Annotated in this window: 44 protein-coding genes and 2 pseudogenes; 25 read left to right on the top strand and 21 right to left on the bottom strand. The window is 66.5% G+C overall.

Features of this window, described 5'->3' with window-relative positions; genetic code table 11:
- Both AVKW3434_RS23610 and AVKW3434_RS23605 read left to right on the top strand, forming a co-directional pair.
- Nucleotides 1–1298: type VI secretion system Vgr family protein (locus AVKW3434_RS23610; protein WP_284407772.1), on the top strand; the 1298-nt coding region annotated here is incomplete at its 5' end.
- Nucleotides 1299–1309: 11 nt separating this feature from the next.
- Nucleotides 1310–1762 (top strand): hypothetical protein, encoded by a 453-nt coding sequence (locus tag AVKW3434_RS23605; protein WP_272567725.1) that lies wholly within the window; start codon nucleotides 1310–1312, stop codon nucleotides 1760–1762.
- Nucleotides 1763–1781: 19 nt separating this feature from the next.
- On the opposite strand, the gene AVKW3434_RS23600 is transcribed toward AVKW3434_RS23605, so the two are convergent.
- Nucleotides 1782–2771, bottom strand: a complete 990-nt coding sequence (locus AVKW3434_RS23600) for a DUF2169 family type VI secretion system accessory protein (protein ID WP_284407771.1) — start codon at nucleotides 2769–2771, stop codon at nucleotides 1782–1784.
- A 56-nt stretch (nucleotides 2772–2827) separates the two neighbouring features.
- On the opposite strand from AVKW3434_RS23600, the gene AVKW3434_RS23595 reads away from it, so the two are divergent.
- The 10 genes and pseudogenes from AVKW3434_RS23595 (at nucleotide 2828) to AVKW3434_RS23555 (ending at nucleotide 14622) form a co-directional block, all read left to right on the top strand.
- A complete protein-coding gene (locus AVKW3434_RS23595) occupies nucleotides 2828–4105 on the top strand; it encodes a hypothetical protein (protein WP_284407770.1) in 1278 nt (425 codons plus the stop codon).
- Nucleotides 4102–5217, top strand: a complete 1116-nt coding sequence (locus AVKW3434_RS23590) for a 3-oxoacyl-ACP synthase (protein WP_284407769.1) — start codon at nucleotides 4102–4104, stop codon at nucleotides 5215–5217. The genes AVKW3434_RS23595 and AVKW3434_RS23590 overlap by 4 nt, the downstream gene beginning before the upstream one ends.
- A gap of 3 nt (nucleotides 5218–5220) precedes the next feature.
- Nucleotides 5221–10122, top strand: coding sequence for a DUF6531 domain-containing protein (locus AVKW3434_RS23585; RefSeq protein ID WP_284407768.1), 4902 nt, complete (start codon nucleotides 5221–5223; stop codon nucleotides 10120–10122).
- Complete coding sequence (locus AVKW3434_RS23580; RefSeq protein ID WP_284407767.1) at nucleotides 10123–10662, top strand: SMI1/KNR4 family protein; 540 nt, start codon at nucleotides 10123–10125, stop codon at nucleotides 10660–10662.
- A 4-nt stretch (nucleotides 10663–10666) separates the two neighbouring features.
- Nucleotides 10667–11512, top strand: a pseudogene (locus AVKW3434_RS24310) (RHS repeat-associated core domain-containing protein); the annotation flags it as partial.
- Nucleotides 11486–11836 (top strand): HNH endonuclease, encoded by a 351-nt coding sequence (locus AVKW3434_RS24305; protein ID WP_502869170.1) that lies wholly within the window; start codon nucleotides 11486–11488, stop codon nucleotides 11834–11836. The pseudogene AVKW3434_RS24310 and the gene AVKW3434_RS24305, both read left to right, overlap by 27 nt.
- Complete coding sequence (locus AVKW3434_RS23570; protein ID WP_284407765.1) at nucleotides 11811–12272, top strand: DUF4265 domain-containing protein; 462 nt, start codon at nucleotides 11811–11813, stop codon at nucleotides 12270–12272. Before AVKW3434_RS24305 ends, AVKW3434_RS23570 begins: the two co-directional genes overlap by 26 nt.
- A gap of 320 nt (nucleotides 12273–12592) precedes the next feature.
- Nucleotides 12593–12955: an immunity protein Imm33 domain-containing protein gene (locus tag AVKW3434_RS23565; RefSeq protein WP_284407764.1), complete on the top strand. Its 363-nt coding sequence runs from the start codon at nucleotides 12593–12595 to the stop codon at nucleotides 12953–12955.
- Nucleotides 12956–13016: 61 nt separating this feature from the next.
- The gene (locus AVKW3434_RS23560; protein WP_284407763.1) at nucleotides 13017–13856 is read left to right on the top strand and encodes a hypothetical protein; all 840 of its coding nucleotides are present in this window, start codon (nucleotides 13017–13019) and stop codon (nucleotides 13854–13856) included.
- 133 nt (nucleotides 13857–13989) lie between these two features.
- Entirely contained in the window at nucleotides 13990–14622 is a 633-nt protein-coding gene (locus AVKW3434_RS23555; RefSeq protein ID WP_284407762.1) for a hypothetical protein, read from the top strand.
- Nucleotides 14623–14666: 44 nt separating this feature from the next.
- Here AVKW3434_RS23555 and AVKW3434_RS23550 read toward each other — a convergent pair whose 3' ends face one another.
- The 3 genes from AVKW3434_RS23550 to AVKW3434_RS23540 form a co-directional block, all read right to left on the bottom strand.
- Nucleotides 14667–15443 carry an ABC transporter permease gene (locus tag AVKW3434_RS23550; RefSeq protein ID WP_284407761.1) on the bottom strand — a complete coding sequence of 259 codons (777 nt, stop codon included), beginning with the start codon at nucleotides 15441–15443 and terminating at the stop codon, nucleotides 14667–14669.
- Nucleotides 15440–16264, bottom strand: coding sequence for an ABC transporter ATP-binding protein (locus AVKW3434_RS23545; protein WP_284407760.1), 825 nt, complete (start codon nucleotides 16262–16264; stop codon nucleotides 15440–15442). The genes AVKW3434_RS23550 and AVKW3434_RS23545 overlap by 4 nt, the downstream gene beginning before the upstream one ends.
- 153 nt (nucleotides 16265–16417) lie before the next feature.
- Nucleotides 16418–17449, bottom strand: coding sequence for an ABC transporter substrate-binding protein (locus tag AVKW3434_RS23540; RefSeq protein ID WP_284407759.1), 1032 nt, complete (start codon nucleotides 17447–17449; stop codon nucleotides 16418–16420).
- A gap of 284 nt (nucleotides 17450–17733) precedes the next feature.
- On the opposite strand from AVKW3434_RS23540, the gene AVKW3434_RS23535 reads away from it, so the two are divergent.
- The gene (locus tag AVKW3434_RS23535) at nucleotides 17734–18531 is read left to right on the top strand and encodes a M91 family zinc metallopeptidase (RefSeq protein ID WP_284407758.1); all 798 of its coding nucleotides are present in this window, start codon (nucleotides 17734–17736) and stop codon (nucleotides 18529–18531) included.
- A gap of 137 nt (nucleotides 18532–18668) precedes the next feature.
- Nucleotides 18669–21830 carry a hypothetical protein gene (locus AVKW3434_RS23530; RefSeq protein WP_284407757.1) on the top strand — a complete coding sequence of 1054 codons (3162 nt, stop codon included), beginning with the start codon at nucleotides 18669–18671 and terminating at the stop codon, nucleotides 21828–21830.
- Between the two features lie 135 nt (nucleotides 21831–21965).
- Here AVKW3434_RS23530 and AVKW3434_RS23525 read toward each other — a convergent pair whose 3' ends face one another.
- From AVKW3434_RS23525 to AVKW3434_RS23500, 6 genes are all read right to left on the bottom strand, one after another.
- A complete protein-coding gene (locus AVKW3434_RS23525; protein WP_284407756.1) occupies nucleotides 21966–24266 on the bottom strand; it encodes an NADP-dependent malic enzyme in 2301 nt (766 codons plus the stop codon).
- A 148-nt stretch (nucleotides 24267–24414) separates the two neighbouring features.
- Entirely contained in the window at nucleotides 24415–26178 is a 1764-nt protein-coding gene (locus AVKW3434_RS23520; protein WP_284407755.1) for a methyl-accepting chemotaxis protein, read from the bottom strand.
- 372 nt (nucleotides 26179–26550) lie between these two features.
- Nucleotides 26551–27204 (bottom strand): TetR/AcrR family transcriptional regulator, encoded by a 654-nt coding sequence (locus AVKW3434_RS23515; RefSeq protein ID WP_284407754.1) that lies wholly within the window; start codon nucleotides 27202–27204, stop codon nucleotides 26551–26553.
- A 132-nt stretch (nucleotides 27205–27336) separates the two neighbouring features.
- Nucleotides 27337–28032, bottom strand: coding sequence for a GntR family transcriptional regulator (locus AVKW3434_RS23510; RefSeq protein ID WP_284407753.1), 696 nt, complete (start codon nucleotides 28030–28032; stop codon nucleotides 27337–27339).
- A 32-nt stretch (nucleotides 28033–28064) separates the two neighbouring features.
- Nucleotides 28065–29909 carry a methyl-accepting chemotaxis protein gene (locus tag AVKW3434_RS23505; protein WP_284407752.1) on the bottom strand — a complete coding sequence of 615 codons (1845 nt, stop codon included), beginning with the start codon at nucleotides 29907–29909 and terminating at the stop codon, nucleotides 28065–28067.
- A gap of 86 nt (nucleotides 29910–29995) precedes the next feature.
- Complete coding sequence (locus AVKW3434_RS23500) at nucleotides 29996–31279, bottom strand: C4-dicarboxylate transporter DctA (protein ID WP_284407751.1); 1284 nt, start codon at nucleotides 31277–31279, stop codon at nucleotides 29996–29998.
- A gap of 256 nt (nucleotides 31280–31535) precedes the next feature.
- On the opposite strand from AVKW3434_RS23500, the gene AVKW3434_RS23495 reads away from it, so the two are divergent.
- Together AVKW3434_RS23495 and AVKW3434_RS23490 are read left to right on the top strand one after the other, a co-directional pair.
- Nucleotides 31536–32423 (top strand): DUF6402 family protein, encoded by an 888-nt coding sequence (locus AVKW3434_RS23495; RefSeq protein ID WP_284407750.1) that lies wholly within the window; start codon nucleotides 31536–31538, stop codon nucleotides 32421–32423.
- Nucleotides 32424–32427: 4 nt separating this feature from the next.
- The gene (locus AVKW3434_RS23490) at nucleotides 32428–32823 is read left to right on the top strand and encodes a hypothetical protein (protein ID WP_284407749.1); all 396 of its coding nucleotides are present in this window, start codon (nucleotides 32428–32430) and stop codon (nucleotides 32821–32823) included.
- Nucleotides 32824–32867: 44 nt separating this feature from the next.
- Here AVKW3434_RS23490 and AVKW3434_RS23485 read toward each other — a convergent pair whose 3' ends face one another.
- The 4 genes from AVKW3434_RS23485 to AVKW3434_RS23470 are packed head-to-tail and all read right to left on the bottom strand — an operon-like array spanning nucleotide 32868 to nucleotide 37546.
- Nucleotides 32868–34112: a M20 family metallopeptidase gene (locus AVKW3434_RS23485; RefSeq protein WP_284407748.1), complete on the bottom strand. Its 1245-nt coding sequence runs from the start codon at nucleotides 34110–34112 to the stop codon at nucleotides 32868–32870.
- Nucleotides 34109–35884, bottom strand: a complete 1776-nt coding sequence (uraD, locus tag AVKW3434_RS23480) for a 2-oxo-4-hydroxy-4-carboxy-5-ureidoimidazoline decarboxylase (protein WP_284407747.1) — start codon at nucleotides 35882–35884, stop codon at nucleotides 34109–34111. The genes AVKW3434_RS23485 and uraD overlap by 4 nt, the downstream gene beginning before the upstream one ends.
- Before the next feature lie 5 nt (nucleotides 35885–35889).
- Nucleotides 35890–36873, bottom strand: coding sequence for an allantoinase PuuE (gene puuE / locus AVKW3434_RS23475; protein WP_284407746.1), 984 nt, complete (start codon nucleotides 36871–36873; stop codon nucleotides 35890–35892).
- A 7-nt stretch (nucleotides 36874–36880) separates the two neighbouring features.
- On the bottom strand, nucleotides 36881–37546 hold the full coding sequence (locus AVKW3434_RS23470) for a GntR family transcriptional regulator (protein ID WP_272567766.1): 666 nt from the start codon (nucleotides 37544–37546) through the stop codon (nucleotides 36881–36883).
- A gap of 84 nt (nucleotides 37547–37630) precedes the next feature.
- Between AVKW3434_RS23470 and AVKW3434_RS23465 the strand changes: the two genes are divergently transcribed.
- Complete coding sequence (locus AVKW3434_RS23465; RefSeq protein WP_284407745.1) at nucleotides 37631–38992, top strand: glycerate kinase type-2 family protein; 1362 nt, start codon at nucleotides 37631–37633, stop codon at nucleotides 38990–38992.
- 142 nt (nucleotides 38993–39134) lie between these two features.
- Here AVKW3434_RS23465 and ggt read toward each other — a convergent pair whose 3' ends face one another.
- Nucleotides 39135–40946, bottom strand: a complete 1812-nt coding sequence (ggt, locus tag AVKW3434_RS23460) for a gamma-glutamyltransferase (RefSeq protein WP_284407744.1) — start codon at nucleotides 40944–40946, stop codon at nucleotides 39135–39137.
- A 252-nt stretch (nucleotides 40947–41198) separates the two neighbouring features.
- On the opposite strand from ggt, the gene AVKW3434_RS23455 reads away from it, so the two are divergent.
- Nucleotides 41199–42671 (top strand): cellulase family glycosylhydrolase, encoded by a 1473-nt coding sequence (locus AVKW3434_RS23455; RefSeq protein ID WP_284407743.1) that lies wholly within the window; start codon nucleotides 41199–41201, stop codon nucleotides 42669–42671.
- 142 nt (nucleotides 42672–42813) lie between these two features.
- Here the strand turns inward: AVKW3434_RS23455 and AVKW3434_RS23450 are convergent, their stop codons facing one another.
- Nucleotides 42814–43248, bottom strand: a complete 435-nt coding sequence (locus AVKW3434_RS23450) for a VirK family protein (RefSeq protein WP_284407742.1) — start codon at nucleotides 43246–43248, stop codon at nucleotides 42814–42816.
- A gap of 273 nt (nucleotides 43249–43521) precedes the next feature.
- Between AVKW3434_RS23450 and uraH the strand changes: the two genes are divergently transcribed.
- Nucleotides 43522–43872 carry a hydroxyisourate hydrolase gene (gene uraH, locus AVKW3434_RS23445; protein ID WP_284396223.1) on the top strand — a complete coding sequence of 117 codons (351 nt, stop codon included), beginning with the start codon at nucleotides 43522–43524 and terminating at the stop codon, nucleotides 43870–43872.
- Nucleotides 43873–43909: 37 nt separating this feature from the next.
- Here uraH and AVKW3434_RS23440 read toward each other — a convergent pair whose 3' ends face one another.
- Nucleotides 43910–44398, bottom strand: coding sequence for a hypothetical protein (locus AVKW3434_RS23440; RefSeq protein ID WP_284407774.1), 489 nt, complete (start codon nucleotides 44396–44398; stop codon nucleotides 43910–43912).
- Nucleotides 44399–44542: 144 nt separating this feature from the next.
- Between AVKW3434_RS23440 and xdhC the strand changes: the two genes are divergently transcribed.
- Nucleotides 44543–45385 carry a xanthine dehydrogenase accessory protein XdhC gene (xdhC, locus tag AVKW3434_RS23435; RefSeq protein WP_284407741.1) on the top strand — a complete coding sequence of 281 codons (843 nt, stop codon included), beginning with the start codon at nucleotides 44543–44545 and terminating at the stop codon, nucleotides 45383–45385.
- 222 nt (nucleotides 45386–45607) lie between these two features.
- Entirely contained in the window at nucleotides 45608–46858 is a 1251-nt protein-coding gene (locus AVKW3434_RS23430; RefSeq protein WP_284407740.1) for a urate hydroxylase PuuD, read from the top strand.
- A gap of 16 nt (nucleotides 46859–46874) precedes the next feature.
- On the opposite strand, the gene AVKW3434_RS23425 is transcribed toward AVKW3434_RS23430, so the two are convergent.
- The 3 genes from AVKW3434_RS23425 to AVKW3434_RS23415 all read right to left on the bottom strand — a co-directional run bounded on the left by AVKW3434_RS23425 (nucleotide 46875) and on the right by AVKW3434_RS23415 (nucleotide 49717).
- Nucleotides 46875–48827 carry an EAL domain-containing protein gene (locus AVKW3434_RS23425; RefSeq protein WP_284407739.1) on the bottom strand — a complete coding sequence of 651 codons (1953 nt, stop codon included), beginning with the start codon at nucleotides 48825–48827 and terminating at the stop codon, nucleotides 46875–46877.
- Between the two features lie 94 nt (nucleotides 48828–48921).
- The gene (locus AVKW3434_RS23420) at nucleotides 48922–49554 is read right to left on the bottom strand and encodes a response regulator (RefSeq protein WP_284407773.1); all 633 of its coding nucleotides are present in this window, start codon (nucleotides 49552–49554) and stop codon (nucleotides 48922–48924) included.
- Nucleotides 49555–49567: 13 nt separating this feature from the next.
- On the bottom strand, nucleotides 49568–49717 hold the full coding sequence (locus AVKW3434_RS23415) for a hypothetical protein (protein ID WP_284407775.1): 150 nt from the start codon (nucleotides 49715–49717) through the stop codon (nucleotides 49568–49570).
- Nucleotides 49718–49886: 169 nt separating this feature from the next.
- Between AVKW3434_RS23415 and AVKW3434_RS23410 the strand changes: the two genes are divergently transcribed.
- The 4 genes and pseudogenes from AVKW3434_RS23410 to AVKW3434_RS23395 form a co-directional block, all read left to right on the top strand.
- The gene (locus AVKW3434_RS23410; protein ID WP_284407738.1) at nucleotides 49887–50777 is read left to right on the top strand and encodes a DUF6402 family protein; all 891 of its coding nucleotides are present in this window, start codon (nucleotides 49887–49889) and stop codon (nucleotides 50775–50777) included.
- Nucleotides 50774–51190 (top strand): hypothetical protein, encoded by a 417-nt coding sequence (locus AVKW3434_RS23405; protein ID WP_284407737.1) that lies wholly within the window; start codon nucleotides 50774–50776, stop codon nucleotides 51188–51190. Before AVKW3434_RS23410 ends, AVKW3434_RS23405 begins: the two co-directional genes overlap by 4 nt.
- Nucleotides 51190–51597, top strand: a complete 408-nt coding sequence (locus AVKW3434_RS23400; RefSeq protein WP_284407736.1) for a hypothetical protein — start codon at nucleotides 51190–51192, stop codon at nucleotides 51595–51597. The genes AVKW3434_RS23405 and AVKW3434_RS23400 overlap by 1 nt, the downstream gene beginning before the upstream one ends.
- A 116-nt stretch (nucleotides 51598–51713) precedes the next feature.
- Nucleotides 51714–51902 (top strand): annotated as a pseudogene (locus AVKW3434_RS23395) (aminotransferase class V-fold PLP-dependent enzyme); the annotation flags it as partial.
- 45 nt (nucleotides 51903–51947) lie between these two features.
- Here AVKW3434_RS23395 and AVKW3434_RS23390 read toward each other — a convergent pair.
- On the bottom strand, nucleotides 51948–52136 hold a 189-nt coding region (locus tag AVKW3434_RS23390; RefSeq protein WP_284407735.1), incomplete at its 5' end, for an integrase core domain-containing protein.

Below are 52136 nucleotides of genomic sequence, written 5' to 3'. Positions count from 1 at the left end.
CGCAGGAAGAAGGCTCGTTCCAGCGATTCACCCTGCTGGCCCAGCCCACCAGCGTGCCCTACACCCCCGCGCGCACCACGCCGAAGCCCAGGACCACCGGCCCGCAGACCGCCGTGGTGGTCGGCCCGCCGGGCGAGGAGATCTGGCCCGACCAGTACGGGCGGGTGAAAGTGCAGTTCCACTGGGACCGGGTGGGCGCCATGAACGAGAACTCCAGTTGCTGGGTGCGGGTCTCCAGCAGCTGGGCCGGCTCCGGCTTCGGGGCTATGTTCATTCCTCGCATCAACATGGAAGTCGTGGTCGACTTCCTCAATGGCGACCCGGACTACCCCCTCATCACCGGCTGCGTGTACAACGCGGACAACATGCCGCCGTGGGCGCTGCCGGCCAACGCCACGCAGTCGGGCATCAAGACCAAGTCGAGCAAGGGCGGGGCCTTCGGCGACGGACTGAAGAACGGCGCGGGCGATGCCAACGCCATCCGCTTTGAGGACAAGGCCGGGGCCGAGCAGCTGTGGCTGCATGCGCAAAAGGACCAGCTCACCGAAGTGGAGAACGACGAGGACAAGTGGGTCGGGAACGACCGGCGCAAGACCATCGACCGGGACGAGACCAACGTCATCCACCGCGACCGCACCGAGACCGTGGACCGCGATGAAACCATCACCGTGCACAACAACCGCACCGAGCGGGTGGACCACAACGAGAAGATCAGCATCGGCGACAACCGAAGCGAAGACGTCGGCATCGACGAGACGGTGAGCATCGGCAACAACCGCAGCAAGACCATCGGCCGCAACGAGAAGGACAAGATCGGCAACAACTGGTCGATCAAGGTCGGCAGCTTCAAGACCGAGACCGTCGGCCTCGCCTACCTGCAGAACGTGGGGCTGGCCAAGATGATGAACATCGGCGCGGCCTACAACGTGAACGTGGGCGCGGCCATGGTGGTCAACGTGGGCCTGACGCAGAGCACCAACGTGTTGATGGGGCGCTCGGTCACCGTGGGGCAGAGCCAGACCAGCAAGGTGGGCAAGGACCGCACCGACAGCACCTCCGACAACTACACCGAGAGCGTGGGCAAGAACGCGGCCACGACGATCGGCGAGGTGCGCACGCTGTCGGTCGGCAAGGAAATGTCCGTGACCGTGGGCGACGCCATCGAGATCAAATGCGGCAAGGCGGTGCTGCGCATGACCAGCGACGGCACCGTGCAGATCAACGGGCAGACCATCAACGTGGCCGGCAGCTCCAGCGTGACCGTGGCCTCGCCCAACACCAACGTCAATCCCACCTGACCGGAGTCCGCATGGCGCTCGCACAACCGTCCTCCGTCGATGCTTCGCTCTCTTCTTCGCCGTCTCACGGCGATGGTGCAGGCGCGACCCCATCCGTCACGATGTGCCAGGCCACGGTGCGCGCGCAAGCCGGGCAGGGCGCCTACAGCGTGGCGTGCGGCGCGGAGACTTTGGATGCCATCGTGGGCGTGCTGCTGCCTGCGCTCGTGCCTGGCGACGAGGTGCTGCTGGCACGCACCGGTGCAGGCCACGCCGTCATCACCGCCGTGCTGGTGCCTTGTGCCGCCGTGCCATGGAGCGACCGGTCCATCCGTTTGCAGTCGCATGACTCCATCACGCTCTCGTCCGGCGCCGCGACGCTGCGGCTGACGGCCGAGGGGCTGGCCCGCATCGTGGCCCTCACCATCGAGCACGACGCGCGCGACCTGGTGGACATCGACGCCGCCGAAGTCCGGATCAACTGAACGGCGGCCGCCGTCCGTTTCAGAGATGGACCTGCACCGCCTCCACTTGGCCATGGATTTCCTGCGACAGCGTGTGGCGCCAGGTCAGTGCGAAGTGGCCATGCTCGGGCTCGATGGTCACGGTGTCGAAATGCGGAGACGCGGCATGTCGTTTGCCGCCGGCCGTCCAGGAAACGTGGGGCCGGATATCGGGCAGGGTGATCTGCGACGGGCCCTGGGCACTCAAGTGGAGCCACTGGATCGATGTGCCGGATGTCACCTGATCGAAAGAAAACTGCATCCGTGGATGCGCGCAGTTCCAGGCCGCCGGGTCGAACGATCGGGGCATCCGTCCCACGATGCCGGGCACCTGCCACTCCGCCGGCCCATAGCTGCCCAGCAGCTTGCGCCGTGGCAGCCAGGTGCGGCCGAAACACCCGAACCCCGCGGGCGAGGGCGTATCGCTCGCTGCGTGGATCAACTCGTCCGGCCATTCGATCCGGGGCAGCGGCAAACCATCGGGCGGCAGCCCGGCGCTGAAGCCCAGGCCCGTGGGGTTGGCGGGGGCGAAGGCCTGTGCATCGGCAGGGTCCTGCCCACCGTAGGCCAGGTGATAGGCCACGGGCACCTGCAGCGCGGGTGCCTGCTCCACCGCCACCGGAAACAAGCCCAGTCGCTTGCGCCACACGCGCTCGCCGAAGACTCGCACCACGCGCGCCTCGCGTCCCACCGTCACGCCCGCATCGAACGCGGCGACGGGCTTGCCGCCGGGCGCGTAGGCCACCGCGTTGACGATGACATCCACCCGCGGCTTGAAGGGCACCAGGTCGCTTTCGAAGCGCACCACGCCCTCCATGCCCGGTGCATCGAAGAACTGGTCGCCACGCAGGATCGGCAAGCCCGTGCCGTGCGGCGCCACCCGATTGCGAAAGTCCAGCGTGGCTTTGACGACCACGGTCTTTTGCAGCCCGCCATCTGGCCCGTAGCCCGGAAGGATTTCCGCGGCGAAGGGCGTCAAATTTTCCAGCATCGTATGCATCCTTTTTGCTTTCGGCCTTGCCATGCGCCAGCCCCGAGGGGGTCGGCGTGAGTGTCACCCGTCTTCCCCTGGCGCGCGCCATCGACATCCCGGTCATGCGCGCATTGCCCCTGCGCATGGCGCGTTCGCTGGTCACGCAGTACTGGCGCCGCACCCACATGCTCACGCTGCCCGCACACCGGCTGGAGGCCCTGGCGGTGTTCGACGACAGCATCGTCCAGTGCCTGGCCTCGCTCAAGCTGCATCTGTCCCATGCGCCCGCGATGGAATCGGATTTTCATGCGGAAATCGCCGCAGCAGGGCACGAATTGCAGCAGGAAGGCCCGGCCGTTTTTGCCCACGCCTGCATCGAAGTCCTCAAGCTGCAACTGGGCCGGCCCGCCGATGTGGCCCCCGACCTCTGGAACGGCCATCTGCAAGCCCACCCCGCCGCGGTCTTCCATGCCTTGCGATTCGCTTTCGATGACGCCGTGGCGAGCTATCTCGCGCCGCGCGCAAGCCAGGCGGTTCAGCAGCAGCACCTGTCGCTGGTGCGCCTTCTGATGCGGCTCGCCATTGCGCGGCCCGCGGTGTCCGATGCGTATGCCGATGCCATGGCCGCCATGGCCGAGCCCCTGCCTGGCGGCTTGGCGAATCTCTGCCATTGGCGTTGCGTGGCCCGTGCCGATGAGGCCAAGGCGCTGCAGGCCGTGGAGCAAGGCGAGGACGCCGAAGCAGGGTTGATCTCCCTGGCGCTCATGGGCAGCCCGCAGGAGACCACGGCCGCCAAGGCGATGCTGGCGCGATGGCCCGACTCCCCGGTGGCGCTGGCCCTTTGCGCGGCGCGCGCAGGGCACGATCTGGCCGTTGCCTTGCGCGAGGGCCGCTTTCCCGCCATGGCCTGGACGCAGCAGCTGTATGCCGCCGCCCTGGTCGGTGACGGCCCCTTGCTGCGCCATCTTGCGGCGCACACGCCGTGGGACGACGAACTTGCATGCCGGGCACTGGCCGACAGCGTGGCATTGCTGGCGGGCGTTCCCTGCGATGGGCTGTTCGACCGAGCCCGCCCGGCCGGCGACCGCGCCCAGTGGGCGGACGCGGCCCTGGCGGCGCTGCCCAGCGCCGGCCCGCCTCTGCGAATCGGCAAACCGCGGCCATCGGTCGTGCTGGAAGAGGCCGCCGCGTGCGTGGGTGCACCGCTGCGCCGCCTGCTGTACATCGAACATGTCTCCCGCATGAGCGGCGCGCTGTGGATCGAGGCCGATGACCTGGCCGGCGTGCAGGCGCTGGCGCTTCAGACAGCCTCCGTGTTCGAGCGGGCCGTCTTTGCCGGGAGTGCGCCATGACGCCACTCATCATTGCGGCCACCGGCGCCTGCACGCCCATCGGCACGCGTGCCTGGCAGACCCGCAGCGCCGTGGCCAGCCGCTTTGCGGCCTTCACCCGCCAGCCCATCACGGGCCACATCGATCACCAGGCCACGGTGTCACGCGTGCAGGCCATCGAGGCCGACTGCACCGGCATCGATCGGCTGATCCGGCTGGCCGCCCCGGCCCTGCACGAGGCGCTGCAAGGCCCCACCACCGCACCCACCGCGGCATGGCCGATGGTCCGGCCCATTCCGGTCTTCATCGCGCTGCCCGAGCCGCTGCCTGAGTTGCGCGGTGCCATCGACACCCAGCGATTCGCGCTGGAGCTGCCGCGCGCGCTCGACGTGGCACCCGAGTTCCTGCCGCTCATGCTCTACACGGGCGGGGCGGTGGCCGGGGCGGATGCCCTGGCTGCGGCATACCGTTTCATGCAAGAGCACCCCAGCGTGCCGGAGGTGGTTTGCGGCGGCGTTGACAGCGGGGTGGACCCGGCCACCATCGATGTCTTCCACCAACGGCGCTGGCTCCGGGTGAAAGGCCACACGGAGGGATTCATCGCCTCCGAAGGGGCCGCATTCGTGCGGCTCGCCCGCAAGCCCTGTGCGGCGAACTACGTCACCGTGTTCCCGCCCGCGTTCGCGCAGGAGCCGGCCTCCCGGGTCGGCAGCGAAGCCATCCTGGAGGGCGCTGCGCTCATCGGTGCGGCGGCCCAGGCCTTGAAGGCCGCGGACATCCCCGCCCAGGCGCTGCAGTCCTACTGGAGCGACATGGACGGAAGCCCGTGGCGAGGCAGCGAACTCATGAACCTCAGCGCCCATCTGGCTGCGCAGAACGGCCATCCCGCCATGCACGATCCGGCTGCGTTCCTCGGCGAAATGGGCGCGGCCTGGGTGCCTTTGCTGCTGTGTCTGCTGCACGAGATGCGGCAGGACTTGCATCACCCGCACAGGCCCGTGGCGCTGAGCGGCCATGCAGGCCTGCAGAGCGTGACCGGCCTCTCCACCCGCGTGGCCGCCTGGGTCGCCACCTGGAATCACACCCGCGCACCGATGCCATCCCCATCCACCCGCAACCGCGAAGCTGCCTGACCCATGGCCACTTACGTCAACGACCGCCGGGCGATCCATGAGGGGCGCAGCCCGGCCATGATTCCCGGGCCCATCAACCCCGTCTTCCCCAAGCCCAACGGACCGCCGGTTCCGATCCTCAACATGGCCCACGGGCCGGGCCTGAAGAACGGCACGGCCACCCTCAAGATCGACGGCAAGCCCGTCTCCGTGGCCGGCAGCCGGTTCGAATCCATCCCCGCCACGCCCGATCGGCTGGGCGGCATCGCCGGCGTGCGCTCCACCGTCGTGGGCGGCGCGGCCGAGCCCACCAGTTACAGCAGCGACACCAAGTTCGAAGGCAAGGGCAGCGTCCGCTCGTTCGACACGACGAAATCCAACGCCCTGGTCATCAACCCCGGCTGGGCCATGCGCCTGGCCATGAAGGCGCTGCCCGGCCCCTACGACCAACTGGCCCAGAAAGTCATCGAAAAGCTCCCCGGCGCCTTCGGTGACCAGTTGAGCGCCCTGGGCGAGTCGCTCACCGACCCGAGCGTGCTGATCGGCCCCGCGCTCAAGTTGGTGGGCAAGCTCATTCCCGGCGTCAATCTGGTGGTGGGCGGTGCCGCCATGGCCGAATCCGCCATGCAGATCGCAGAGCTGGCCCAGGAGGTGCAGGACCTGCTCACGCCGCCCCTGACCGACGAGAAGATCGACCAGATCGCCGACGTGATCGCCAATGGCGTGGCGGCCATCACCATCGGCTTCGTGCTCGGCAAGATCGTGAAGCGCGCCAAGTCCAAGATCAATGCGGTTGCCAGCCGGCAGAACAACCAGGTCAACCCCAACACGCAGGCCAAGATCGTCGATGACGTGCACGTCGGCGCACCGGGCGGCGCCAATTGCGAACTCGGCACCTGCCACCCGGTCATCTTCGCCACCGGCGTCAAGATCCTGTCGGAAACCGACTTTGCCTTGCCCGGCCTGCTGCCGCTGGAATGGCGGCGCTTTTACCGCTCGGCCGACCGGCGCCCCGGCTGGCTGGGCTGGGGGTGGAGCACGCCCTTGAGCATCGAGCTGGCCCTGGTCCACAGCCATGTGCACTACTACGATGCCCGGGGCCGCAGGGTGCAGCTGCCGCCGCTTTCGCCCGGGCAGAGCCACTTCGACGAGCGAGAAAAGATCACGCTGCATCGCCACGAAGACGGGCGCTACAGCGTCGAGGCCACCGACGGCCTGCGGCACGAGTTCGCCAAGCCCGTGCCCGGCCAGTGGCGCCTGCCCCTGGCGCGGCTGCGCGACCGCCACGGCAATGCCATCACGCTGCACTACCCGGCCTATGACGAAACCGGCGTGGACGGCATCGCGCCGCGCCCCGCCGGCCTGACCGACAGCGCCGGCCGTGAGCTTCGCTTCGGCTGGACCGACGCCGGCCTGCTGGCCGAGGTGCGCCTCGCGCCCCGCACCCTCGATGGCGTGGAACACCAGGGCGGGGTGCTGGTGCGTTATGCCTACGACAGCGCGGGCAACCTGGAGGGCGACAAGGGTGGCAAGGGCAATAGCCAGGCCAACCTCGCCAGCGCCACCGATGCGCAGGGCGGCACCACGGCGTACCGCTACGAGAACCACCTCATGGTGGCCTACACCACCAAGAACGGCTTCACCCACCACCAGCAATGGAGCCGGCTGGATGCGGGTGGGCGCGTGGTACGCACCTGGACCGACACCCCCGGCCTGCTGGACACCCGCTTCGAATACGACCTGGGGATGCGCACCACCCATGTCACCGATGCCCTGGGCCGGCGCACCAGCTACCACTACAACGGGCACAACGAAGTCGTCGCCGTCACGGAAGCCGGACCGGACGGCCAGCCCGTGCGCACCGAGACGCAGATGGACCGCGCCGGCAACCCCGACACGACCACCGACGCCCTGGGCCGCAGCACCCGCTGGCAATGGGATGCCCGTGGCAACCTGACCGCTGTCACCGACGCGGCCGGCGCCACCACGCGGCTGCGCTACAACGCGCTGAACCTGCCCACCGAGATCACCGACGCCCTGGGCCACGTCTGGAAGAACGACTACGACGCGCGCGGCGACCTGCGCCAGCACACCGACGCGCTGGGCCACGCCACCCGCTACCAATACGATCCGCGCGGCCTGCCCGTTGCCATCGAGGACGCCCACGGCAAGACAAAACACCTGCAATGGGACGCCGCCGGCCAGCTCGTGGCGTACACCGACTGCTCGGGCCGCACCACGCGCTACCAATACGACATCCTGGGCAATCTGGCTGCCAGCGTCGATGCCCTGGGCCAGGCCACGCGCTACCAGCACGACGCGCTGGGCCAGTTGCGCATCGTCACCGAAGCCGACGGGGCCGAGCACCGCTACGACCACGACGCCCAGGGCAACTTGGTGGCCTACACCGACCCCAAGGGCGCCATCACCCGCTATGCGTACAACGGCCTGGACCAGCCCGTGCAGCGCCAGGACCCGCAGGGCCAGAGCCTGCACTACCGCTACGACGCGGTGGGGCGCCTCGTGGCACTGCAAAACGAGAACGGCGCCTGGTACCAGTTCCACTACGACGCGGCCGACAACCTGGTGCAGGAGATCGGTTTCGATGGCCGCATCCAGCGCTACCGATACAACGCGGCGGGCGAGCTGACCGAGCTGCACGAACGCGATGCGGCCGAGCCGCCGGACACGCCGTACGACATGGCACCCGATGCGCCATTGCCGAAGCGCACGCACTTCCAGCGCGACCTGCTGGGCCGGCTGCTTGCCAAGGCCCACACGAACGGAGAGACGGCCAGCTACACCTACGACCTGCTCGGGCGCATGGTCGGCTGTGCCAACGGGCAGGCCCAGGTCCGGTTCGCCTACGACGCACTCTCGCAACTGGTCGAGGAAACGCAGGTCCATCTGGGCGATGCCCAGGCAGACAGTGCGCAGGCGCAGGCGGATCGGCACTTCACCTTCCGCCACGCCTACGACGCGCTGGGCAACCGAACAGAGAGCGTGCTGCCCAGCGGCAAGAACGTGCAATGGCTGTACTACGGCTCCGGGCACCTGCACCAGATTCGGGTGGATGGCCACACGGTCAGCGACATGGAGCGCGACGCGCTGCACCATGAGATCTCGCGCACGCAAGGGGCGTTGACCAGCCGCTACGGCCTGGACCCCATGGGCCGGCTGGTGGCCCACAAAGTGAGCCGGGAAGCCGCCTTGCAAACGCTGCCCGGCGCAGCCACGGAGGCGTCGCTGCGGGACCGGGACCCACCAACCGCCATGTCCGGCCCACCGGGCCTGTCCGACCTGCTGGCCCGTCTGCCACACCTTCCTTCAGGCCATCGGATTGCGCGGCACTACCAGTACGACCGGGGCGGCAACCTCACTGCCACGCAGGACAGCCTGCGGGGCGCCAGCGAATACCGCTACGACGCGCTGGGCCGCATCCTGTCGGCGCACAAAGGCACGCGGAGCACGACGCAAGGTACGCAGCAGGGAGAAGACCGCGAGCAATTCACGTTCGATCCGGCCGGCAACCTGCTCAACCCCAACCGGGGCGGCGAGCAAAGCGCCGGCGGCGTGAGCCACGAGTGGGAGAAGGTGCCCACCAACCGTCTCACCGTGTACCAGGACCTGCGGTTCACCTACGACCTGCACGGCAACGTCGTGCAACGGCTGGTGGGCTGGCACACGGTGCAGAACTATCGCTACAGCGCGGAGCACCAGATCGTGGAGGCCACCGTCACGCGCTACCGGGAGCGTCCCGCGCTGCAATCGGTGCCTGCTGCCGGCCAGGTGCAGGCCGAGCCTGCAGCCACGGTGCAGACCACGCGCTACCGCTACGACGCGCTGGGGCGGCGCATCGACAAGACGGACGCCTTCGGCAGGACCCGGTTCGTGTATGACGGCGACCTGCTCGCGGGAGAAATACGGGGCAGCAAAGTCAGCGAATACCTGTACGAGCCGGACAGCTTCGTGCCGCTGGCCAAACTGGAGTCGGAGGCGAAACAGGCTCCAGCGCAAATACCACTAGGGCATATTGCTACAAAAGATGTAGCAAATGAGAAAATCGAAGACAAAGACTTCGCCATCTACTACTACCAGTGCGACCAGATCGGGGCGCCGCAGGAACTGACGGACGAGGCGGGGCGGATCGTGTGGGCGGCCAGCTATAAGGTGTGGGGACAGGCGCAGGCGCTGCAGATGCTTCGCACGGGGACGGGCACCGATGGGGAATCGGCGGTGTTCACGGCCAATGAAAGACCGCTGGCATTGGCGGCCAGCGGAGAGGTCCAAAGCCTCAACCTGGTGGAGCAGCCGCTGAGGTTCCAGGGGCAATACTTCGACGGGGAAACGGGGCTGCATTACAACCGCTTCCGGTATTACGATCCGGTGACGGGGCGGTTCGTGCATCAGGATCCGATTGGCTTGCTCGGAGGTGAGAATCTTTTTACCTATGGACCAAATACCTCTTCATGGATTGATCCTTCTGGCTTAATAAAAATGCCCCGGCTGGGGGCGCCAACGCATTCAAGCAGGACCTTGGTTCGGCCAGTTAATGGCCGCTATCCAATTAATCGCTGCTTTGCTGGCAAAACAATGAATGGCAGCGATTTGCCAGGAAATGTGAGAGGTAGATATCCACACGGGGTTCCTTTTAATATGAGGGGGTTCCCGGATTTCTCAAGGTATGCCCTTAGAAAAGCAGACGTTGGATCTTTCACGACTGATTATAAAGATTTTAAAAGTGCCAACGAAGCTGCGTTTGGAAAAGGAAATCCATTTGGCTCGTCGAGCAAAATAACTATGAATGGTAAAGAGTACACATGGCATCACACAGAAAAAGATGGGCAATTTCAACTGGTTCCAAAGGATATCCATGATGCCGTGAAGCACACAGGTGGTGCTGCGGTTTGCAATACAAGGAGATGAATGATGGTGCAAGTTAAAAATTTGGGTCTATCTGAACAGGAGATTCAGGATTTGGATTCCAAGGGCTTTGGGCTTGATAAGAAGCAAAAAAAAATGATGTTGGAAATGTACGACACACATCCTGCTTCAGCAATTGATTTGAATAAGTTGGCGGCGGATTTTAACCTGCCAGAGGACTATAGGGATTTTCTTCTGAAAAATAATGGTGGAATTCCCATTCCAAATGCTATTAAAACAGAAGGCAATATAAGGGTTGTGAACTCTCTTTTGGCATTGAATGCCCCTAGCGGCTTCTATGACTCGATTGATAATTATTTGGAAATATATAAGGATAGAATACCAAATAACACTTTGCCAATCGCTTCGGCAGGTAGTAGCGATTTGATCCTAATGAAAACGGATGGGGTTGGAGGGATATATTACTGGGATCATAATTTTGAATCTGATGGTGATGGCGTTGAAAATTATTATGAGAATATGGAAATGTTAGCGTCCAATTTTTCAGAATTTCTCGATCTTTTCTATCAACCAGAAGACTGAAATCCTGCACGGCAACGTGGTGCAGCCGCTGGTGGTCTGATACACGGTGCAGGATTACCGGTACAGCGCGGAGCACCAGATCGTGGAGGCCACCGTCACGCGCTACCGGGAGCGTCCCGCGCTGCAATCGGTGCCTGCTGCCGGCTAGGTGCAGGCCGAGCCTGCAGTCACCGTGCAGACCACGCGCTACCGCTACGACGCGCTGGGGCGGCGCATCGACAAGACGGACGCCTTCGGCAGGACCCGGTTCGTGTATGACGGCGACCTGCTCGCGGGAGAAATACGGGGCAGCAAAGTCAGCGAATACCTGTACGAGCCGGACAGCTTCGTGCCGCTGGTCAAGCTGGAGTCGGAGGCGAAACAGGCTCCAGTGCAAGAAGTACTAGGGCATATTGCTACAAAAGATGTAGCAAATGAGAAAATCGAAGACAAAGACTTCGCCATCTACTACTACCAGTGCGACCAGATCGGGGCGCCGCAGGAACTGACGGACGAGGCGGGGCGGATCGTGTGGGCGGCCAGCTACAAGGTTTGGGGGCAGACGCAGGCGCTTGAGATGCTTCGCACGGGGACGGGCACCGATGGGGAAGCGGCGGTGTTCGCGGCCAATGAAAGACCGCTGGCATTGGCGACCAGCGGAGAGGTCCAAAGTCTCAATCTGGTGGAGCAGCCGCTCCGATTCCAGGGGCAATACTTCGATGGAGAAACGGGGCTGCATTACAACCGCTTCCGGTATTACGATCCGGTGACGGGGCGGTTTGTGCATCAGGACCCGATTGGCCTTGAGGGGGGCATCAATTTATTTACTTTTGCTCCTAATCCTTTGGAATGGATAGATCCATTCGGACTGGTTAAATTTACCCCGAAGACAAAAAAAGCTATTCTTCAAGAAAATGAGGAATTCTTTGGCGTTAAAAAATGCGAAAAATGTAAATGTCAAGTGCAAAAGCCCGCCAAAAGTATGAAGGGGGTTACTCCTCCTTCTGATGAATGGCAGATTGATCATATTGAAGCAGAGTCTTCTGGTGGTCCAGCTACTGAAGTGAATGGTCAGGTGCTGTGCAGAAAGTGCAATCGTGACGACTGGCATAAGAAAAAGCCAAACTATAAGAGGAAAAATAAAAAGATGAATAAGAAACCAAAGAAAAATGGAAAAGGAAATTGCGGTGAATGATCGGGTCAAAATTATATTTTCGCTTGTGCCTGATGAAGATGGGTATCCACCATTCGATTACGAAGGTGTGTGGGCTAAAAAATTGAGTGAGAACTTGTGGAAAATAGATAATATTCCATTTTTTGTCACTGATGTCAGTAGCGGAGACATAGTTAGAATAAAAAGAAGAAAATCTGGGGAGAATCATTTTTTGGAGGTCGTGGAAAAGTGCGGGCATAGTACGTTGAGAATCTTTTTTAACGAAGAGAGTTCTGTTAAAGAAGTTCGGGATCAGTTGTTAAAAATGGGCTGCTCAACAGAGGCTTTCAATATTAAAAAGTTGGTCTCTATCGATGTTCCTCCTGAGGTGTCTATAAATAAAGTTAAAAGTTATCTGGAATTGCTGAATAAACAAGAAATTCTCGATATTGAGGATGGGTGCTTGCAGCACCCATAACAGAGCGGAATATGAAGTCGTAGGGCCACCGTCACGCGCTACCGGGAGCGTCCCGCGTTGCAATCGGTGCCTGCTGCCGGCCAGGTGCAGGCCGAGTCTGCAGCCACGGTGCAGACCACGCGCTACCGCTAAGACGCGCTGGGGCGCGCATCGACAAGACGGACACCTTCGGCAAGACCCGGTTCGTGTATGACGGGCACCTGCTGGCCGGGGTGATGCGGGGCAGTCAGGTCAGCGATTACCTGTACGAACCTGAGAAAAGTAATGTTTATCTATGGTCGCCGGCGGTGAATTGAATTATTTATTGAGTGAGTGCTGCAATGGAAAGTGCTGTCGATAATGAACAAGCTGCAATGTGTGAAAAGTACAATGGGAGCCCGTTGGCATTCAATCCGGCCTTGCATGTCGGGGCCCATCTTTCTTCGTTGAACCAGCAACCGATCTATGGCGTTCGAATTCAGCCGACGATTGATGCATCAGGATGGTATTTCTGGGGAGGCGAATATTCTGATGATGATGACTTTTTCCAGTCCGTGCATGGTTCTCATGTCTTGGAGCGGCTGCCAGAATTGGGTAAATATCTTGCCTTACCCCCTGGGTATAAATTCATTGTGGACGATGAGGGCTACGAGGATGTCTGGTATGACCCGTCTGCATTTGTACGCGCTGGCCAGGAGCCGTAAGGTCGGCATGTTGGAAGGGGTTTGAATGGCGGCTGGACACCAATTTCCAGAAATAGAGTCCTTGACGGCATGGGTGGCGCAAGATCTGAAGCGACAGGAATCTATTTGTGAAGAAATCCTGGAAAAACTCCCTGATCGTTTTCAGCGGGCCGGGTCTTTCCATGCCATTGATCATCGAACGCAATCGAAAGTGGACATTCCGTGCTTCTATGACGAGGAATACGAAACCCCCTTGAGCCTGATCTTTGGTGGGGTGTTTGATTACGGCATGAGCGATGCGCATAGAAAAGCCATTCAGGCCTTGTGCTCTCCCGATGAATGGCACATGCTGAAACCCTTGGTGGAGGATCGTGCCTCGCCAGAGGAGAAAGCCGTACGCCCATTTCTGATGAGCAGGTTTCCGCTTTTTGAATGGGTGGCGGAAGAAAATATCGATTTGTCTGGCGATTTGGAACGGCCTGATTTTTCGACAGAAGAGGGGCCTTACCCCATCTATTTGTCAACCAGCGAGGCTGAAAAATTCTTGAGCAAAAGCGGCTACCGCTTACCGTGGGACCATGAGTGGGAATATGTGGCAAAAGAGCTGCGGTCGAATATTTTCATTGGTGGAGATAAATTGCCCCGAGGCGATCTTTCAAAAAATGTCTGTCTGACGTCTTTCGGAAGTGCTTCGAAGAATAAGAAAGCCTCCAATTTTTTTGGAATCGCAGGGCTCGGTTTGGCAGCGATGACCAAGGTGGAGGGCCGCAATGGCGTGATGGTGAGGGGCGGTGCTTCCGGTTTCTATCCATTCCAAGGCCCAGCGCAATGGGCGATGCTTTCTACGGAGCTGCAGATCCCCCTGCAAAATATGCCCGACTCTTTGGCGGGCATCCGGTTGTGCATGGATATTCCGGATTAAACGGGTGAACCCCTTGTGCACCGAGTGGTTCGTTGAGTCGCTCGGTTTTGATGATTCGCGATGCGATTGGATTGCATGCTTGAAAGCGATGGCCTCTCAACTCAAATTCGGAACGAGGTGGTGGTCGGATGCCATGAAGTGCCTGATGCTGGTGGCCGCGTCTTTCGCTGCCCATTCGCTGGTGCACGCGGGAGAATCCGTCGCTGTGGGTTGCCAGAGCGTCCGGCTGGTGCTGGATGACGGGGTGACGCCCGGCGAGCTGGAGCGTTTGTGGGCCAGCGGCGAGTCTCCAGCCACCAGCGCACCTGCCATTTTGGAACTGCATGGCTGCCGCGGTGAATGGCTGGACAGCCACACGCTCGAAGCGCCACTGGCCAGGCTGGACCCCGCGCCCTTGCTTGGCGTGCATCCCCCAACCGTTCTGGTGACGGTGGACTTGACGGCGCCCGGGGGCTCCTACAGCGGGCCGCTGACCCGGCCGTTCCAGGTCGTTGGCAACCGGCTGGCACCCGTGCAGGCCCGCGCTGCGGACGGCCGCATGGAGCCCATCGTCCTGGCCCAGACCGGGAAAGCGGCCTGGAAGAAGGTGAGGGTTCGCGGTGCGGACCAGTTCCTGGCGGTGCACAGCGAGCCGCTGGATGGGCGTTTCACCACCCACTTTCGCCGCTATGCTCCCGGGCCCCAGGGCTGGCGTGTGCAAGACCGTTCACAGCCCGGCCTGTGGGAGTCGGACAGCGAGTTTCCGGCGCGGCGGTCCTTCCCCTGAGCCAGTGGTGGCCGCCCGCCCTCGTGGCAGCCGACCCTGCCGCCTCACTCCCCTTGCGACCCCCGGTGCGCCCAGCCGGTGGTGTGCTTTTCCAGCACGCTGAACAGTTCGTACATCACCATCGCCATGGCGCCCACCACCATCAGGCCGGCGAAGGCCAGGCCCATCTGCATGGACGAGCCGGCGGAGATCAGCAGGTAGCCGATGCCCTCGTTGGCGGCGGTCATCTCCGACACGGTGGTGCCCACGAAGGCGAGGGTGATCGCCACCTTGAGCGAGCCGTAGAAGTACGGCAGGGAGCGTGGCAGTCCGACCTTGGTGAGCACGTCCCAGCGCTTGGCGCCCAGCACGCGCAGCACGTCTTCCAGCTCGGGCTCCAGCGTGGCCAGGCCCGTGGCGATGTTGACCATGATCGGAAAGAAGCTGATGAGAAAAGCCGTGAGGATGGCCGGCCCCACGCCGATGCCGAACCACACGACGAGGATGGGCACGAAGGCGGCCTTGGGCAGGGCGTTGAAGGCGGTCATCAGCGGATAGACGGCGGCATACGCCAGCCGCGACGAGCCGATGACGAAGCCCAGCAGCACCCCGACCACGATGGCGATGCCGAAGCCGGCCATGGTGACCCAGAAGGTGCGCCAGGCGTGGCCCGCGATGATCCACTTGAACTCCACGAACTGCGTCCAGATCGCCCAGGGGCTGGGGAAGATGAACTCCGACACGCCCAGGCCCGAGCAGATCACCTGCCACAGCACGAGCACCGAAAACAGCAAAACCCAGGGCGACCAGCGCTCCACCCGTTTCTTGTGCAGCGCGTTCATTGCGTGATCTCCCCGCCGGTCTTGCGCAGGGCGCCGATGTGGCCGCGCAGCTCCAGCACGATGTCGGTGAATTCCTTGGTGTAGGTCAGTTCCAGCTCGCGCGGGCGCGGCAGTTCGATGTCGCGCTTGACCACGAAGCGGCCGGGGCTCTTGCTCATCACGTACACGGTGTCGGCGAGGAAGACGCTCTCGCGCAGGTCGTGCGTGACGAGGATGACGTTGAACTGCTGCTCGGCCTGCAGGTCGCGCAGGATGCACCACAGCTCCTCGCGCGTGAAGGCGTCGAGCGCGCCGAAGGGCTCGTCCAGCAGCAGCATCTTGGGCTCGTGGATGAGGGCGCGGCAGATGCTGGCGCGCTGCTGCATGCCGCCCGACAGCTGCCAGGGGAACTTGTCTTCGTAGCCGGCCAGGCCCACCTTCTGCAGCAGGGCGCGCGCGCGGGCCTCGTATTCCTTGCGGCGGGCCTTGAACTGGCTGCGGTGCGGCTCGACGATCTCCAGCGGCAGCAGCACGTTGGCGACGGTGGTGCGCCAAGGCAGCAGCGACGGGGCCTGGAAGGCCATGCCCGAGATCTTGAGCGGGCCGGTCACGGGCTGGCCGTCGATGCGGATCTTGCCCATCGACGGCATGCGCAGCCCGGTGGCCAGCTTCATGAAGGTGGACTTGCCGCAGCCCGAGGGCCCCACGATGGCGATGAACTCGCCGCGGCGCACCTGCAGGTCGATGGCTTCGACCGCAAAGTGGTTGGCGCGCAGCAACTCTTCGTTGTAGGCGAGCCAGACATCGCGAAAATCCACGAAATAGGTGTCGTCGGCCTGCATGGGATGAAAGAAGGGTTCGGAGTGAAAAGGGCCGCCAGCACAATCATTACTAGGGCATATTGCTATTGAATTTGTAGCAATTGCCGAGTGGCGCGTGGCGGGCTCGGGAGGGCCGGGGGGGGGCTGACCCCCATGGGCCGGCCCCCGGTGCCGTCACTTCCTGGGCAGGATGTTCAGCTCGGCCGCCGGCGGCAGGAAGCTGCCGTTCCACACCGTCTCGGCGTTCACGCGGGACTTGGTGCTGAAGGCGTCGGACACCTGCGAGGCCATCAGCGCCAGGCGCTGCGGCTTCGCCTGGCCGAAGCCTTCGGCCCGCGCGTCGGCGCTGTTGACCACGGTGTCGATGGCCAATTGCAGGCGGCGGGTTTCCAGGGCCACGTTCACGATGCCGTCGCGCTCCTTCACGGAGGCGATGGCGGCGCCCGGGTTGGCCATGACCTCCTTCGCGCCTTTGGTGAAGGCCTTGAGGAAGGCGCGGATCGCCTCGGGGTTCTCCTTGACCAGCTTGGGACTGGCGATGATCACGTTGCCGTACAGCTTCACGCCGAAGTCGGCATACGGCAGCACCACCACGTCGCTGGCCTTGGCGCCGCGCGCCTCCAGGTTCAGCAGCGAGGTGAAGGTGAAGCCGGTGATGGCGTCCACGTCGCCGCGCACCAGCATGGTCTCGCGCAGCGGCGGGTCCATGGCGGTCCATTGCACGTTGCCGATGCCGTTGGCCTTGGCGAAGATGGGGAAGGCGCGGCGGCCGGCGTCGAACACCGGGGCGCCCAGCTTCTTGCCGGCCAGGTCGGCGGGCTTGGAGATGCCGCTCTTCTTGAGCGCCATGACCGAGGCCGGCGTGTTGTTGTAGACCATCATCACGGCCACGGGCTTGTTCTGCGCGTCGGGGTTGTTGGCGTGGAATTCCATCACCGCGGCCAGGTCGGCGAAGCCCATGTCGTAGGTGCCCGAGGCCACGCGCTGCACGGCGCCGCCGGAGCCGTTGCCCGCGTCCACCGTCACGTTCAGCCCGGCCTCCTTGAAGTAGCCCTTGGCCGTGGGCAGCAGGAAGAACGCGGCCGGCCCTTCGAAGCGCCAGTCGAGCTGGAACTTGATGGGCGTGGGGGTCTGGGCCTGGGCCAGGGTGAACGCGCTGGCGGCGGCCAGGGCCACCACGGCTTTCAGGAGGGAACGTTTGTGCATGGGGTCTCCGGTCGTGTCGGTCGATGGCATCCCGATCAGCAAGATCGATGCCCGGTTCCAGGCTCTGCCCCCGGCGGGGCGGTGCGGGCATGAACCAATGCGGTGCATGCTGCGGGAGGGTCTCCACCGTGGTGCCTGGCGGTCGGAGCCCCTGCCGGCACGGTCGCAGGGCGGGAGGAAGGCGGGCAGAGCCGGGTTCGGCATTCCGGCGGCGCGTTCGCATCCGTGGTGACCGGTATCACCCCGTGGCGTTTCAATTTTCCCTTTTTCGAGCGAGGGGAGCCATGCCCATCCAGCCGAGTGCCTTTCCTGGCATATTCATCCGCACCTCGACGAGGGCGACCCAAGATGGAAGCGGCCCCGCGCTGCAGGGCGCCGAGTTCGTGCGGCGCAACGAATCCGCGCTGCAGCAACTGGCCTCGCGGGATTCGGGCCGTGCGCTGCTGCGGCAGATCGAGGCCATCACCGCGATGGCTCCGCGCAAGCGGGTGGTCCTGACCCCTGCCCAGAATGGCAAAGTGCATGTGCGCTCGTTCCGGCGCGACGACGCCACGCAGGAACGTATCGGCTTGAACAACCTTTCGGACATCGACGCCTACCTGAGCGAGCGGCGCGCGCCCAGTGCGTTCATGCCGGTCGTGGCGGCAGCGCCTTTGCCCGGCTGTGAAACGCCCGGTGCCGATGAAGCGTGGGTCTATACAGACCCCGAGGTCGCATGGCGGTATCCCACGCCCGAGTCCGGCGAAGGCGAACCCAGTCCTGCGGATTACGTCGCCACGCTGGCGCATGAGTTGATTCATGCCCGAGACAGCCTGCACGGCATCCATCCCGCGCGCACGGCCGACGAAACCCTTTACCTGCATCCTGTCGCGAAATCGCCGATCCCCCGTTCACTGCTGCCCGCAGAGCTGCGCACGGTCGGCGTTGGCGCCTATGCCGGCGCCGAGCCCACGGAAAACACGATTCGAGCCGAACAAGGGCTCACGCAGCGCCCCAGCTACCACGGCTTCACCACGGATGGCCACGGCGACGTGGCGGTATCGGCAGCGATGCCTGGGAAAACGCAGGACAAGTCCGTCTGAAAGGCGGCCGGGCGTGGATTGCCAACGTTTTCCGTATATCGAAATGCGGTTTTTCACCAGGGAGGGGATTCGTTTCCCGGGCGGGGGCTTCGGGACTTCCAAAAAAAGCCGGCAGGCGAGGCAAGACGATGGCTCGCATGTCTTTGCTCTCCAAACTCTCGAACCGCTTCGGTCTGGCCCGCTTCAGCGTTGATACGCCCGTGGGCCAGACACAGCGGACCCCATCGATCCCCAGTGCCGCGGTGCGGCCGCCGCTGGACGGCCCGGCGCCTCGCCGCTCCAGCGCCGCAGCATCGACCCTGCCGCCGCGTGGCGCCTTGCCGGACAGGAATGAGGCCGCTGGCCACGCCAACGCCCCGGCGGCCGCGCAGGCCGCTGCCGCCCAGCCCCAAGCCACCCATGTGCTGCTCGATGCCATGGCACAGGCCGAGCCCGACGGCTCCGCGTTGACGAAGGCGCTGTTCGGACCGGGTGGGCAGCGTTTCGGCGTGGCGGCAGATCTCGCACTCGCGCTGACCGAGATGGATTTTTCGCGCATGGCACCGATTCCGGGGCTTCCTGGCGCGCCCACCGTGATCCTGGCCGAAGCCCTGGCCGCCGCGACGGGCGGCGACGCACCACTGGCACTGGGCGCGCTGGAACTCCTGCAGGAGTTTGATCCGCAGCAGGAAATCGCCGCGGCCTGGCAGCAGCGGGCCGGTGCGCCGGACGACGACGCGGCCTCGGTCTTCTACACGCCCGCAGGCTCCTTGCATGGGGGCGACGACGAGCCGGCTCCCTTGTCGCCCCCGGTCTCGCCCGCAGTCTCGCGCTCGCCATCGGCCTCGTCGATGGAAGGGGGTTCGGTCTATCACACGCCCTCGGCCTCGCTGGATGGCGGCCCTGACCGGTCGCTGCCGGGCTCGCCGCGGCGCTCCGATGCGGGCCTGCCGAGCGATGCCACCCTGGCGGCACGGCGGGCGGTGTGGCAGGTGGCAGCCGCCCTGGCCGACACGCCCATGGGCCTGGACGTACTCCAGGCCGTCGTGGCACGCCCTGTGGATGCGGCGCACAGCCGGGACTTCGCGCTGCTGCTCAAGGCCGCAACGGCAATGCCGCCCGGGCGCGCCGAGCGGGGCGACCCTGCCGCCATCCTGGCCAGCGCGCCGGCCCTGGACACGCTGACGGGCAAGGCCGTCGCTTGCGCCGCGGCGCGGATGGTGGGCGATGTGGCCGCGGCCCTGCCCCACCGGTGGGCGCTGACCGCCGTGCGCAACGACCTGTTCGAGACCGGGCCGGGCACGGATTTTTCGGCCATCAACGGCCGCCTCATGAAAACCGGCCGCTGGATCGAGCGCGCCACGCCGGAGCGCGCGCGCCTGCTGCGCAACCCGATCTTCGGCAAGTCGCCTTTCCGGGCCCTGCGCCACGGAACGCAGAAGGTGGAGCGAGGCCCGGCCGTCGCGCGCCACCGGCTGGCGCGCGAGACGGCGCTGCGCGAGGCCGCCGCCGCTTTGCAGGACCAACTGATCGACGCCGCACCGCACCTGCGCTCGCCGGGCCCCGGCCGGGTGCCCGAGGCGTTGCTGCGCGCGGCGGTGCTGCGGCATTGCCTGGAGACGCCGGTACCGCAGTCGTTCGAACGGGCGGGCTTCGACGAGGCGGCCTGTGCCGACATCGCGGACCGCCTGGCGCTCCTGCTGTCGCGGGACCCCAGGCCGGGCCTGGCGCGCCAGTTGGCGCAATCGCCGCAGTTGCTGGCGCTGGCTGACCTGCGCCTGGATGCCGAGGCGATGGGCCAATGGTTTTCCGAGGCCCGCGAGGCGACCAGCAATGTCCAGGCGCTGGAGCGAGAAAACGTGCATTGGGTGCAGGCCGTCTCCAAGGCCCTGGCGCAGGCCGAGGAAGAGGTGCAAGGCCGCGACACCCGCGTGCCGGTGATCACCCGCGAAACCGTGCGTTCGGCATTGAAGGACATCGTCGCCAACATCGAGGGCTCGTCGCGGCTGCGGCTGAGCAGCGGCGGGCTGGTCGGCGTGGGGCTGCGGCAGATCACGTCATCGATCAGCGCGGTGGCGAGCGCCTTTTTCCTGCGGGGACGGATCGATGGCCGGGCGCAGCGCGGCCGCCAGGCGGTGTTCGAAATCGCCATGCCGCCCTACGACATGGAGCTGGTGCTGGGATCGCAGCGCCAGGTGGCCAAACAGGTGGGGGTCGGCGCGTTCGTCGGTCCGGACATCGGCGTGGCGAAGGCGGGGGTGAACGTCGATACGGTGCTGTACGGAAGGGAGGACGCCGAGATGCAGGGCATCTCCCTGCGCTTGCCGCGCATCGGCCGGCCGGTGCCCGAACTGCGGGCCGAGTTCTCGGCGCTGGTGGACGCGCTGCTCGACGGCAGCGAAGGCGGGGCGCGGGCGGATGACCCCACTGATCTCCTGCAGCGGCTGCTGCAGGAGTTTCCTGACCTCACGGTCAACCGTGTCGGCCTGGCCGGCGATGGCCGCCGCCGGCATGGGCTGGGTGCGGACCTGATGGGATCGATCGGGAAGTGGCATGCCAAGGTCAGTGCCGGTGTCGGCGGCTTCGTCGAGGCCCAGCGCGATGTCACCAAGCACTACGCCGACGCCACCGGGCGCATGCGCGTGGAACGATCGATCCAGGGAAACAACCTGCGCGCCGGGGTTGGTGCCAAGGTGTCGGCTGGCCCGTCCGCCACCGTCGCGTCGGATACCTCGTTTTCTGGCAAGGTCGACGTGTCGCTCGCCGCGGTGCAGTTCGGCGTGGGCGCGGAACACATTCTCTCGGGCGTGTCCCACCGGCGGGAGGCCGTGTACGAGGACGGCCGCCTGCATCCGCTGTCGTTCGTCGAAACGGAATACCAGAAAGTCGATGCCTTCATGGAGTCGATGAAGCCGCAGAGGGACGCGTGGGTGGACGCTGGTGCCGACCCTGCGCGCCTCGATGGCCTGTTGAACGATATGAGCGGCGATGCGGCGCCCACCCACAGCTTCGCGGCACGCCACATCGTGACGCCCGAGGCCCGCGCGCGGGACGATGCCTACCGTTCGTCCATGCAGCTGTGCGCGAAGCACCCGAGCGGCTTGCCGCAGGCCATCTCCGCGCTGGCCGAAACGGTCGAAGCGCAGTGGAAGGACCCGGCGGCCAAGCAGCCCTATTCGCTGCGCTCCTACGAGCGCAACATGGTGCAGAAGACGCAAGGCGTGGAAGTGGTGGTGCAGTTGGCGAGCGTGGAGGCGGCCGAGGCCTCGCACATCGACAACCGCCTGGACGTGCCGGCCCAAAGGCCACGCCGGGCCTGAGAGCGCGGGGCACGCGGTTCGGCCGGGGCGGCAACGGCCCGGGCGGGCCGTGGTTTGCGCCATGCCTTGTGCAGGCATCGGCTGCCACCTCGCCAGGCCGGCCCCCGGGGGCCGGCCTGGCGAGGTGGACTTTTTTTAGCGGCTCTTGGCCGCTGCCGCGTTCGCCGCGGCCAGCGCGGTCATGTTGACCACGCGGCGCACGGTGGACGAAGGCGTCAGCACATGGGCCGATGCTGCGGCGCCCAGCAGGATCGGGCCGATGGTGGTGCCGTGGCTGCCGGTGGTCTTGAGCACGTTGAACAAAATGTTCGCCGCGTCCAGGTTGGGGCAGATCAGCACGTTGGCCGAGCCCGACAGCGTGCCTTCCAGCAGCGCGGTGTGGCGGATTTTTTCCGACAGGGCCGAGTCGCCGTGCAGTTCGCCGTCGCACTCGATGTGGGGCGCCGCCTTCACGAACAGGTCGCGTGCCGCGCGCATCTTGCGGGCCGAGGGGCGCGTGGACGAGCCGTAGTTGGAGTGCGAAAGGAACGCCACCTTCGGCGGCAGGCCGAAGCGCTGCACTTCCTCGGCCGCCATCAGCGCGATCGCGGCCAGTTGCTCGGCATCGGGCGCCTCGTTGATGTACGTGTCGGCGATGAACAGCGTGTGCTGGTCCAGCGTGAGCGCGTTCACCGTGGCGAAGTCCGGCGTGCCTTCCTTCAGGCCGATCACCTGGCGCACATGCTCCAGGTGGTGGTCGAAGCGGCCCACCAGCCCGCACAGCAGCGCGTCGGCGTCGCCCAGGCGCACCATGAGCGCGCCGATCAGCGTGTTGGAGCGGCGCACCGCGGCCTTGGCGGCCTCGGGCGTGATGCCGTCGCGGCCCATGAGCTGGTGGTAGGCCTCCCAGTACTGGCGAAAGCGCGGATCGTCCTCGGGGTTGCAGATCTCCACGTCCTTGCCCGGCTGCAGCCGCAGGCCGGCCTTGGCGATGCGCGTGGCGATGACGGCGGGGCGGCCGATCAGGATCGGGCGCGCCAGGCCTTCGTCGACGGCCACCTGCGCCGCGCGCAGCACGCGGTCGTCCTCGCCCTCGGCATAGGCCACGCGCTGGGGCGCGGCCTTGGCGGCGGTGAAGACCGGGCGCATGAACATGCTGGTCTGGTAGACGAAGCGGGTGAGGCTTTCGCGGTAGGCCGCGTAGTCCTGGATGGGCCGCGTGGCCACGCCCGAGGCCTCGGCCGCCTTGGCCACGGCCGGGGCGATGCGCAGGATCAGGCGCACGTCGAAGGGCGTGGGGATGAGGTAGTCGGGGCCGAACGACAGCTCCTGGCCCGCATAGGCTGCGGCCACTTCGTCGCTCATCTCGGCCTTGGCGAGGTCGGCGATCTCGCGCACGCAGGCCAGCTTCATCTCCTGCGTGATCTTGGTCGCGCCGCAGTCGAGCGCGCCGCGGAAGATGTACGGAAAGCACAGCACGTTGTTGACCTGGTTCGGATAGTCCGAACGGCCCGTGGCGATGATGCAGTCGGGGCGCACGGCCTTGGCCAGTTCGGGGCGGATCTCCGGCTCGGGGTTGGCCAGGGCCAGGATGATCGGCTTGTCGGCCATGGTCTTGACCATCTCGGCCGTCAGCACGCCGGGGGCCGAGCAGCCCAGGAACACGTCGGCGCCGTTGACCACGTCGGCCAGCGTGCGGGCCTCGGTCTTTTGCGCGTAGCGGGCCTTGGATTCGTCGAGGTTGGCGCGGCCGTCGTGGATCACGCCCTTGGAGTCCACCACGAAGATGTGCTCGCGCTTCACGCCCAGTCCCACCATCACGTCCAGGCAGGCGATGGCGGCGGCGCCCGCGCCCGACACGGCCACCTTCACCGCGCCGATCTCCTTGCCCACCAGTTCCAGGCCGTTCAGCAGCGCGGCGCTGGAGATGATGGCCGTGCCGTGCTGGTCATCGTGGAACACCGGGATGTTCAGGCGCTTGGAGAGTTCGCGCTCGATGTAGAAGCACTCGGGCGCCTTGATGTCTTCCAGGTTGATGCCGCCGAGCGTGGGCTCCAGCGACGCGATGATCTCCACCAGCTTGTCGGGATCGCGCTCGGCCAGCTCGATGTCGAACACGTCCACGCCCGCGAACTTCTTGAACAGGCAGCCCTTGCCTTCCATCACCGGCTTGCCGGCCAGCGGACCGATGTCGCCCAAGCCCAGCACGGCCGTGCCGTTGGTGATCACACCCACCAGGTTGCCGCGCGCCGTGTAGTCGAACGCCAGGGACGGGTCGGCCTGGATGTCCAGGCAGGGGTAGGCCACGCCCGGCGAGTAGGCCAGCGACAGGTCGCGCTGGTTGGACAGCGGCTTGGTCGGCGTGACCGAAATCTTGCCGCGGCTGGGGTTGCGGTGGTATTCGAGCGCGGCTTCGCGCAGGGCCTGCTCGGCTGCGGACAGTGTGTGTTGTGTCATGGATGGAGATCCTAGGGAGAAATGCGCAGGGAGCTTACTCCAAGCGGGACGCGGAAATCCTCCCTGCCAATGCGGATTGCGCATGGCGTGCAACGCGTTCGCAAAGGCCCGCGCGATGGCGCCGCCATGGTGTCGACATCGCACGGCTTCAGAAGCTTTCCCACTCTTCCTGGCTGCCTTTCGTGGGAAGTGCGCGCGGCACGGCCCGTGCCGGCGCGGGCCGTGTCGCCGCCCTGGCGTGGGGGAGGGCGCGGGCCGGCTGGCTGCGATGCACAGGCACCTCGCGCGGGCGCAGGAGCGGGGCATGCGCCTTGGCCGCAGCCGGCGGTGCCGAAGGCAGGGGCGCGGCTTCGTCGAGCTTGAAGACGCCCACGGCGGCCACCAGCTGCTTGACCTGCTGGTCGAGGCTGTCGGCCGCCGCCGCGGATTCCTCCACCAGGGCCGCGTTCTGCTGCGTCACCTGGTCGAGCTGCATCACGGCTTCGTTGATCTGGCTGATGCCCGAGGTCTGCTCCTGCGTCGCCGACGTGATCTCCTGGATCAGGTGGCTCACGCGCTGGACCTGCCCGACGATGTCCTCCATGGAGGTGCCCGCGGCATTGACGAGCTGGCTTCCGTTGGCCACCTTGTCCACGCTGTCGTTGATGAGCGTCTTGATCTCCTTGGCGGCTTCGGCGCTCTTTTGGGCGAGGCTGCGGACCTCGCTGGCCACCACCGCGAAACCGCGGCCCTGCTCACCGGCCCGGGCCGCCTCGACGGCGGCATTGAGGGCCAGGATATTGGTCTGGAACGCGATGCCGTCGATGACGCCGATGATGTCGGCGATCCGCTGGGACGAGTGGTTGATCTCTCCCATCATCGACACGACCTGCCCGACCACCTCGCCGCCCTTTTGCGCGGCCTGGCTGGCGGACTGGGCCAGCTGCGCGGCCTGCTTGGCGGTGTCCGCGCTGCTCATCACCGTGCTGGTCAGCTCCTCCATGGAGGCGGCGGTCTCCTCTAGGTTGCTCGCCTGCTCTTCGGTGCGTTGCGACAGGTCGGCGTTGCCGGTGGCGATCTGGGTCGCACCCACGGCGATGTTGCCGCTGCTGGCGCGCACCGTGCCGACCACCTCGCGCAGCGAGGTTTGCATGGTCTGCATGGCCGCCACCACGCTGCCCGGGGCGGCGCGGGAGGTGTCGATGGGGAAGGTCAGATTTCCCTGCGCGATGGCACCGGCCACCCGGGCCACATCGGCCGGCTCGCCGCCCAGCTGGCGCGTGAGCCCCCGCGTGAGCAGGACGCCGATCAGGATGCCCAGGATCACGCCGCCGATCGTGAGGCTGATGAGGATGAAGCGCACCTGGGTGTAGATCTCGGTCGTCTTGTCGTTCAACTCCTTGGCATTGCTTCGCTTGCGATCGACGAGCTGCCCCAGCAGGTCGTCGGCCTTGTCCGCGATCGGCCGGACCTCGTTGATCTTCATCACGGAAGCCCGCGTGTTCGACAGCTCCTCCGTCTGAAGGAGCGCCAGCACGGATTGAAGGCCTGCATCGTAGGCTTGCAGCGCCTGCTGGGTCTCGCGGACCCGGGCCTTGCCCTCGTCGGTCACGAAGAAGTTGCTGGCCTTGGACAGCTCTTCGTGCGTGGTCTTCAGTCGTGCCTGAACGGAGGCCGTGTGCATGCGCCGCTCGTCTTCCGTCGTCGCCAGCACCGCACTGCGGATCGCCCGGCTCGCGCCGATCAACTGGATGTTCGCCTCCGTGGCGTGGGACAGGCCCGTGATCTCGCGCTCGTACATCAGATCGGCCAGGTCATTGATTTCGCTGGAGCGCAGGATGCCGGCCGTGCCGATCAAAGCGCCGATCGCTGCCACGGCCAGGAAGCCTGCGATCAGCTTGGTGCCGACCTTCATTTGTTTAAACCATTCCATTTTCGGAGTCCGTTGGGATTGTCAAAGACCAGCGATGGCGCTGGCGACGCATTGGATTGCCGCAGGAATGGCCCAGGCCTCGTGAGCACTGGGTGGAGGGGCGTTGATTCACGAGGCGCCGTGACGCGCCTCGTGCAAGCAAGGTCGAGAGCCGCTTTTGTCTTTTGTCGTTGTTCGAGCCGATGGCAAAGCCTTGCAGGGACACATCGCGGGACCGTGCCAATGCCTGCGTAACCAATAGTTTCAAATCCTATCAGAAATGAAACTTATTGGTGTCATTAATGGCGATGCCTGTCAGCACGGTGCAACAAACGGAGGCGGTTGAAGTCCTGCTGCGTCCCGCACAGGCGCACGTGGAAAGGCCGCAGGCGATCAGGTGGCGCGGCAGCCGGCCAGGAAGACCGCTACGGACCGGTGCATGAGATGCGCCTGCTCCTCGGGCGATCCGGGAGGCATCGCAAAGGCCGCCAGGTTCTGCGCCGGCGACGAGATCAGGCTGGCAAACACCTTCGCCAGGGTGGGCAAGTCATCCACCACCATGGCTTCGCTGGCGAACAGGGCCGCCAGATGCTGCGCCAGAAGCGCCAGGTATTGCTCGATCAATCCATGGACCAGCGGGGCCAGCTCCGGGTGCAGCGCGATGCCGTGGATGGCGAACCGAAGCCAGTTCTGCATGCCTGGGTGCAGCAGCGTCGCATTCATTTCCAGGCCGATCCGCACCAGCTTGTCCTGCAGGGCCAGGCCGGGCGCGAACTGCAAATCGAGCTGCAATGCGGGCAGCGCGGCGGTCGCCAGCACCTCGCGCAGCAGGTTTTCCTTCGACTCGAACCGGGTGTAGATGGTGCGCTTCGTCACGCCTGCCGCAGCGGCGATGGCTTCCATGCTGGTGCCCGCGTAGCCGTGCTCCAGCATGAGGGCGGACGCGACATCGACAATGATCTGGCGCAGTTCCTGCGCGCGCTGGACGCTGGGGCGTCCGAGGGGGGAGCGGCCGACTGACGGGGCGCGACCTTCGGTGGGGGGCATGGTGGCGGGTCGTGTCTGTCGCTGTGGGGCACGAATGCTACGCCCGCGCCGCCCATGCCGCCTGGGGAACTGCCTCTAAACGGAGATGGGATGGCGAACCGGTGGCCCGCCCGATGGGCTCGCGCGTGCGAATCAGCCCCGCGTGCCGTCCCGCGCCGGCAGCGGCGCTAGCGAGTCGCGCAGGCGGTCGTGCGAGCGGGGCGCCTGCGAATCGAGCGCCTGCTCCACATGCCCGATGTGCGCCAGCATGCGCTCGCGCGCCAGGGCCGTGTCGCCGCGCTCGAGGGCCTCGACGATGGCGGCGTGCTCGGCGCACGACTGGCTGGCCTCGTGGCGCGACTGGTAGAGCGAGGCGGCCAGCGTGGTGCGCGCGGTGAGGTCACGCAGGATGCCGCTCAGGCTGCGGTGGCCCAGCGCTTCGGCCAGGCACACGTGGAAGTCGGCCAGCAGAAAAGCCCGGGTGGCGGCATCCGCATCGTCGATGGCCTGCTGCTCCTGCGCGATGTGCTGGCGCAGCCGGCGCACCACCGCCTGCAGCGGCCGCCCGGCTTCGGCCAGGATGCCGGACTCCACGATGCGCCTCGCCGAGAAGGCGTCGCGGGCGTCTTCCACCGAAGGCTCCACCACGTACCAGCCCCGGCGTGGCCGGACCTCGACGAAGCCGCGCGCCTGCAGTTGCATGAGCGCCTCACGCACCAGGGTGCGGCTCACGCCGAACAGGGTGGCCAGCGCCTGCTCGCCCAGCCGCTCGCCGGGGGCGAGCTTTTGCGCCAGGATGGATTCCACCACCTGCTGGGCGATCTGGGTCTGGCTGCTGGCACCGTTCATGGTGGGCAAGGGGCGGTGCCGGCCGTCGCTTTTCAGCGCGGCAGGGCGAGGGGCGTCGCGCCGCCGTGGCCTGCTGCGGCGTGCTTGTCCAGCGTGAAGCCGGTCACGGTGCGCGAGAGGTTGTGCGCCTGCTCGTTGAGCACGCCCGAGGCGGCGGTGGACTCCTCGACCAGCGCGGCGTTCTGCTGCGTGGCGCGGTCCATCTCGGCGACGGCCTGGTTGATCTGGCCGATGCCGGCGCTCTGCTCGGTCATCGAGCTGTTGATCTCGCCGATGATCTGCGTGACGCGCTGGATGCTGTCCACGATCTCGCCCATGGTCTCGCCCGCCGCGCGCACGCGCTGGGTGCCGGTCGTCACGCTCACGCCCGAGGCATCGATGAGCGTCTTGATCTCCTTGGCCGCCGTGGCGCTGCGGTGCGCCAGGCTGCGCACCTCGCTCGCCACCACGGCGAAGCCCCGGCCGTTCTCGCCGGCACGGGCGGCTTCCACGGCCGCGTTCAGGGCGAGGATGTTGGTCTGGAAGGCGATGGAGTCGATCACGCCGATGATCTCGCCGATCTTGGACGAGGCCTTGGAGATCTCGTCCATGGTGCTGACCGCGCTGGCCACCACTTCGCCGCCCTTGCTGGCCGATGCGCTGGCAGAGGTAGCCAGGCGCGTGGCCTGCGCCGCCGCATCGGCGGACTGCTTGACGGTGACGGTGAGCTGCGACAGCGAGGCCGAGGTTTCCTGCAGGTTGCTGGCCGAGGTCTCGGTGCGGTTGGACAGGTCGTGGTTGCCGGCCTTGATTTCGTCGGTGGCCGTCTTCATCGATTCGACGCCGTGGCGCACGTCCTGCAGCACGGTGCTGATCTTGTCCACGAAGGCATTGAACGACGAGGCGATCTGCGCCACCTCGTCGCTGCCGGAGACGGGCAGGCGGTGCGTCAGGTCGCCGCCGCCCGAGCCGATCTCGTCCATGGCGTCGCGCACCTCCGACAGACGGCGGAACGACTTGGCGGTGAGCATCGCGCCCACCGCAGCCGCCAGCACGGCCAGCAGCACGATGGCCACGGCCAGCGTCTGCAGCACGCTGCGCAGGCCGGTGGTGGCCTCGGCCTTGTCCAGGGCCACGATCAGCGACCAGTCGGTGCCCTGCACCGGGCGGGCCTTGAGCAGCTTGGCGCTGCCGTTGAGCTCCACCTCCATCGGCCGCGTCGCGCTTGCGAGCGAGGCCATGGCGGCGGGGGTGAGCAGAGGCGAGAGCTCGGTCACCGGCTTGAGGCTGAGCTTGGCGTCCGCGTGGGCCAGGATCTGGCCGTCGCTGTTCACCACGAAGCCCAGGCTGCTCGGAGTGGGGCGGATGGCGGCGACCACCTCGCGCACGCCCTCCAGCGGCACCGCACCGTTGACCACGCCCTGCAGCGCGCCGTTGCGCAGCAGCGGCGCGACGAAGGCCACATAGGGCACGCCGGTGGTGGAGTCGCCGTAGGGCTTGGTGACCGCCAGCTTGCCGGCCTGCACTGCCGCCTTGTACCAGGGGCGGGCCGTCGGGTCATAGCCCGCGGGGGTCTGCGTGGTGGACTTGAAGGTCTTGTCCTCCCAGCCCACAGTCGTGATGGGAAAGCCGTTGGCCTTGCCCATCAGGGCCACGTAGCCCTGTGGATCGCCTTGTTCCACGACCGCCGCGGTGGCGTTCACGGCGGCCGCCTTGGCGGACACCCACTGGTCGATGGCCATCGTGTTGCCCGCCGTGATGGCGTTCAGGTCCTGCTCGATGGTCTCGAACGTGTTGGTGCGGGTGATGGAGTAGGTGGCGGCACCGGTCACCGCCAGGGCACAGACGACGGTGGCGGTGCTGATGACGAGGATCTTGGAGCGCAGAGACTGAATCATGGCGGCCTCGGAAAAAGAAGTCCTGCATTACACCGTAATTGCGTTACCAGTGCTTACAGCATCCTGGAATGTGTGTGGAAGCCGCACTACACGTCCGTGGGCGCATCCAGCGCCTTGCCATCCAGCACGGCATGTGCTCGGCTCCGGTCGATGTCGCCTTCCCACGAGGCGATGGCCACCGTGGCCACGCAGTTGCCGATCAGGTTGCCCACCGCGCGGGCGATGCCCATGAACCAGTCCACCGACAGCACCAGCACCAAGCCGATCGCGGGAATGGCCGGAATCGCATGCAGCGTGGCCGCCAGCACCACGATGGCCGAGCCCGGCACCCCGTGCGCGCCCTTGGACGTCACCAGCGAGATCGCCAGGATCGTCAGCAGGTCCGCCATGGAAATCGGCGTGTTCGTGGCCTGCGCGATGAACACCGCCGCCAGGGTGATGTAGATCGAGAACGCGTCCAGGTTGAACGAATAGCCTGTGGGAATCACCAGGCCCACGGTCGAGTCGCGGATGCCCATGTGCTTGAGCTTGGCCATGACCTGTGGCAGCACGCTGTCGGACGACGTGGTGGCGAACACCACGGCCAGCTCCTCGCGCAGGTAGCGCAGCAGCTTGAACAGGCTGAAGCCCGAAAACCGCATGATCAGCCCCAGCACCACGACCACGAAGATAAACACCGCCGCATAGAACAGCGCGACCAGCAGGCCCAGTTGCTTGAGCGAGCCGATGCCGTACTTGCCCACCGTGAAGGCGATGGCCCCCAGCACGCCCAGGGGCGCGAGCTGGATGATCAGGCCCATCGCCTTGAACAGCACGGCGGAAAAATCATCGATGAGCGAGACCACCCGCGCGCCGCGCTCGCCCACCAGCGACAGCGCACAGCCGAACACGATGGAAAACAGCAGCACCTGCAGCACGTCGCCCGTGGAGAACGCGCTGATCGCCGTGTTGGGAATCAGCTTGAGCAAAAAGTCGCTGAAGCCGCCGCCCGCCAGCTTGTTGGCGTTGTCGGCATAGGCGCCCATGGCCGAGGCGTCCAGCGCCCGCGGGTCCACGTTCATGCCGACCCCCGGCTCGAACACGAAGGCCAGCACCAGCCCCAGGACCAGTGCGACGCTGGTGACCACCTCGAAATAGATCAGCGACTTGATCCCCACGCGGCCCACCCGCTTCAGATCCCCCGTGCCCGCGATGCCATGCACCACCACGCAGAACACGATGAGCGGGATCAACATCTTGATGAGCTTGATGAAGCCGTCGCCCAAGGGCTTGAGCTGCACCGCCCACTGGGGCCACAGCAGACCGACGATGACGCCGGCGATCAGGGCCAGGACCACCCGGCCAAACAGGGAACGGAAGAAGCGTTGCATGGGATCTCCGAAAGTCGCCTTGTTGGTTTACCAATCTTGCATACAAGAAATGTAGACATTCGCCGGCCCGTCGGCCTGGGGGTTATCCCGCGTGTGGCGTGGAGGCACGGCGGTAGTGCGGCGGCTTGATGAGGGGCAAAAGCGGGCTTGCGATTGGTAACTATTAATCAATTGCTGATGGGCCATTCGCCCTCCAAGCGCTTCTATCATCCGCGCCTGTCAAATGAAGACAGGAATAAAAACGGGAGGAATGACCATGAACGACATCGTGACGGTGCCGCAGGAGGCACTGCGCGCTGAACTGGCGCGCAAGATCGCACCCAAGTACGCCACACGGCTTTTTCAACTGCGTGACATTCCGAATGTGATGCGCTCCCGGCTGGGGTGGTCGGTGGCGTCGAACCTGATGGAGCGGTGGTTCAACGGGGCGGCTTACCAACTCACTCCCGAAGTGAAAGCCAGCGCGGATGGCCATCGATTGAGTCAGCTACCTTCGTCTCAACTGGAAGAACATCTCGTGAGAATGCAATGGGCGCTTGGCTTCGCCCGGGTACAAGCGGCTGTGGCAAGGCTTCAGGCAACTTGGGCAAGCCCAGCGGGGCTGGCGATGTTGAAGCGTCGTGTTGGCGACCAAATTGGTGTCCAAAAGTGCTGGCGTTTAGGAAACTTAGCGCTGCCTGCAAAGCTTCTTGAAAATACCTGCCAAGTGAATTTCTTGGTTTTTGGCCAGTGGAGTGATCCGATGGATGATTTTTATGGAGCGATGGGAGAAGCGCAACTCAAGGTGGCCGTTTCCGCAATAGTCACTTCTCACGGGCGGGGGCGCGTTGATGTGGAAGTTGACGAACTAGGCTTCTATCTGCGGGACGCATACGATTTCAACGACAGTAGAGCTTTCATTTCTCAGCCATTGGGTTGTTGGGGGTTCAATGGCATGGAGTGCGGTGTTCGTACTCAATGGAACGTACCCATCGAGGACATGACGGTAGACGAATCTCCTTCATCCGTCCAAGGCCGTAAGTACGTCGTGCAGAACCAAGACTTTCGTCGGTGGCGAGAGAAAAATCATCGCGGTGGTGATTTCATGGTTCTTTCGAACGTGCATCGGATCAAATTGCCTTTTCCTCAGAAGTTTTCTTGGTGATCACATGCAAAACATTCGCAATCACTTGAGGACCATCTTTTGGCTGCTGATTTTCACAGGGCTGGCAGCGGGGATCTGGCAGGGTTCTCAACCGCATTTATTTCACACGTCCATCAGTCCCCGCAAGGTGTACCGCATCGAGTACTACGAAGCGTCATACCTGCAAAGCCTCGTTCACCACGAATTCAAGATGCCTGGTTTTGCACGTCTTTATCGCATCCAGCCTGAAACGCTGTTGGGTGAAAGTAATGTGGCAGACCTCTGGATGAATGGCGAACTTTACTGGTGGCTGAATCCGCCCGTCAATGCGGTGCAGGTCGGGCGTGACATCGTCTTCGAAAACATCCCACCCGAATGCACCGATTGCCCTCGGTTGCCCGACTCCGCCGTCATGCCCTGACCTGCGGGGCCACCGCTGCCACCGCCCCCGCAGTCACCTACCCCTCACCCCAGCAGATCGTGCAGCGTCCTCGCCACCACCTTGGTCGCGCGCCGCAGGTCTTCCAGGTCCAGGCGTTCGTCGGCGCGCTTGGCGTGCGACTCCAGCACGGTGCGCGGGCCGGCGCCGTAGATCACGCCGGGAATGCCGGCCTCGCCGTACAGGCGCACGTCCGTGTACAGCGGCGTGCCCATGGCCGGGATCGGCTGGCCGAAGAGTGCCTCGCCGTGCTTTTGCAGCGCGGCCACCAGCGGGGCGTTGCCGGGCAGGGGCTGCATGGCATTGGCCAGCAGCAGGCGCTTGATATCCACGGTGATGCCGGCGCAGCCCGCGGCCGCCTCGGCGATCACCTGGCGGATGGCGGCCTCGACCTCGGCGGGGTTTTCCTCGGGGATCATGCGGCGGTCGAGCTTGAACACGACCTTGCCCGGGACCACGTTGGTGTTGGTGCCGCCTTCGATGCGGCCGACGTTCAGGTAGGGGTGCTCGATGCCATCCACCTTCGATGTGATCTGCTGGTAGCGGGCGTTCTGCGCATAGAGGGCGTTCAGGATCGCGACCGCGCCCTGCAGCGCGTCCACGCCAGTGTGGGGAATGGCGGCATGGGCCATCTTGCCGTGCACGGTCACCTCCATCTGCAGGCAGCCGTTGTGCGCCGTGACGACCTCGTAGCTGAAGCCGGCGGCCAGCAGCAGATCGGGCCGCGTCAGGCCCTGGCGCAGCAGCCAGCCCGGGCCCAGTTCGCCGCCGAACTCTTCGTCGTAGGTGAAGTGCAGTTCCACCGCGCCCTTGGTCGGTTTCGCCACGGCCTCCAGGGCGCGCAGGGCGAACGTGAAGCTGGCGAAATCGCTCTTGCTCACCGCGGTGGCGCGGCCGTAGATCTTGCCGTCCACGATCTCGCCGCCGTAGGGGTCGTGCGTCCAGCCTTCGCCGGGCGGCACCACGTCGCCGTGGGCATTGAGCGCCACGGTGCGGCCGCCCGCGGCGGTGGCGCCCTCGCCATACGGCCGGCGCACGATGAGGTTGATGATGGATTCCATGCCGTAGGCCTTGACCTCGGACTCGGGCACGGGGTGGCGCTCGGCCTCGTAGCCGAAAGCCTGCAGCAGCTCGGCCGTGCGCTCGGCGTGCGGGGCGTTGTTGCCGGGCGGCGTGTCGGTGGGCACGCGCACCAGCGCCTGCAGAAAGCGCACTTCTTCGTCGAAATGTTGGTCGATCCAGGCGTCCAGTGATTGGTAGGTGCTGCTCATGGGGTTTCGGTGGCCAGTTGGTTCAGAAGGTGGGAGAAGGCGTCGACGGCGAGCTGCATGTCGTCGCTGGTCGTGCTTTCCAGGGGGTTGTGGCTGATGCCGCTGTTCAGGCCGCGCACGAACAGCATGGCCTGCGGCATGATTTCGTGCAGCTTCATGGCGTCGTGCCCGGCGCCGCTGGGCATGCGGTGCACCGGCACGCCCAGCGCGTCCACGGCGCGTTCCCAGCGCTGCTGCCACGCGGGTGCGCTGGGCGCGGCGGCGGCGCGCATGGTCTCCTCCAGCGTGTAGTGCAGGCCGCGCCGCGCGGCGATGGACTGCAGCGCGGCCAGCACGTCGGCCACCAGCGCATCGCGCTGGGGATCGGTGGGGGCGCGCAGGTCCAGGCTGAACTGGCAGCGGCCCGGCACCACGTTGATGGAGCCGCCGGGCACGTTCAGCAGGCCCACGGTGCCCACCGAGTCGCCGTCGCGCGCGGCACGCGCCTCCACCGCGAGGATGAGTTCGGCCACGGCCGCGGCCGCATCGCGGCGGCGGTCCATGGGCGTGGTGCCGGCGTGGCTCGCCATGCCGTGCATCTCGCCCACGAAGCGCACGCTGCCGTTGATGGAGGTGACCACGCCCAGGGGCAGGTCCAGTTCGTTGAGCACCGGGCCCTGCTCGATGTGCACCTCGACGAAGCCGAGGTAGTGGCCCGGGTCGCGCTGCAGCTTCGGAATGTCGTCGATGCACAGGCCGGCATGCTGCATGGCCTCGCGCAGGGTCACGCCGTCGGCGTCCTTCTGGTCGAGCCACGCCGGGTCGAAGTCGCCGATGAGCGCGCCCGAGCCGAGGAACGTTGCCTTGTAGCGCTGGCCTTCCTCCTCCGAAAAGCCCACCACCTCGATGCCGAAGGGCAGGCGCCGGCCCTGGCGGTGCAGCTCGCGCACGCAGGCCATGGGCACGAAGATGCCCAGCCGGCCGTCGTACTTGCCGCCGTTGCGCACGGTGTCGTAGTGGCTGCCGGTCATGAGCAGCGGCGCATCGGGCGTGGCGCCGTGGTAGCGGCCCACCACGTTGCCCACCGCGTCCACGGCCACTTCGTCGAAGCCGCAGTCGCGCATCCAGTGGCTGATGCGCTGCGCGCAGGCGCGGTGCGCATCGGTCAGGTAGGTGACGGTGAGCTGGCCTTTTTCGGCGAAGCCCGGGTCGCTGTGCTGGGCCAGGGTTTCCTGCCAGTCCCATACGCCGTTGCCCAGCGTGGGCGCCACGCCGAACAGGTCGTTCAGGCGGATCTCGGCGATGCGGTGGATGTTGCGCAGCGCCTCGGCCAATTCGAAGTCCGGCGGGTTGGTGAACCGGCGAGCGAAGGTGTCGATGATGTCCTGCCGGGGCAGCCCCGTGCCGCGCGGGCCGCGCACCGCGAGGATGAACGGGAAGCCGAAGCGCGCGTTGTACTCGGCGTTGAGCTGCTGGATGCGCGCGAACTCTTCGGGTGTGCACTGCGTGAGGCCGGCCGTGCCCTGCTCGCGGGCCGACTCGGCGGTGAGCGCGTTCGCCACCATGGCCTTGCCCGCCAGTTCCGGATGGGCGCGCACCAGGGCCAGCTGCGCCTCGCGCGGCGCCTGCGCCAGCACGCGCACCATCGCGTGCTTGAACTGCGCGAGCGAGCGGAAGGGCCGCGCGGCGAGCGCCTGCGCGGCGATCCACGGCGAATGCTCGTACAGGCCGTCCAGCAGGCGCGCGGCTTCTTCGGGGGCGGCGGCATTCAGTTGTTCGAGGGTGAGGGGCATGGCGTTCACTCCGGGCAGGGATGGGTCTCAGCCCAGTGGCGTGCGATGTCGATGCGGCGGCACACCCACACGTGGTCGTGCCGCTGTACGTGGTCCAGGAAGCGCTGCAGCGCGGTGATGCGGCCCGGGCGCCCGAGCAGCCGGCAGTGCATGCCGATGCTCATCATCTTGGGGCGGTCGTCGCCGGCGGGGTCGCCCTCGGCGTACAGCGCATCGAACGTGTCCTTCATGTACTGGAAGAACGGGTCGGCGTGCGAGTAGCCCTGGGGCAGCGCGAAGCGCATGTCGTTGCAGTCGAGCGTGTAGGGCACGATGAGCTGCCGGGCCGTGCTGCCGTCGGTCCGGCCGACCTTCATCCAGAAGGGCAGGTCGTCGCCGTAGTAGTCGCTGTCGTAGGCGAAGCCGCCGTGGTCGGCCACCAGGCGGCGGGTGTTGGGGCTGTCGCGGCCGGTGTACCAGCCCGCGCCGTGCACCGTGCCGGGCGCGCCGTGCCGCTGGCCCGTGAGCGCCTCGAAGATGGCCAGGGCCTCGGCCATGTGGGCGCGCTCCACGGCCTCGGGCACGTTCTGGTAGTGGATCCACTTGAGACCGTGGCAGGCGATCTCGTGGCCCAGTTCCATGAAGGCGGCGGTGACGTCGGGGTGGCGCTGCAAGGCCGTCGCCACGCCGAACACGGTGAGCGGCAGGCCGCGCTTTTCGAACTCGCGCAGCAGGCGCCACACGCCGGCGCGCGAGCCGTATTCGTAGATCCCCTCCATGCTGATGTGCCGGTCGGGGTAGCTGGCCGGGTTGAACATTTCCGACAGGAACTGCTCGCTGCCGGCATCGCCGTGCAGCACGGCGTTCTCGCCGCCTTCCTCGTAGTTCAGCACGAACTGCACGGCGATGCGGGCGTTGTCCGGCCAGCGCGCGTGCGGCGGATTGCGCCCGTAGCCCACGAGGTCGCGGGGGTAGGGCAGGGTGGCGTCGTAGATCGGGGCGGCGGTCATCGGGTCCTCACGAAAGAGCCATGGAGATGTCGTTTGGGGGCAGCTTGCGGTCGAACATCAGGCTGTCCTGCACATGCAGCAGATGCGCGTCCATCAGGCGCACGGCGCGCTCCTCGTCGCGCGCGGCCAGGGCCTTCACGATCTCGGCATGCTCGTCGTGCGAGTGCGCGGCCTCGTCGGCGCTCTGGTACATGAGCGTGATGAGCGCGCAGCGCGAGATCAGCTCCTGCAGCATCTGTGCCAGCACCTGGTTGCCCATCAGCTCGGCCATGCGCACGTGGAAGTCGCCCAGCAGTTCGGTGCGGTCCTGCACGTCGGCGCCGTCCACGGCCGCCTTCTCGCGGGCCACGTGCTCGCGCAGGGCGCGGATGCGGGCGGGGGTGACCTCGCGCACGAAGGCGCGGGTCATCTCGGCCTCCAGCATGCGGCGCACGGCGAACACCTGCCGCGCCTCGTCGGCGGAGGGCGCGGCCACGAAGGCGCCGCGCGCGGGCGCCAGGTGCACCAGCCGCTTTTGCGACAGCTGGAACAGCGCCTGCCGCACCAGCGTGCGTGAGACGCCGAAATGGTCGGCCAGTTTCTGCTCCGCCAGCTTGGCGCCCGGCAGCAGCCGGTGCTCGACGATGGCCCGCGTCAGGTCGCCGACGATGGCACTGGTGGTGGAGGTTTCCATCGGCGCATGATAGCCGTGGCCCGGCAATGTGTATACAGTTTCGGTAGACGATGTGGCGCCGACCCGTTCGGCCAGAATCCGGGGATGACCACCCCCAAGACCCCTGCCGCCGCCGGCCTGCCGGCCTTGCCCGTGTCGCCGCCGGCCAGCCAGCCGGCCGCGTTCCTTCGCCATCTGTACGACGTGGCCGTGCACGCCGCGTTGCCGGCCCATGGCCTGGCCGCGCACCTGCCCCCGCCGCCGCCGCGCGGGCGCACGCTGGTGCTCGGGGCGGGCAAGGCGGGCGGCTCGATGGTGCACGCGCTGGAGGCGCTGTGGCCGGCCGATGCGCCGCTGTCGGGCCTGGTCGTGACCCGCTACGGCCATGTGCCCGAGCGGCCGCCCGGGCTGCTGCAGCGCGTGGAGATCGTGGAAGCCGCACACCCCGTGCCCGATGCGGCGGGCCTGGCGGCGGCCGAGCGCATGCTGGCGCTCACGCAGGGGCTCACGGCCGATGACCTGGTGCTGTGCCTGATCTCGGGCGGCGGCTCCGCGCTGCTCACCCTGCCGGCCGAGGGCCTGACGCTGGCGGAAAAGCAGCGCATCCACCGCGCGCTGCTGGAGAGCGGCGCCGGCATCGCCGAGATGAACTGCGTGCGCAAGCACCTGTCGCGCATCAAGGGTGGCCGGCTGGCGGCCGTGTGCGCGCCGGCCCGCGTGGTCACCCTGGCCATCAGCGACGTGCCGGGCGACGACCCCGCCGTGATCGCCAGCGGCCCCACGGTGCCCGACGGCACGACCTGCGCCGAGGCGCTGGACATCCTGGCGCGCTACCGCATCGACCTGCCCGCGCCGGTGCATGCGGCGCTGCAGGCCGGCGCGCTGGAGACCCCCAAGCCCGGCGCCGTGGCCTTCGCCGGCCACGCGGTCCACCTGATCGCCGCGCCGCGGCAGTCGCTGGAGGCCGCCGCGGCGGCGGCGCGCGCGGCCGGCGTGGCGGCGTACATCCTGTCCGACGAGATGGAAGGCGAGTCGCGCGAGGTGGGCCGCGTGCACGCGGCGCTGGCGCGCTCGGTGGCGCAGCGCGGCCAGCCGTTCGCGCGCCCCTGCGTCATCCTGTCGGGCGGCGAGACCACGGTGACCGTGCGCCCGCGCGCTGAGGGCGTGCCCCGGGGCCGGGGCGGCCGGGCGGGGGAGTTCTGCCTGGGCCTGGCGCAGGCGCTGCAGGGGCAGCCGGGCGTGTGGGCGCTGGCGGCCGACACCGACGGCATCGACGGCGTGGAGGACAACGCCGGCGCCCTCGTCACGCCCGACACCCTGGCACGGGCGCGGGCGGCCGACCTGGCCGTGGCCCGCCACCTGGACCGCAACGACGCCTACGGGTTTTTCTCGGCGCTGGGCGACCTGGTGGTCACCGGGCCCACGCACACCAATGTGAACGATTTCAGGGTGCTATTGATTCAATAGCGGAATGCCCTAGTGGAATCTGCGCTGCAGGCCTTTTTGGCTTGAATCTTCCCGCCGACGCGGTTTCCCATGAAAAAAGGCCGCGCCCCTCGCGGAGCGCGGCCTGGCAGGGCGGGGAACGCCGCGGGCCGGCAGCCCAGCATCAGTAGCCCAGCGTCTCGCCGTCGGGGTTGCGCGGGTCGGAGGCGCCGTACAGCAGGCCGTCGTGGAACTGGATGGTCTGCGTGCGGCCCATCGAAGGCTTCACGGCGATATTGTGGCCGCGGGCCTGCAGTTGCGACAGGGTGTCGGTGCTCAGGCCCTTTTCCACGCGCAGCTCGTCGGGCGTCCACTGGTGGTGCACGCGCGGCACCGAGGCGGCCTCGGCCGGGTTCATGCCGAAGTCGATGGTGTTCACGATGGTCTGCAGCACCGTGGTGATGATGCGCGCGCCGCCGGGGCTGCCGGTCACGAGCATGGGCTTGCCGTCCTTGAGCACCAGGGTGGGCGTCATCGACGACAGCGGGCGCTTGTTGGGCGCCACCGCGTTGGCATCGCCGCCGACCAGGCCGTAGGTGTTGGCCACGCCGGGCTTGGCGGAGAAGTCGTCCATCTCGTTGTTCAGCAGGATGCCGGTGCCCTTGGCGACGATGCCGCTGCCGAAGTTGGTGTTGAGCGTGTAGGTCACCGCCACGGCGTTGCCCGCCTTGTCCACCACCGAGTAATGCGTGGTCTGGTCGCTCTCGTACGGCTGGGGCTGGCCGGGCTTGATGTCCTTGGCCTGGCGCGCCGTGGTGGGGCTGATGCCCTTGGCCAGCGACTGCGCGTAGGCCTTGGAGGTCAGGCCCTTGAGCGGGATCTTCACGAAGTCCGGATCGCCCAGGTACTCCGAGCGGTCGGCGTAGGCGAGCTTCATGCTCTCGGCCATGTAGTGGATCGTCTGCGCGCTGTTCTGCCCCCATTGCGACAGCGGCCACTGCTCCAGCATGTTCAGCATCTGCACCAGGTGCGCGCCGCCGGAGGACGGGGGCGGCATGGTCACGATCTGGTAGCCGCGGTAGGTGCCGCGCACCGGCTCGCGCTCGACCACCTTGTAGGCCGCCAGGTCCTGCAGCGTGAGGGCGCCGGGGTGGGGCGCCATCTCGGCGGCGATGCGGCGCGCGATGGGGCCCTGGTAGAACGCCTTGGCGCCCTGCTGGCTGATGAGCCGCAGCGACTGCGCCAGGTCCTTTTGCACCAGCCGGTCGCCCACCTTGAGCGGGCTGTCGCCGCGCCAGAAGATCTGGCGCGTCGCCGGCCACTTGCCCATGTTGGCCTTCTCCTGGTGCAGCGTCTTGGCCAGCGTGAGGCTGACGGGAAAGCCCTTGTCCGCCAGCGCGATGGCCGGGGCGATCACGCGCGACAGCGGCAGCGTGCCCCAGTTCTTGAGCGCATGCTCCATGCCCGCCACCGTGCCCGGCACGCCCACGGCGTAGGGCGTGTACAGCGACTTGCCGTCCACCACGTTGCCGCTGGCGTCGAGGTACATGTCGCGGGTGGCCTTTTGCGGCGCCACTTCGCGGAAGTCGAGCGCCACGTCCTTGCCGGTCTTGGCGTCGTGCACCATCATGAAACCGCCGCCACCCAGGTTGCCCGCATTGGGCAGCACCACGGCCAGCGCGAAACCGATGCCCACCGCGGCATCCACCGCATTGCCGCCGGCCTTGAGGATGTCCAGGCCCACGCGCGAGGCCAGTTCCTGTTCGGTGGAGACCATGCCGTTGCGCGCCACCACCGGGTGGAACACATCCATGTCGAAGTCGTAGGAGCTGCCGGCGGCGCGGGCCGCAGCCGTCTGCTGCACGGCCTGCGGCGGGGCGGGCGGTGCACCCTCGGCGCTCCCGGGGCCGGCCGTGGGCAGGTTGGTGCAGGCGGCCAGGCTGGCCAGGGCAAGGGCCAGGCTGCTGGCCAGCAGCGTGCGTTGGATGGGGTTCATGCTCTCTCCTCGTTATGAATCGGTGGACGCCCAGCGGCGGCGCCGTGGCGAGTGTAGAGAAGTTGCCTGCCGCTTCCCTGCGGCAGCGCCTGTCGGCGCACCTCCCATTTGCATTTGCGAACGTCTGCGTTGAAAAGTTGCACTTTGACAGGGAACTCTGGCCCTAGCATGTCAGCCGGTTTCCGCCAGGAAGAATGTTGGCCGTGGTCGCGGCCCTCCGGCGGGCCTTCCTTTCAACCACGGAGGTGCGACATGGCGATGAAATCCTTACTGAAGAAGCTCGTGCTGGGCGGCTGCCTGCTGGCGGCCAGCAGCCTGTCCTGGAGCTATGCGATCGATGCCGGCAAGGTGGTGGACGACAACGGCAATGCCGTGCAGCTGCGCGGCGTGAACTGGTTCGGCTTCGAGACCAACACCAACGTGGTCCACGGGCTGTGGGCGCGCAACTGGAAGGACATGATCACGCAGATGCAGGGCCAGGGCTTCAATGCCGTGCGCCTGCCGTTCTGCCCGCAGACGCTGCGCGGCACGCCGCCCAACAGCATCGACTACGGCCGCAACGCCGACCTGCAGGGCCTGAGCGCCCTGCAGGTGCTGGACAAGGTGGTGAACGAGCTGAGCAGCCGCGGCATGTACGTGCTGCTGGACCACCACACACCCGACTGCCAGAGCATTTCCGAGCTCTGGTACACCGGCTCGTACAGCGAGCAGCAGTGGATCACCGACCTGACCTTCGTCGCGCAGCGCTACGCCAGCGTGCCCGGCGTCATCGGCCTGGACATCAAGAACGAGCCGCACGGCGCCGCCACCTGGGGCACCGGCAACGCCGCCACCGACTGGAACCGCGCGGCCGAGCGCGCCTCGGCCGCCGTGCTGCAGGTGGCGCCCCGCTGGCTGATCGTGGTGGAAGGCGTGGCGGAGAACCCCAGCTGCTCCAGCAGCGGCGGCCACTGGTGGGGCGGCAGCCTGGAGCCGCTGGAGTGCACGCCGCTGAACATTCCGGCCGACCGCCTGCTGCTCGCGCCGCACGCCTACGGGCCGGACGTGTACGGCCAGCCGTATTTCGGTGCCTCCAATTTCCCCGACAACATGCCCGCCATCTGGGAGCAGCACTTCGGCCGCTTCGTGCAGGCCGGCCACGCCGTGCTGCTGGGCGAGTTCGGCGGCAAGTTCGGCCAGGGCGATGCCCGCGACGTGGCCTGGCAGAACAAGCTGGTGGACTACCTCATCGGCAAGGGCATCCGCAGCGGCTTCTACTGGTCGTGGAACCCCAACAGCGGCGACACGGGCGGCATCCTGAACGACGACTGGACGACGGTGCGCACCGACAAGGTCACGCTGCTCCAGCGCCTGTGGGGCGACGGCTCCAGCACCCCTCCCACGACGCCGCCGACCACACCGCCCACCACCCCTCCGACCACGCCCCCGACGACGCCGCCCACCACGCCGCCGACCACCCCTCCCACGGGCGGCGCCAGCTTCAGCACCCAGGTCATCGTGGACAGCGAATGGAACACCGGCTACTGCGAGCGCGTGCAGGTCACCAACACCGGCGGCGCGGCGGGCGACTGGGCCCTGAACCTGACCATCACCGGCACGGTCAACAACCTCTGGAACGCCGTGTGGTCGCAATCGGGCAGCACGCTCCACGCTTCGGGCGTGGATTGGAACAAGACGCTGGCCCCCGGCGCGAAGGCGGAATTCGGTTTCTGCGCGGCGCGCTGACGCGGCGGGCCTTCAACGGCTGCGATAATCCGCAAAAATGCCGCCCTGAATATGGGGTGGCCGCGGTTTGAAAATCACCCTGCACCGCCCCGCCGATCGTTGGGATCGGCGGGGCGGTGTGCTTTGTCAATCCTTGGTGGGATTAATCGGCGTGAAAGCGCAGGCCCTGGTTGATCGCGCAGCGGTAGGCCAGCGGTTCGGCGCGCTGCTGGTAGCCGGGCAGGTCGAAGACGAACATGGTGAAGTCGATGGTGCCGTCCGGGCGCACCTGGTAGCGCAGCAGCTGCTGGATCGGCAGGCCGTCGCGGGCAACGGTGAAATGGGCGTCGCTGAAGGACAGCGTGCCGTCTTCGACGATGCGGTAGGCCTCGATGCGCAGGCCGCCGCGCGTGCGGCTGGGGGTGGCGTTGGCGGAGTTGGGGGTGCACAGCGAGAGGTCGATGGTGACCGATACCGCGTCCCCGGCGGCCAGAGCCTGCTGGATGTCGGCCGGATTATCGAGCCGGCTTTTGGCGCTGGCCGGAAGGGCCATCAGGGAAAACGAAGAAGCCAGCAAAACGGCAGCAAGACGTTGCATTGGAAAAACCTCCATTCATGGTTTTGAATATCGCGGCTTGAAAATTCAAGCGTGGCGATGATATCCAGGCCATGGCAGGAAAATCGCCCGGATTTGTATGCCGAAAAGCATTTTTGTAAATGTCCGAAAGATATTCGGACAAACCGCCTGGGGTATGAGGCAGGCGCGCCGTGCGGGCCATGGCGGCCATGCATACTCGGCGGGTCGTCCGCTCGCCGCGCTGCCGGCGGGGGCGGTTTCCGATCCCTTCAATCCACCCCAAGGAGATGGCCCATGGGCCTCAGCACCCACGTTCTCGACACCATGCACGGATGCCCCGCGGCGGGCATGGCCGTGGCCCTGTATGCCACCCATGGCGAGGCCGCCACGCTGCTGCAGCGGCTGGTGCTCAACGCCGATGGCCGCACCGATGCGCCGCTGTTCGACAACGCCAGCCTGCGCGCGGGCACCTACCGCCTCACGTTCGACGTGGCGGGCTATTTCCGCAGCCGGGGGGTGCAACTGCCCGAGCCGAACTTCCTGAACCAGGTGAGCCTCGATTTCGGCGTGGCCCACGCGGACCAGCACTACCACGTGCCGCTGCTGGTCAGCCCATGGAGCTACTCCACCTACCGCGGCTCCTGAGCGCGGGCCGCCGGGCGGGCCGGGGCGCAGGCCCCGCTCAGAGCTGGCCCTCGGTCAGCGTGTCGAGCTGGAAGCGCCCGGATTTGTGCCACAGCCAGGTGTCGGTGTAGGTGACCTTGCCCATCCGCGAGGGCACGGGGTAGGGCGCGGCGGCGCGCACGGTGCGCTCGATCTCGGCGATGACCTCGGGCGCATGGCGCGGCGCGCGCATCCAGTTCAGCCGGGTCACGCGGCCGGCGCGGTCGATGTCCACCTGCAGCGTGCCGATGGCGTACAGCAAGGGCGGCAGCTTGCCCTTGTAGATGCGGTGGGCGTTCAGGCCGTACAGGTGGGTGGCGGCGTCCTGCCGGTAGGCGCGGGGCGTTTCAGCGGCCGAGGGGCGCGCGGAGCCTTGCTCGGCGGGCACCGGGCCCACCACCTCCTTCTCCAGCGGGCTGCTGGTGTCCGACGCGGCCTTGGCGGGCGGGGGCGTCGGTTCCGGTCCCCATGACCGACAGGCCGCGATGAGGGATGCCAGGGCGGCCATGACGCTGGCCGCCAGCCACCGGCCGCGCGGCCGGCGGTGGGGCCGTTCAGGAGAAGGGGTGGGCATGGGCAGGTCTCGCTGTGGCTATGCTGTGCGGTGCCCGTGCTGCCGTTGCGCGGGGCGTACCGGAGGACTCGGATGGTGATGGCGGCGTTGCATCGTTTGCTGGAGGGCTTGGCGCACGGCCCGGCCTGCATGGTGGAGGTGGAGTCTACCCAAGGCTCGGTGCCGCGCGAAAGCGGTGCGTGGATGGCCGTGCTGGCCGATGGCCTGGCCGGCACCATCGGCGGCGGGCGGCTGGAGTTCGATGCCATCGCCCAGGCGCGCCGCCGGCTGGCGGGCGAGGGGGGCCCCGCCGTGCTGCGGTTCGCGCTCGGACCCAGCCTGGGCCAGTGCTGCGGCGGTGTGGTGTTCTTGCGGTTCACCGTGGTGGGGCCGGGCGAGCGTGCCGCGCTGGCGCAGCGGCTGGCGCCCCGGCGCACGCACGTGGCGCTGTTCGGCGCGGGCCATGTGGGGCATGCGCTGGTTCGCGTGCTCTCGGCCCTGCCGTTCGCCCTGACCTGGATCGACAGCCGCGACAGCGTGTTCCCTGCATTCCCCGTGGCCCCGGCCGAGGCGCCGCCAGGCGTGGCGTGCGAGCACTCCGATCCGGTGCACGCCGCCGTGCCGTCGCTCGCGCCGGGCTCGCGCGTGCTCATCATGAGCTTCAGCCACGCCGAGGACCTGGACGTGGTGGCCGCCTGCCTGCTGCGCCAGCGCGAACGGGGCGACCTGCCCTTCATCGGGCTCATCGGCAGCCGCACGAAGTGGGCGACGTTCTCGCACCGGCTGGCCGCGCGCGGCTTCGCGCCCGAAGAGCTGGCGTGGGTCACCTGCCCCATCGGGCTGCCCGGCATCGCGGGCAAGGAGCCGGAGGTGATCGCCGTGTCGGTGGCGGCGCAACTGCTGGCCCTGCCGGTGCCGCCGGACCCCGCGCAGCCCGGGTAAATCCGCACGCCGCCGTGCCGCGCCGGGCGTTCGGCAGGAACGATTCCTGCATACACTCGCGGCACAGGTCGCAGCGGTGCCGGGAGCCGATGCGTGTCGTCAGCCCCCAGGTGCGCGGCCTTTTCTTCTGCTCAGAGCGCCCGCAGTGGTGAGCAGGTTGACCGGGTGGTGCGCCGCGCGCCGCCCCCATGGCGCCTTCGTGCGCCGCCGAGGCTGAGACACATGGAAAGCTATCTCCTCGACTGGGCCAACCTGCTGCTGCGCTGGGTCCACGTCATCACCGCGATCGCCTGGGTGGGCTCGTCGTTCTACTTCGTCTTCCTGGACAGCAGCCTCACGCCGCCGGTCGACGACGACCTGAAAAAGCAGGGCGTGAGCGGCGAGCTCTGGGCCGTGCACGGCGGCGGCTTCTACCACCCGGTGAAGTTCGCCGTCTCGCCGCCGAAACTGCCCGCGCACCTGCACTGGTTCTACTGGGAAAGCTACAGCACCTGGCTGAGCGGCTTCGCGCTGTTCACCGTGTCGTACCTGTGGAGCGCGGGCACCTACCTCATCGACAAATCGCGCATGGACTGGGCGCCGCCCGCTGCCATCGGCGCGGCGCTGGGCTTTCTGGTCGTCTTCTGGCTGCTGTACGACGCCGTGTGCCGCCTGTTCGGGCGGCGCAGGAACGGCGACGCCATCGTCGGCGCGCTCGTGTTCGGGCTGGTGTGCGTGGCCTCCTGGCTGGCCTGCCACTGGTTCGCCGGCCGGGCGGCCTTCCTGCTGGTGGGCGCGATGATCGCCACGGCCATGAGCGCCAACGTGTTCTTCTGGATCATTCCGGGGCAGAAAAAGATGGTGGCCGCCATCCAGGCCGGCCAGCCCGTGGACCCGGTCCACGGCCAGCGCGGCAAGCAGCGCAGCGTGCACAACACGTACTTCACGCTGCCGGTGCTGTTCGCCATGCTGTCCAACCACTACAGCTTCACCTGGAGCCACCCGCAGAACTGGCTGGTGCTGATCGTGATGATGTTCGCCGGCGCGGCCATCCGGCAGTTCTTCGTCATGCGCCACGGCCACAAGCTCGGACGCAACGGCAACCCGCTGCCCTACGCGCTGGTGGGCGTGGCGGCCATCGTCGGCGCCATCGTGTGGATGCGGCCCGTGCCACCGGCCGCCACCCCGGTGGCTGCAGGAAATGCTACTGATTTGATAGCTAAGGGGGCAAGCAATCCGCCGGCATCGGGCACGATCGGCTACGAAAAGCTGCAGCCCGTTCTGGCGCAGCGCTGTTTCCTGTGCCACGGCGAGCAGGTGCAGATGAAGAACCTGCGGCTCGATTCGGCCCCGTCGGTCAAACAGCACGCCCAGGCCATCTACCAGCAGGCCGTGGTGCAAAAGCTCATGCCGATGAACAACGCCACCGGCATGACGGACGAGGAGCGCGACGTGGTGCGGCGCTGGTTCGAAGGCGGCGCACCGGTGCCCTGACGCGGCCCGGGGGCGCTCAGTCCGTCGCGACGCGGGCGGCGGCTTTGCGTGCGCCGAGCGGGGCGCCCTGCCGGGGGGCGATGGCGCGGTCCGCGCCCATCCCGCCGATGCGGGCGGGGCCGCGATCGTGGCCGTCCGCCTCCGAGTCGTCCGCCGCGTCGCGCCAGGCCAAGCCGCTCGCGGCCAGCTTGGCATCGTGCTTGGCCAGGGCCGCAAGGTTGGCCACTTCTTCCGCATGCGCGATGGTGCCGGGCGTGATGCGCACCGCGCCGATCGACAGCGTGGTGCAGGTGAAAAAGCGCTTCACGCCGTGCCGGTCCTCGGCCCAGATGCCGCCGGCCTTGCGCGAGGCGTCGTCGAACAGGGCCAGGGCCTCCTGCGCGAACTCGTCCACGATCCGCTGGCAGCGGTGCAGCCAGTCCGTGCTCTGGAACAGCAGCATGAAGTCGTCGCCGCCCACATGCCCCACGAAGTCGCGTTGCGCATCGCAGTGGGCCACGGCCAGGCGCGCCACCAGGCGGATCATCTGGTCGCCGCGCCAGTAGCCGTAGTAGTCGTTGAACGGCTTGAAGTGGTTCAGGTCGGCGTAGCAGGCGACGAACTCGGTGCCGCTGTCCAGCAGCCGCTGCATGTGCAGGCTGATGGGGATGTTGCCCGGCAGGAAGGTGAGCGGATTGGCGTGGCGCGCCGCCTCGATGCGCGCCTCGGTCACGCTGCGCACCAGCTGGTCGCCCGTGCCCAGCCCCACGTAGCGGCCGTTGTCGGTGACGATGAAGCCGTCGTTCAGGTAGCGCTGGTCCTGCGAGGTAAGGATGCCCACGAGCTGGTCCACGTCGCAGTCGAGCTCCACCACACGCGGTGCGTGGTTGGCGAACGCCATGCAGGGCTTGCGCCCGTGCACCTCGCGAAAGTACAGCGTGGCGTAGTGGTTCATGAACTGCTGGCGGTTGATGAGCGCCACGGGCCGCGTGCCGTCCACCACCGCCATGGCGTGCAGGTCGGCATGGGCCTTGAACAGCCCGGCCACCGTGTCGTTGCGGGTCTCCGGCGTGGCCGTGGGCGCCTGCACCACGAGCAGGTTGCGCAGGATGCCCGGCCGCACGTTCTGGCCCAGGTGCGGCAGCACGGCCACGCGGCGGTCGCGCAGCGCATCGAGTGCGGGCAGCAGGATGGTGTCGCGGGGCAGCGGGGCCGGGCGGCCCAGCAGGTAGCCCTGGCCGTAGGGGATGTCGAGGTCGCGCAGGGCGCGCAGGTCTTCCTGCGTCTCGATGCCCTCGGCGATGAGCGTGGTGCCGAACACGTCGGCGATGCCCTTGATGGCCTGCAGCATCTGCAGGTTCTCGGGGTGCGCGCCCAGGTCGCGCACGAAGTATTTGTCGATCTTGACGAAGTCGGGTTTGGCCTCGGACCACAGCCGCAGGCTGGAGCGGCCGTCGCCGAAGTCGTCCAGTGCCAGCCGGGCGCCGCTGGCGTGCACTTCCTTCAGCGCGTGGCGCAGCGGCTCCATGTCGGTCACGCGCTCGTGCTCGGTGATCTCCAGCACCACCATGCGGGCCGATACGCCCATCGCCTGCGCGGCCTCGGCCAGCGAGGCGCCACCGCACAGCGCCACGCCGCGCACCAGCGCATCGGCGCTGATGTTCACGAACAGGCGGCCGGCCGCGCCCAGCACGCCCCACTGCTGCAGCGCGATGAACACGCACAGCAGCTCGAAGTCCTGCAGCAGGCCTTCTTCGCCCGCGCAGCGCAGCAGCGCATCGGGCGTGTGCAGGGGCGTGCCCTCCGGGCCGCGGATCAGCGCCTCGTGCGCGTAGATGCCGCCCTCGCGCAGATCGGCCAGGGGCTGGAAGACACAGTGCAGGCCGTCGCCGCGCATGAGCTGCGCCAGCGGCCCATGGCCGTTGCGCACCCCGGGCGACAACGCCGCCAGCAAGGCATCGCGCCGGCCCCGGGGAGATGCATCGATCATGGTTACAACCTTACACAATTTCACCGCGGACCATAGCTGTGCGCCGTGACAGCGAAATGACAGGTGCCATGCCGCCAGGGATCGCCCACGCCGCTCACGGGTCGCTGCGCAGGTCGGCGTAGTCCACCGCGTATTTGACGAGCGCCGCCTGGCCCTCGATGCGCAGCTTGCGGCGCAGGTGCAGGCGGTGGGTCTCGACCGTGCGCACCGAGGTGCCCATGCGCTGGGCGATGTCCTTGTTGGATCGGCCCTCGGCCAGCAGCTCCAGCACGGCGGCCTCGCGCGGGGTGAGCGCGCGGCCCGACGGCGCTGGAACGGGCGGCGCCTCGTACAGCAGGGCCTGCACGCCTTCGCTGAAGTAGCGCCCGCCGGCGTGCACCGCCTTGATCGCCTCCACCAGCTGGCGCGCCGGCGCGTCCTTGAGCACGTAGCCCCGCACGCCCAGCGCGGCCGCACGGCGCACGTATTCGCCATCGTGGTGCATGGACAGCACCAGCACGCGCACCTGCGGAAAGCGGTCGCGGAACACCGTGGCCAGGTGGATGCCGCTCGCATCCGGCATGCGGATGTCGGTCACCACGATGTCGGGCAGCAGGGCGGCGGCCAGGTCCACGGCCTCCTGCCCGCCGCCCGCCTCGCCCGCGACGCGGATGTGGCCCGTGGCCTCCAGCCGCATGCGCACGCCGTCGCGCACCAGCGGGTGGTCGTCCACCAGCAGCACGCGGATGGGGCGCCGCCACTCATGCGGGCACCTGCGACGGTTCGAACCCGGGGTAGGGCGAGTCGTTGTCGCCCTGCAGCGGCAGCACGGCCAGCACGCGCGTGCCGCCGAGATCCCTCGTGCAACTGGCTGCACTTGTTCCGGCGGCGCAGGTGTAGCTCAGGTCCATCGTTCCGCGCTTGCGGTCGTGGCGTGGCTTCCCACAGTGTCGCTCGCTTCTGAGGTCTTTATAGTTACGCTGCGTAACTATAAAGACGATGAACCCTGGGTTTTGCGCCACCTTTCTTCCTAGAATCCGCAGTTCCAAAAACAAGCGATGCCGGGAAAAGGGAGGGTGCATGAAAGAGGTGGTCAAGGTGGACCAGGAGCAGTTGCGCGCGCAACTGCAGAAAAAGTTGCCGCCCAAAGTGCGGCTGTTTCAGCTCGACGATATTCCCGGCGTGATGCGCTCGCGCATGGGGTGGCCGGTGGCGGCGGCGCTGATGGAGCGGTGGTTTCGCGGGGCGGCTTTCGAAATGCCCGATGCGATGAAGTTGGGCGATGCGCCCCATCAAACCTTCACATTGAATTCCGTACAACTGGATGACAGCACCGTTTCCATGGCCTGGGCGATGGGTTTCGCGCGGGTGCGTACGGCCATGGCGAAATTGCAGGCGCAGTGGGCCAGTGCTGCGGGTTTGTCACAACTGAGGAAACAGGTGGAAAAGCAGGGCAGGGGGCGCCCTCAATCGTCTTGGCGGTTCGGCTCCCTGGGCCAACCTGCCAAGGCGGTGGATGCAAGTTACCAGGTGAATATCTTGAAGGTGGGGCGTTTGAGCGATCCGCTGGACGACTTCTACGGCGCGATGGGGGAGGCGACACTCAAAGTGGCGGTGTCCGGCGTCGTCACTTCCAAAGGCGCTGGAAAGACGGCCATCCTGATCGATGAACTGGGCTTTTACTTGCGAGACTCCTACGATTTCAACGATGGCGACCATCCCTTCCTCTCGCAGCCCTTGGGCTTCTGGGGGTATGGGGGCGTCAGCCGCATCGACCTGGGGGGACGCGTGTCGATTTCTGAACAGTGGGCGAATGAGGAAGAGGCCCAAGCACGGGGCCATGCCTACTGGGTTCAGAATCAGGACTTTCGCCGATGGCGCGGCATGTACGGACGGGGCGGGGACTTCATCATTCTGTCCGACGTGCATCGGGTTCGCCTGCCTTTTCCTATCCCACTGGAGTGGTCATGAAGTTCCCCGATTTCAAGAAGGTGCCGTGCATTGCGTGGTGCCTGGCACTGGACCTGTTGCTTCTGGCAGGCTGGTATCTGTCCGACCCCACTTTCCGCTACAGCTACAACAGCCCCCGCATGGCGTACCGCCTGGAGATCTATGACCCGTCCATCCTGCAGCGCATCGTTCATTACGATTTCAGGCTGCCTAAATTTGCACGTCTGTACCAGGTGGAGCCCCGGGCCTTGCTGGGCGAAAGCGAGGTGGTCGATATGAGCGACGGCAATGGCCAGATCATGTGGTTCGTGGACCCCCCCAAGGACCTGCAAATAGTGAGCGTGGGCATGAATGTGGAGTTCAAGAACGTTCCGCTGGAATGCGCCGAGCAGGATTTGCATCTGCCCGAGTGCCAGAAGAATTTCGGCAAGTGATGAAGATGCTTTCCTTGTTGAAGAAAATCCCGTGCATCGCCTGGTGGCTGGCATTGCACGCCGCACTGTTCCTGGCGTGGTACGTTTCCACTCCAACGCTCTACAACCGCTACAACAGCCCCCGGTATGTGTACCGAGTGGACATCTACCACGCCTCCTGGTGGCAGCGGATCACACACCCCGAGATGAAAAAGCCGGCCGTGGTGCGCCTGCACCGATTCGAGTCCAGGGCGCTGCTCGGCGAGAGCCCCGTGGTCGATCTGTGGCACAACGACGCCATCGTCTGGGACGTGGACACGCCCGGCCCCGTGAACAGGGTGCACATGGGCCGCGATGTGGTTTTTGAAAAACTTCCATCGGAATGCACGCCGCCTTCGCCGCTGCTCAGTTGCGAGGGGCGCTCGTGAAGTGGCGGTCGAGGCAGCTTATGAAAACAGACAGCCCTCGGAGCGTCTATCTCCTTGAGCTTCACAAAGCATCCATCGTGCGGCGCATCATTCATCACGACTAGAAATGTCCTGATGCCGCCGCCTTCGTGGCGCGCATGCTGAGCGAATACCCGCAGGGCTTCGTGATCCGCAATGCCGACTTTCCCGTCATCGGCGCGCCGGCCAACCACTACGGCGTGCGCATCTCCACCCACCTGTGGCACGACGCGCGCGACATCGACCTGCTGGTCGATGCCATGTGGGACCTGTCGCGCAAGATCTGATCCGGCAGCGCGGCCGCATTGACCCGTCCTGGAATAGGTTGACACCTATGCGGGACTGAACCCTAGCCGTAATTGGCTTGCAAGAGACGCCCGGTGCACCGCATCGCGCGTTTTGTATTCTAGGGACAGGTGGGGCCGCTGCTCGTTGTACAGGCGCACTGACTCGCTCACCATGGTCCTTGCCTGCTGGATGTTTGCGGGGCGGTGCAGCAGGAATTCCATCTTCAGGATGCC

This window comes from Acidovorax sp. SUPP3434, from assembly GCF_030159015.1.
Classification (GTDB): domain Bacteria; phylum Pseudomonadota; class Gammaproteobacteria; order Burkholderiales; family Burkholderiaceae_C; genus Paracidovorax.
Note: the sequence above shows the minus strand (reverse complement) of the source record. Positions and strands in the feature narration are given on the sequence as shown.

Coding starts and splice junctions, on each gene's coding strand:
- AVKW3434_RS23555 (WP_284407762.1), top strand. CDS start 13,990: ATGAAGTGCCTGATGCTGGTGGCCGCGTCTTTCGCTGCCCATTCGCTG.
- AVKW3434_RS23400 (WP_284407736.1), top strand. CDS start 51,190: ATGAAGATGCTTTCCTTGTTGAAGAAAATCCCGTGCATCGCCTGGTGG.
- AVKW3434_RS23545 (WP_284407760.1), bottom strand. CDS start 16,264: ATGCAGGCCGACGACACCTATTTCGTGGATTTTCGCGATGTCTGGCTC.
- AVKW3434_RS23405 (WP_284407737.1), top strand. CDS start 50,774: ATGAAGTTCCCCGATTTCAAGAAGGTGCCGTGCATTGCGTGGTGCCTG.
- AVKW3434_RS23425 (WP_284407739.1), bottom strand. CDS start 48,827: ATGATCGATGCATCTCCCCGGGGCCGGCGCGATGCCTTGCTGGCGGCG.
- AVKW3434_RS23590 (WP_284407769.1), top strand. CDS start 4,102: ATGACGCCACTCATCATTGCGGCCACCGGCGCCTGCACGCCCATCGGC.
- AVKW3434_RS23565 (WP_284407764.1), top strand. CDS start 12,593: ATGGAAAGTGCTGTCGATAATGAACAAGCTGCAATGTGTGAAAAGTAC.
- AVKW3434_RS23540 (WP_284407759.1), bottom strand. CDS start 17,449: ATGCACAAACGTTCCCTCCTGAAAGCCGTGGTGGCCCTGGCCGCCGCC.
- xdhC (WP_284407741.1), top strand. CDS start 44,543: ATGGCGGCGTTGCATCGTTTGCTGGAGGGCTTGGCGCACGGCCCGGCC.
- AVKW3434_RS23450 (WP_284407742.1), bottom strand. CDS start 43,248: ATGCAACGTCTTGCTGCCGTTTTGCTGGCTTCTTCGTTTTCCCTGATG.
- AVKW3434_RS23455 (WP_284407743.1), top strand. CDS start 41,199: ATGGCGATGAAATCCTTACTGAAGAAGCTCGTGCTGGGCGGCTGCCTG.
- AVKW3434_RS23605 (WP_272567725.1), top strand. CDS start 1,310: ATGGCGCTCGCACAACCGTCCTCCGTCGATGCTTCGCTCTCTTCTTCG.
- AVKW3434_RS23520 (WP_284407755.1), bottom strand. CDS start 26,178: ATGGAATGGTTTAAACAAATGAAGGTCGGCACCAAGCTGATCGCAGGC.
- AVKW3434_RS23515 (WP_284407754.1), bottom strand. CDS start 27,204: ATGCCCCCCACCGAAGGTCGCGCCCCGTCAGTCGGCCGCTCCCCCCTC.
- AVKW3434_RS23490 (WP_284407749.1), top strand. CDS start 32,428: ATGCAAAACATTCGCAATCACTTGAGGACCATCTTTTGGCTGCTGATT.
- AVKW3434_RS23410 (WP_284407738.1), top strand. CDS start 49,887: ATGAAAGAGGTGGTCAAGGTGGACCAGGAGCAGTTGCGCGCGCAACTG.
- AVKW3434_RS23470 (WP_272567766.1), bottom strand. CDS start 37,546: ATGGAAACCTCCACCACCAGTGCCATCGTCGGCGACCTGACGCGGGCC.
- AVKW3434_RS23530 (WP_284407757.1), top strand. CDS start 18,669: ATGTCTTTGCTCTCCAAACTCTCGAACCGCTTCGGTCTGGCCCGCTTC.
- AVKW3434_RS23600 (WP_284407771.1), bottom strand. CDS start 2,771: ATGCTGGAAAATTTGACGCCCTTCGCCGCGGAAATCCTTCCGGGCTAC.
- uraH (WP_284396223.1), top strand. CDS start 43,522: ATGGGCCTCAGCACCCACGTTCTCGACACCATGCACGGATGCCCCGCG.
- AVKW3434_RS23440 (WP_284407774.1), bottom strand. CDS start 44,398: ATGGCCGCCCTGGCATCCCTCATCGCGGCCTGTCGGTCATGGGGACCG.
- puuE (WP_284407746.1), bottom strand. CDS start 36,873: ATGACCGCCGCCCCGATCTACGACGCCACCCTGCCCTACCCCCGCGAC.
- AVKW3434_RS23510 (WP_284407753.1), bottom strand. CDS start 28,032: ATGAACGGTGCCAGCAGCCAGACCCAGATCGCCCAGCAGGTGGTGGAA.
- AVKW3434_RS23505 (WP_284407752.1), bottom strand. CDS start 29,909: ATGATTCAGTCTCTGCGCTCCAAGATCCTCGTCATCAGCACCGCCACC.
- AVKW3434_RS23500 (WP_284407751.1), bottom strand. CDS start 31,279: ATGCAACGCTTCTTCCGTTCCCTGTTTGGCCGGGTGGTCCTGGCCCTG.
- AVKW3434_RS23570 (WP_284407765.1), top strand. CDS start 11,811: ATGGAAAAGGAAATTGCGGTGAATGATCGGGTCAAAATTATATTTTCG.
- AVKW3434_RS23525 (WP_284407756.1), bottom strand. CDS start 24,266: ATGACACAACACACACTGTCCGCAGCCGAGCAGGCCCTGCGCGAAGCC.
- AVKW3434_RS23585 (WP_284407768.1), top strand. CDS start 5,221: ATGGCCACTTACGTCAACGACCGCCGGGCGATCCATGAGGGGCGCAGC.
- AVKW3434_RS23580 (WP_284407767.1), top strand. CDS start 10,123: ATGATGGTGCAAGTTAAAAATTTGGGTCTATCTGAACAGGAGATTCAG.
- AVKW3434_RS23550 (WP_284407761.1), bottom strand. CDS start 15,443: ATGAACGCGCTGCACAAGAAACGGGTGGAGCGCTGGTCGCCCTGGGTT.
- AVKW3434_RS23495 (WP_284407750.1), top strand. CDS start 31,536: ATGAACGACATCGTGACGGTGCCGCAGGAGGCACTGCGCGCTGAACTG.
- AVKW3434_RS23430 (WP_284407740.1), top strand. CDS start 45,608: ATGGAAAGCTATCTCCTCGACTGGGCCAACCTGCTGCTGCGCTGGGTC.
- AVKW3434_RS23415 (WP_284407775.1), bottom strand. CDS start 49,717: ATGGACCTGAGCTACACCTGCGCCGCCGGAACAAGTGCAGCCAGTTGC.
- ggt (WP_284407744.1), bottom strand. CDS start 40,946: ATGAACCCCATCCAACGCACGCTGCTGGCCAGCAGCCTGGCCCTTGCC.
- AVKW3434_RS23465 (WP_284407745.1), top strand. CDS start 37,631: ATGACCACCCCCAAGACCCCTGCCGCCGCCGGCCTGCCGGCCTTGCCC.
- uraD (WP_284407747.1), bottom strand. CDS start 35,884: ATGCCCCTCACCCTCGAACAACTGAATGCCGCCGCCCCCGAAGAAGCC.
- AVKW3434_RS23535 (WP_284407758.1), top strand. CDS start 17,734: ATGCCCATCCAGCCGAGTGCCTTTCCTGGCATATTCATCCGCACCTCG.
- AVKW3434_RS23485 (WP_284407748.1), bottom strand. CDS start 34,112: ATGAGCAGCACCTACCAATCACTGGACGCCTGGATCGACCAACATTTC.